Annotated in this window: 38 protein-coding genes, 3 tRNA genes and 3 pseudogenes (1 of these 44 running past the window's edge); 24 read left to right on the top strand and 20 right to left on the bottom strand. The window is 48.6% G+C overall.

Annotation, left to right across the window (positions count from 1 at the left end; all coding sequences use genetic code 11):
* Positions 1-220: 220 nt before the first annotated feature.
* Positions 221-1,090, bottom strand: coding sequence for an NAD kinase (locus EV202_RS03375; protein ID WP_131925421.1), 870 nt, complete (start codon positions 1,088-1,090; stop codon positions 221-223).
* Between the two features lie 104 nt (positions 1,091-1,194).
* Between EV202_RS03375 and EV202_RS03370 the strand changes: the two genes are divergently transcribed.
* The 13 genes from EV202_RS03370 (at position 1,195) to folE (ending at position 12,493) form a co-directional block, all read left to right on the top strand.
* Positions 1,195-1,908: a pyridoxine 5'-phosphate synthase gene (locus tag EV202_RS03370; RefSeq protein WP_106069064.1), complete on the top strand. Its 714-nt coding sequence runs from the start codon at positions 1,195-1,197 to the stop codon at positions 1,906-1,908.
* On the top strand, positions 1,908-2,624 hold the full coding sequence (locus tag EV202_RS03365; protein WP_106069063.1) for a MotA/TolQ/ExbB proton channel family protein: 717 nt from the start codon (positions 1,908-1,910) through the stop codon (positions 2,622-2,624). The genes EV202_RS03370 and EV202_RS03365 overlap by 1 nt, the downstream gene beginning before the upstream one ends.
* A 40-nt stretch (positions 2,625-2,664) precedes the next feature.
* Positions 2,665-3,078: an ExbD/TolR family protein gene (locus EV202_RS03360; RefSeq protein WP_106069062.1), complete on the top strand. Its 414-nt coding sequence runs from the start codon at positions 2,665-2,667 to the stop codon at positions 3,076-3,078.
* A gap of 33 nt (positions 3,079-3,111) precedes the next feature.
* Positions 3,112-3,930, top strand: a complete 819-nt coding sequence (locus EV202_RS03355) for a TonB family protein (RefSeq protein WP_131925419.1) — start codon at positions 3,112-3,114, stop codon at positions 3,928-3,930.
* Between the two features lie 16 nt (positions 3,931-3,946).
* The gene (locus tag EV202_RS03350) at positions 3,947-4,495 is read left to right on the top strand and encodes a DJ-1 family glyoxalase III (RefSeq protein WP_131925417.1); all 549 of its coding nucleotides are present in this window, start codon (positions 3,947-3,949) and stop codon (positions 4,493-4,495) included.
* Positions 4,496-4,498: 3 nt separating this feature from the next.
* Entirely contained in the window at positions 4,499-5,173 is a 675-nt protein-coding gene (locus tag EV202_RS03345) for a 2-C-methyl-D-erythritol 4-phosphate cytidylyltransferase (protein WP_106069059.1), read from the top strand.
* Positions 5,161-7,257 carry an ATP-dependent DNA helicase RecG gene (gene recG, locus EV202_RS03340; RefSeq protein ID WP_131925415.1) on the top strand — a complete coding sequence of 699 codons (2,097 nt, stop codon included), beginning with the start codon at positions 5,161-5,163 and terminating at the stop codon, positions 7,255-7,257. Before EV202_RS03345 ends, recG begins: the two co-directional genes overlap by 13 nt.
* A 268-nt stretch (positions 7,258-7,525) precedes the next feature.
* Positions 7,526-8,395 (top strand): M23 family metallopeptidase, encoded by an 870-nt coding sequence (locus EV202_RS03335; RefSeq protein ID WP_131925436.1) that lies wholly within the window; start codon positions 7,526-7,528, stop codon positions 8,393-8,395.
* A 226-nt stretch (positions 8,396-8,621) separates the two neighbouring features.
* Positions 8,622-9,164, top strand: coding sequence for a DUF1599 domain-containing protein (locus tag EV202_RS03330; protein WP_131925414.1), 543 nt, complete (start codon positions 8,622-8,624; stop codon positions 9,162-9,164).
* Positions 9,154-10,488 (top strand): BT_3928 family protein, encoded by a 1,335-nt coding sequence (locus EV202_RS15225; protein ID WP_131925412.1) that lies wholly within the window; start codon positions 9,154-9,156, stop codon positions 10,486-10,488. The genes EV202_RS03330 and EV202_RS15225 overlap by 11 nt, the downstream gene beginning before the upstream one ends.
* 45 nt (positions 10,489-10,533) lie before the next feature.
* Positions 10,534-11,289 (top strand): triose-phosphate isomerase, encoded by a 756-nt coding sequence (gene tpiA / locus EV202_RS15220; protein WP_131925410.1) that lies wholly within the window; start codon positions 10,534-10,536, stop codon positions 11,287-11,289.
* Positions 11,290-11,433: 144 nt separating this feature from the next.
* Positions 11,434-11,895 (top strand): SPOR domain-containing protein, encoded by a 462-nt coding sequence (locus EV202_RS03315; protein WP_131925408.1) that lies wholly within the window; start codon positions 11,434-11,436, stop codon positions 11,893-11,895.
* Between the two features lie 10 nt (positions 11,896-11,905).
* Positions 11,906-12,493 carry a GTP cyclohydrolase I FolE gene (gene folE / locus EV202_RS03310; protein ID WP_106069052.1) on the top strand — a complete coding sequence of 196 codons (588 nt, stop codon included), beginning with the start codon at positions 11,906-11,908 and terminating at the stop codon, positions 12,491-12,493.
* A 63-nt stretch (positions 12,494-12,556) separates the two neighbouring features.
* Here the strand turns inward: folE and dnaG are convergent, their stop codons facing one another.
* The 8 genes from dnaG to recJ form a co-directional block, all read right to left on the bottom strand.
* Positions 12,557-14,674 carry a DNA primase gene (dnaG, locus tag EV202_RS03305; protein WP_131925406.1) on the bottom strand — a complete coding sequence of 706 codons (2,118 nt, stop codon included), beginning with the start codon at positions 14,672-14,674 and terminating at the stop codon, positions 12,557-12,559.
* Positions 14,675-15,157: 483 nt separating this feature from the next.
* Positions 15,158-15,931, bottom strand: a complete 774-nt coding sequence (locus EV202_RS03300; RefSeq protein ID WP_131925404.1) for a prephenate dehydrogenase/arogenate dehydrogenase family protein — start codon at positions 15,929-15,931, stop codon at positions 15,158-15,160.
* A 55-nt stretch (positions 15,932-15,986) separates the two neighbouring features.
* Complete coding sequence (locus EV202_RS03295) at positions 15,987-17,054, bottom strand: bifunctional 3-deoxy-7-phosphoheptulonate synthase/chorismate mutase type II (RefSeq protein ID WP_131925402.1); 1,068 nt, start codon at positions 17,052-17,054, stop codon at positions 15,987-15,989.
* A 17-nt stretch (positions 17,055-17,071) separates the two neighbouring features.
* Entirely contained in the window at positions 17,072-18,256 is a 1,185-nt protein-coding gene (locus EV202_RS03290; RefSeq protein ID WP_131925400.1) for a pyridoxal phosphate-dependent aminotransferase, read from the bottom strand.
* Positions 18,231-19,079, bottom strand: a complete 849-nt coding sequence (locus EV202_RS03285) for a prephenate dehydratase (protein WP_131925398.1) — start codon at positions 19,077-19,079, stop codon at positions 18,231-18,233. Before EV202_RS03285 ends, EV202_RS03290 begins: the two co-directional genes overlap by 26 nt.
* A 363-nt stretch (positions 19,080-19,442) precedes the next feature.
* A complete protein-coding gene (locus tag EV202_RS03280) occupies positions 19,443-20,402 on the bottom strand; it encodes a tetratricopeptide repeat protein (protein WP_106069047.1) in 960 nt (319 codons plus the stop codon).
* Between the two features lie 77 nt (positions 20,403-20,479).
* Positions 20,480-22,483, bottom strand: coding sequence for a RecQ family ATP-dependent DNA helicase (locus EV202_RS03275; protein ID WP_131925396.1), 2,004 nt, complete (start codon positions 22,481-22,483; stop codon positions 20,480-20,482).
* A gap of 61 nt (positions 22,484-22,544) precedes the next feature.
* Positions 22,545-24,284, bottom strand: coding sequence for a single-stranded-DNA-specific exonuclease RecJ (recJ, locus tag EV202_RS03270; protein WP_106070484.1), 1,740 nt, complete (start codon positions 24,282-24,284; stop codon positions 22,545-22,547).
* Between the two features lie 223 nt (positions 24,285-24,507).
* Between recJ and EV202_RS03265 the strand changes: the two genes are divergently transcribed.
* The 5 genes and pseudogenes from EV202_RS03265 to EV202_RS03245 all read left to right on the top strand — a co-directional run.
* Positions 24,508-25,275, top strand: a complete 768-nt coding sequence (locus tag EV202_RS03265; protein ID WP_131752165.1) for a YaaA family protein — start codon at positions 24,508-24,510, stop codon at positions 25,273-25,275.
* A gap of 447 nt (positions 25,276-25,722) precedes the next feature.
* Entirely contained in the window at positions 25,723-26,688 is a 966-nt protein-coding gene (locus tag EV202_RS03260; RefSeq protein ID WP_131925394.1) for a phosphatidylinositol-specific phospholipase C, read from the top strand.
* A 192-nt stretch (positions 26,689-26,880) separates the two neighbouring features.
* Positions 26,881-27,732 (top strand): ROK family protein, encoded by an 852-nt coding sequence (locus EV202_RS03255; RefSeq protein WP_131925392.1) that lies wholly within the window; start codon positions 26,881-26,883, stop codon positions 27,730-27,732.
* Positions 27,733-27,843: 111 nt separating this feature from the next.
* A pseudogene (locus tag EV202_RS03250) lies at positions 27,844-29,679 on the top strand (SusC/RagA family TonB-linked outer membrane protein); the annotation flags it as partial.
* A pseudogene (locus EV202_RS03245) lies at positions 29,675-30,742 on the top strand (PA14 domain-containing protein); the annotation flags it as partial. The pseudogenes EV202_RS03250 and EV202_RS03245, both read left to right, overlap by 5 nt.
* Positions 30,743-30,756: 14 nt before the next feature.
* Here the strand turns inward: EV202_RS03245 and EV202_RS03240 are convergent.
* Both EV202_RS03240 and EV202_RS03235 read right to left on the bottom strand, forming a co-directional pair.
* Complete coding sequence (locus tag EV202_RS03240) at positions 30,757-31,935, bottom strand: AraC family transcriptional regulator (protein ID WP_106069034.1); 1,179 nt, start codon at positions 31,933-31,935, stop codon at positions 30,757-30,759.
* Positions 31,936-31,991: 56 nt separating this feature from the next.
* On the bottom strand, positions 31,992-32,432 hold the full coding sequence (locus tag EV202_RS03235; protein WP_131925391.1) for an acyl-CoA thioesterase: 441 nt from the start codon (positions 32,430-32,432) through the stop codon (positions 31,992-31,994).
* 80 nt (positions 32,433-32,512) lie between these two features.
* Between EV202_RS03235 and EV202_RS03230 the strand changes: the two genes are divergently transcribed.
* From EV202_RS03230 to fmt, 3 genes and pseudogenes are all read left to right on the top strand, one after another.
* Positions 32,513-33,076, top strand: a complete 564-nt coding sequence (locus EV202_RS03230; protein ID WP_106043416.1) for an L-threonylcarbamoyladenylate synthase — start codon at positions 32,513-32,515, stop codon at positions 33,074-33,076.
* 12 nt (positions 33,077-33,088) lie between these two features.
* Positions 33,089-34,880 (top strand): annotated as a pseudogene (locus tag EV202_RS03225) (chloride channel protein).
* Positions 34,881-34,902: 22 nt separating this feature from the next.
* Complete coding sequence (gene fmt / locus EV202_RS03220; RefSeq protein WP_131925389.1) at positions 34,903-35,874, top strand: methionyl-tRNA formyltransferase; 972 nt, start codon at positions 34,903-34,905, stop codon at positions 35,872-35,874.
* Positions 35,875-36,291: 417 nt separating this feature from the next.
* Here fmt and EV202_RS03215 read toward each other — a convergent pair whose 3' ends face one another.
* Entirely contained in the window at positions 36,292-37,539 is a 1,248-nt protein-coding gene (locus tag EV202_RS03215; protein WP_131925387.1) for a 3-phosphoshikimate 1-carboxyvinyltransferase, read from the bottom strand.
* An 18-nt stretch (positions 37,540-37,557) separates the two neighbouring features.
* Positions 37,558-37,944 (bottom strand): A1S_2505 family phage non-structural protein, encoded by a 387-nt coding sequence (locus EV202_RS03210; RefSeq protein ID WP_131925385.1) that lies wholly within the window; start codon positions 37,942-37,944, stop codon positions 37,558-37,560.
* Between the two features lie 140 nt (positions 37,945-38,084).
* Between EV202_RS03210 and EV202_RS03205 the strand changes: the two genes are divergently transcribed.
* Positions 38,085-38,480: a DUF2721 domain-containing protein gene (locus tag EV202_RS03205; RefSeq protein WP_106043418.1), complete on the top strand. Its 396-nt coding sequence runs from the start codon at positions 38,085-38,087 to the stop codon at positions 38,478-38,480.
* A gap of 72 nt (positions 38,481-38,552) precedes the next feature.
* Here EV202_RS03205 and EV202_RS03200 read toward each other — a convergent pair whose 3' ends face one another.
* From EV202_RS03200 to EV202_RS03180, 5 genes are all read right to left on the bottom strand, one after another.
* Complete coding sequence (locus EV202_RS03200) at positions 38,553-39,146, bottom strand: aminotransferase class IV family protein (RefSeq protein ID WP_131925383.1); 594 nt, start codon at positions 39,144-39,146, stop codon at positions 38,553-38,555.
* Entirely contained in the window at positions 39,130-40,116 is a 987-nt protein-coding gene (locus EV202_RS03195) for an aminodeoxychorismate synthase component I (protein WP_106069027.1), read from the bottom strand. Before EV202_RS03195 ends, EV202_RS03200 begins: the two co-directional genes overlap by 17 nt.
* A complete protein-coding gene (locus tag EV202_RS03190; RefSeq protein WP_131925381.1) occupies positions 40,113-43,385 on the bottom strand; it encodes a S41 family peptidase in 3,273 nt (1,090 codons plus the stop codon). The genes EV202_RS03195 and EV202_RS03190 overlap by 4 nt, the downstream gene beginning before the upstream one ends.
* An 81-nt stretch (positions 43,386-43,466) precedes the next feature.
* Positions 43,467-44,249, bottom strand: coding sequence for a DnaJ domain-containing protein (locus tag EV202_RS03185; RefSeq protein ID WP_131925379.1), 783 nt, complete (start codon positions 44,247-44,249; stop codon positions 43,467-43,469).
* A gap of 95 nt (positions 44,250-44,344) precedes the next feature.
* Positions 44,345-44,737 (bottom strand): hypothetical protein, encoded by a 393-nt coding sequence (locus EV202_RS03180; RefSeq protein ID WP_131752181.1) that lies wholly within the window; start codon positions 44,735-44,737, stop codon positions 44,345-44,347.
* A 233-nt stretch (positions 44,738-44,970) separates the two neighbouring features.
* On the opposite strand from EV202_RS03180, the gene EV202_RS03175 reads away from it, so the two are divergent.
* A tRNA-Pro gene (locus EV202_RS03175) sits at positions 44,971-45,045 on the top strand.
* 163 nt (positions 45,046-45,208) lie between these two features.
* Here EV202_RS03175 and EV202_RS03170 read toward each other — a convergent pair.
* Together EV202_RS03170 and EV202_RS03165 are read right to left on the bottom strand one after the other, a co-directional pair.
* Positions 45,209-45,281 (bottom strand) — tRNA-Pro (locus EV202_RS03170).
* Between the two features lie 10 nt (positions 45,282-45,291).
* A tRNA-Phe gene (locus EV202_RS03165) sits at positions 45,292-45,364 on the bottom strand.
* Positions 45,365-46,363: 999 nt separating this feature from the next.
* Here EV202_RS03165 and EV202_RS03160 point away from each other — a divergent pair.
* Positions 46,364-46,833 carry the 5' portion of a CvfB family protein gene (locus tag EV202_RS03160; protein WP_131925377.1) on the top strand. The gene runs 367 nt beyond the window's last position, so 470 of the gene's 837 nt are visible here — the first part of the coding sequence; the start codon lies at positions 46,364-46,366; its stop codon lies off the right edge, out of view.

The following is a 46,833-nucleotide window of genomic DNA, read 5'->3' as shown; positions in this document are numbered from 1 at the left end:
ATTTGAAATAAGGGGGCTTGTCCGAAAAAAGAAATACTCCCAACACGTAATAGTTAACGAGTTGGGAGTAGATAATTATGGTTTAGCGGACAGTAGTAATTTTTATTTACACTGACTCTTGGAGTGGGTACGCCTTCCTGTTTTTATGTTGTCAGGGGCGAAAGGACACGAGTATGAACCTTGCCGTTCAGGGCAATGAATTAAGAGGGGACGAGACAGGTTATCTGACGTCTGCCCCCCACATCATTTTGTTGCGCAACGTATCGAAGAAGATGTGATTGAACCGTTTCACCACCTTGATGCTGTAGTCCGCCCGCGAGATATGCAGGCGGGTAGTCTCCTTGCAAGATTCGCTGCGTCCGTCGATGGCAACCAGGAAATTGTGGCTGCGGCTTTCTACATCGAGTGTAACCTCCCAATCGTCGCAGATGACGATGGGGCGGATGTTAAGGCTGTGAGGGGCAACAGGCGTAATGGCGATTGTCTTGCTGTGAGGAACGATAAGCGGACCACCTACGCTAAGTGAATAGGCCGTAGAGCCGGTAGGGGTGGCAATTATCAATCCGTCGGCCTGATAGGTGGTAAGCGGTGCGCCGTTGATGGCGGTATGGATGGTAATCATGGAGGAGCTGTCTCGCTTCAGTACCGCTATCTCGTTGAGCGCATAGGGCGACTTCATCAAATGATCGTCGTTGCACCTTAGTTGCAGGACGCTTCGTTCTTCCACTTTATAGTGATTATTGTAAATCTCGTCGAAAGTAACCTCCATCTCTTCCGGTGAGATGTCTGCCAGAAAACCCAGACGGCCGGTGTTGATGCCGAGAATAGGAATATCTTTTTTCCCCACACGGCTTGCGGCTTTCAGAAAAGTGCCGTCACCGCCGAGGCTTATTACCATGTCGGCAAAAAAGTTGTCACCGTCAAACAATTCTGCCGCCGGAATGTTTAGATTTAAGTCGGCGGTCAGGAAATGATGAAACTCACGGCAAATGCAAAGTTGTGCATCGTGCTGCTTGAGCAACTGGAAGAGATTTTCCGCGTAAAACGATTTTTTGGCCTGATAGGTATTTCCGAATATGGCAAACTTCATAACAAACATGGTTGGATTAGGATGCAAATATGCTATTTTTTTCTTGGAATGCAGCCGAAGTATCGCGATTATTTGTACTTTTGCCCAAAACAATGAAGCGAATTATGACAAGGTTGAGTGTAAATATAAACAAAATTGCAACGCTGCGCAATGCTCGCGGAGGAGATATCCCGAATGTCGTAAAAGTGGCGTTGGATTGCGAGAGCTTTGGAGCCGACGGGATTACCGTGCATCCTCGCCCCGATGAGAGGCATATACGCCATAAGGACGTATATGATTTGCGTCCGCTGTTGCATACGGAATTTAACATAGAAGGATATCCCGCTCCCGAATTTATAGACTTGGTTTTGAAGGTGAAACCGCATCAGGTCACTTTGGTGCCCGACAGCCCCGGACAAATAACCTCGAATGCCGGCTGGGATACTAAAAGTAATTACGATTTCTTGAACGAAGTATTGGATAAATTCAACAATGCCGGCATCCGTACTTCCGTTTTTGTTTCTACTGAAACCGAAATGATAGAATATGCGGCCAAAGCGGGTGCCGATCGCGTGGAGCTCTATACGGAACCTTATGCGAAGGCATATCCTCAGAATCGGGAAGCGGCGGTAGCCCCTTTTGTCGAGGCCGCCAAGGTAGTCCGCAGTTTGGGCTTGGGCCTGAATGCCGGGCATGATTTGAGTTTGGTCAATCTGAATTATTTTTATCAAAACATTCCGTGGTTGGACGAAGTGTCTATCGGCCATGCGCTGATTAGCGATGCGCTGTATCTGGGACTGGAACGTACTATTCAGGAATATAAAAACTGTCTTCGCTGATGAATATAATGTTGTTATTGGCCCAAGCGGCCCCGGCACTGACCGATTCCATCGCAGGTGCCAATCCGGTATTGACCCAAGTAAGCGCTTCCGATGAGATGAACTTATGGAGCATGGCCATCAAGGGCGGCTGGATTATGATTGTGTTAGGCCTGATGTCTTTGCTCTGTTTCTATATCTTGTTCGAACGTAATTATGTTATCCGGAAGGCGGGAAAAGAAGACCCCTTGTTCATGGATAAGATAAAGGATTATATTCTGGGTGGAGAGCTGAAAGCGGCCATTGCCTATTGCCGCAGTGTGAATACACCCTCTGCCCGTATGATTGAAAAAGGAATCAGTCGTCTGGGGCGTCCGGTGAACGATGTGCAGGCCGCCATTGAAAATGTGGGAAACATTGAAGTCGCCAAATTGGAGAAAGGAATGACCATCATGGCAACCATCTCCGGAGGTGCGCCCATGATAGGTTTTCTTGGCACGGTGACCGGTATGGTGAGAGCTTTTTGGCAGATGGCAAACGCCGGAAACAACATCGACATCACAATGCTTTCGGGCGGCATCTATGAAGCGATGATTACCACCGTGGGCGGTTTGATTGTCGGTATCATAGCTATGTTCTCCTACAACTATCTGGTGACGCTGGTAGATGGCGTGGTCAATAAGATGGAAGCCAAGACAATGGCGTTCATGGATTTGCTGAACGAACCGGCGCATTGATGATTCGTAGTTGAAAATTTTATAATTAGCAATTCATAAAGTGTTAAAACGTAGAGCTAAAATATCACCCTCTTTCAGCATGGCGTCCATGACGGACTTGATTTTCCTGCTGTTGATTTTCTTTATGATAACATCTACCATGGTGTCGCCCAATGCCATCAAGGTGTTGTTGCCGCAAGGAAAGCAACAGACATCCGCCAAGCCTCTGACAAGGGTCATCATCGATGCCGGCCTGAACTATTATGCCGCTTTCGGCAATGACAGGGAGCAACAGTTGACATTGGAGGAATTGACGCCTTTTCTGCAATCGTGCGCAGAGAGAGAGCCTGAAATGTACATTGCTTTGTATGCCGATGAAACAGTACCTTATAGGGAAATAGTGAAAGTGCTGAACATCGCAAACGAGAACAAATTCAAGATGGTGCTGGCAACGCGTCCACCCGAAGGAAAATAGTTTTTAGTCGTTTACTTCAAACGCAGATACCGTATGTTGAATCAGAAGAAAAAAGGAAAATATATTGGTGTGACGGGTGCGCTTTTGGTGCATGCGGCCATCATTGCCCTTTTGATACTGGTGGGATTTGCGTTGCCTGAACCGATGGAAGAGGGAGGAGTGCCTGTCATGTTGGGAGAGGTGTCCGATGCGCTTGGAGTTGCCGACCCCTCTTTGGTGAAAGTAGACGTTATGCCGGAAGAACCTGCCGCACAAGTGCAGGAAACGGAGGAACAGGACATCATTACGCAGGAAGCGGAAGAAACCGTTGCGCTGAAGCCCAAAGCAGAAGTGAAGAAACCGAAAGAAGTGAAAAAGCCTGAAAAGACAGAAGCCGAAAAAGCGGAAGACACTCGCAAAATGGCGGAGGCCAAAGCCGAAAGAGAGCGTAAGGAAGCGGAAGAGGCTGCACGCCGGCGTGTGGCCGGTGCTTTCGGTAAAGGAGCCCGGATGGACAGTAAAGGAGATACAAAAGGTGAGGGGCTTCAGGGTAGCCTTGAAGGAAATGCTCCTACCGGTGCAACTTCCGGTACGGGAGGTTACGGAACATTCAGCCTCGGCGGACGTTCCATCGGTGAAGGAGGATTGCCTCGGCCGGTATATAACGTGCAAGACGAGGGTAGGGTGGTTGTAACAATTACCGTGAATCCCGCCGGATATGTAATAGCTACCGGCATCAATCGCCAGACAAATACCGTGAATCCCGCGTTGCGTAAGGCGGCGGAAGATGCGGCCAAAAAGGCTCGTTTCAATGCAGTGAGCGGGTTGAACAATCAAGTAGGGACGATAACGTATTATTTTAACCTGAAATAGATAAGGAGAAACAATTATGGGTACAGTGTATGTTTTTTTTGCCGACGGATTTGAGGAGACCGAAGCTTTTACATCTGTGGATGTGATGAGGCGTGCCGGACTGAATGTGGAAATGGTGACCGTTACCCCCGACGAAATAGTGACGGGAGCACATGATATTCCTGTCTTATGCGATAAGAATGTGGTGAATTGCGACTTTTTCGATGCGGAACTTGTATTGCTGCCGGGTGGTATGCCGGGTGCGGCAACGTTGGAGAAATGCGACGAACTGCGTAAGCTTATTTTGCGTTTTGCCGAGGAGCAAAAACCGATAGCCGCCATTTGTGCTGCTCCTATGGTGCTGGGCAAGCTGGGATTGTTGAAAGGTAAAAAGGCTACTTGTTATCCCGGATTCGAACAGTATCTTGAAGGGGCTGATTGCACCGGCGCCCTGGTGGAAAGAGACGGCAACATCATCACGGGAAAAGGGCCGGGAGCCGCTATGGAATTTGCATTGGCCATCGTGGAACTGCTGAAAGGAAAAGAGAAGGTAGAGGAATTGAAAGAAGCAATGTGCGTTCGGTGATTTATGACACGGTATGCTCTGATAGTAGCCGGCGGCAAAGGCTTGCGTATGGGAGGCGAACTCCCCAAACAGTTTATCCCGGTAGGGGGTAAACCGGTTTTGATGCGCACAATGGAAGCCTTTTATGACAGTGATTCGGAGATACAAATAATATTGGTGCTTCCTCACAGTCAGCAAGACTATTGGAGACAGTTGTGCAGGGAGTGCCGCTTTTCATTGCCCCATGTCATTGCGGATGGTGGAGAAACCCGCTTCCATTCTGTGAAGAACGGGTTGGCTTTGGTGAAAACACCGGCTTTGGTCGGAGTGCACGATGGAGTGCGTCCGTTTGTTTCGCCGGAGGTTATTGCCCGTTGCTATAAACTGGCTGCGGAAAAAAAAGCAGTCGTGCCGGTGATAGAGGTAGTGGAAACAGTACGCCGCCTGACCGGAGATGGCAGTGTAACGGTCAATCGGGATGATTATAGACTTGTCCAGACACCTCAGGTGTTTGATGCGGAATTGCTGAAAAAAGCATACGGGCAAGCATATACTTCCCTCTTCACAGATGATGCTTCTGTGGTGGAAGCGTTGGGGGAATCTGTTTTCTTGACCGAAGGTAACAAGGAAAATATCAAGATAACCACTCCATTTGATTTGAAAATAGCCACAGTCCTTACGGAATCATGTTCGATTTAGTCACGCGTGACATAAAATATTTGCCGGGTGTAGGGCCGCAACGTGCTGCGGTGCTCAATAAAGAATTGGGCATTTATTCACTGCACGACCTCTTGTATTATTTCCCTTATAAATATGTAGACCGCAGTCGCATTTACTCCATCCGGGAAATTGACGGGGCAATGCCTTATATTCAGTTGAAAGGAGAAATCTTGAGTTTTGAGACAGTGGGTGAAGGCCGTCAGCGCAGACTGATTGCTCACTTCTCGGATGATACGGGAGTGGTGGATTTGGTCTGGTTTCAAGGCATCAAATACTTGATTGGAAAATATAAGGTACATCAGGAGTATATCGTGTTCGGTAAGCCGACCTTATTCAATGGCAGAATAAACATTGCGCATCCTGACATAGATCCGGCCTCGGATTTAAAATTATCCTCCATGGGGTTGCAACCTTATTATAATACGACAGAAAAAATGAAACGGAGTTTTCTCAATTCGCATGCCATTGAGAAAATGATGAACGCCGTGGTGCAGCAGTTACAAGACCCGTTGCCGGAGACGCTTTCGCCTTCTATCCTTGCCCGACATCATCTGATGCCACTGACGGAAGCCTTGATTAACATTCATTTCCCCTCTAATCCGGAATTGTTGCGTAAGGCACAATATCGCCTGAAATTTGAAGAACTGTTTTATGTACAGTTGAATATACTGCGATATGCAAAAGACCGGCAACGAAAGTATCGCGGTTATGTTTTTGAAAAGGTGGGAGAGATTTTCAACACATTCTATTCCCGGAATCTGCCTTTCGAACTGACCAATGCGCAAAAAAGAGTTCTGAAAGAAATCCGCAGAGACGTGGGGTCCGGCAAGCAGATGAACCGGCTGCTGCAAGGAGATGTGGGCAGTGGAAAAACATTGGTTGCTCTGATGAGCATGCTGATAGCACTTGATAACGGCTATCAGGCATGTATGATGGCTCCTACCGAAATCTTGGCGAACCAACACTATGAAACCATCCGTGAGTTGCTGTACGGGATGGGTATTCGTGTGGAGCTATTAACCGGTTCCATTAAAGGGAAACGACGTGAAGCAATCCTTTCCGGTTTGTTGACGAGAGACATACACATACTGGTAGGTACGCATGCCGTCATTGAGGATACGGTAAATTTTGCCTCTCTCGGTTTGGTGGTGATTGATGAGCAGCATCGCTTCGGTGTTGTCCAGCGTGCACGACTGTGGACTAAAAACGTACAACCTCCTCATGTGTTGGTTATGACGGCAACCCCGATTCCTCGTACATTGGCCATGACATTGTATGGCGATTTGGATGTGTCTGTCATAGACGAGTTGCCTCCGGGACGCAAACCCATCGTCACCCTCCATCAGTTTGACAATCGCAGAATGAGCTTGTATCAGTCCATACACAAGCAGATAGCCGAGGGGCGGCAGGTCTATATTGTTTATCCATTGATAGAGGAAAGCGAGAAAATCGATTTGAAGAATCTCGAAGAAGGCTATCTGCATATTCGGGAAGAATTTTCTGAGTGTAAAGTCTGCAAGGTGCATGGTAAGATGAAAGCATCCGAGAAAGATGCGCAGATGCAACTGTTTGTTTCCGGTGCAGCACAGATAATGGTGGCTACTACGGTGATAGAAGTAGGTGTAAACGTACCGAATGCTTCGGTGATGATTATCGAAAATGCCGAGCGTTTCGGATTGTCTCAGCTTCATCAGCTTCGGGGGCGTGTAGGGCGGGGAGCCGAGCAGTCTTATTGTATTTTGGTGACAGGATATAAATTGGCCGAAGACACGCGGAAACGTTTGGAAATCATGGTACGCACCAATGATGGTTTTGAGATAGCGGAGGCGGACTTGAAGTTGCGCGGGCCGGGCGATTTGGAAGGTACTCAGCAAAGTGGTGTCGCATTTGATCTGAAAATTGCCGATATAGTCCGTGACGGACAATTGTTGCAATATGTTCGCGAAGTGGCGCAGAGTGTGGTGGATACCGACCCTAATGGAGTGCTTCCTGAGAATGAAATATTGTGGCAGCAGTTGAAAGCCTTGAGAAAAACGAATGTTAATTGGGCGGCTATCAGTTGAGAAATGACTAAATATTCGTTTTGCTTGCGTTCTTATGCTGTAAAACATGTTTTCTTCTAACTTTCCTATTTATAAAGGTTTAAGACAAGTTTTGGTTTCCCTTTACTACCTTCTTCTGAAAAAAATACTTAATGTCTCAGCTCGTTTTTCGGAGAAAATCTTACCTTTGGGAGAATTTTTTAATCAATCTGGATATTTACGTAAAGCTACTGACCTTTGGTTAGCCGAAAAACGTGTGTAGTAAATATCAAAAAGAATGACGGAACGAATGGATTTTAATTGGATTAAAACGACATTATTAGCAGCGGCAGCAATGGTCAGTCTGAACTCTTTCTCTCAGGACCTCATTGCACGTCAGGCTCCCATCGACAGAAAATTAAAAAGTGTAGATTCATTGTCCCTGCAAAAACAGATACGTGCAGAACAATCACTATATCCCGGTTTGGATTTATATTCCGACTGGAACAATGAACGTGTGCAGGCCTATGGTGACGCTATCGTGCCGGAAAGCTATACGTTTGATTTGACCGGTTTTTGTATGCCTACCACCAATACCCGCATAACGGACATATTCGGTTATCGTCCCAGAAGGCGGAGAATGCACTATGGCTTGGATATCAAGGTTTACGTGGGAGATACCATTCGGGCTGCTTTTGATGGCAAGGTGCGTATCGTCAAGAATCAAGGTCGTCGTGGCTATGGCAAATATATTGTGCTTCGTCATGATAATGGGTTGGAAACCGTTTACGGTCATTTATTCAAACAAATGGTAGATGAGAATCAATTGGTAAAGGCCGGAGAGCCGATAGCTTTGGGTGGTAATACCGGTCGTTCCACCGGTTCGCATCTTCACTTCGAGACCCGTTTCCTCGGAATTCCTATCGACCCTGCTCTGCTGTTTGATTTTGAAAAACAAGATATCGTTGCGGATTCATATACATTCCACAAGACAAAGGGCACTCCGAGCACTGCACGCCAAATGGCTGTCGGTGAAGGTTTGTTCTATAAAGTGAAGAAGGGCGATACTTTGGGACGAATTGCGGCCCGTCAGGGTACAACCATTGATAAGTTGTGCAAACTGAATAGAATTACGCGTAGAACCGTTTTGCGTCCGGGACAGGTTTTGCGCTGCTCATAAAACGTAAACAATCTCCATAAAAATGAGGTGAGGGGGTGTTGAGGCATTTCCTCACTTTTTTTAAGCACGGGTTATACGAATTTCACGGTTTTTGGATCATAGAAGCCGTGTCAATTCGTGAAATCCGTGCTTCCTTTTTAATGCGAGCTCTCCTACTTTTGATATGCCTTTCTTTCTTTTTTCTTTAATTATTCCTACCTTTGCCACAAAATGCGAAGATTAGAAAATGAAAGAAACCAAGCAACAATTTGAACATGTCATAGCGGTGTGTCGTGATTTGTTCTCTAAGAAACTTCATGATTATGGTCCGGCGTGGCGCATTCTCCGTCCCTCTTCTGTGACAGATCAGATATTCATTAAAGCCAATCGCATTAGAAGCATTGAAACAAAAGGGGTCACTCTGATTGACGAAGATATCCGTGCAGAGTTCATTGCCATCGTCAATTATGGAATAATCGGCTTGATACAATTGGAATTGGGCTATGCCGAAAAGGCTGACATAACCAATGAAGAGGCTTTGGTGTTGTATGATAAATATGCCGGGAGTTCATTGGAACTGATGCTTGCCAAAAATCATGATTATGATGAGGCGTGGCGTAGTATGCGTATTAGCTCATACACCGATTTGATTTTAATGAAGATTGGACGAACAAAGCAAATTGAGAGCCTTTCCGGGCAAACTTTGGTTTCAGAAGGGATTGACGCCAACTATATGGATATGATTAACTATTCCGTCTTCGGCTTAATTAAGATTGAATTTGGAGATTGACAAGACACATATTGTCGAGAAGATATGGGTTAACTTCTGCCGTTTGCTGCTTGGAGCCTTGTTTGTTTTTTCCGGTTTTGTAAAAGCGGTCGACCCATTAGGTTTCTACTATAAGATTGAGGACTATCTGGCTGCTTTCGGCATGACTTCTTGGATTTCGCCCGGATTCTCCTTGCTGACGGGAATAGTATTGCCTGCTATGGAATTCGGCATAGGCGTTTTCTTACTTTTGGGCATACGGCGTAAGATGGCAGCTGCCTTGGTATTGCTGTTCATGGTTGTAGCTACCCCCTTGACATTCTATCTGGCCTTGACTAATCCGGTTTCTGATTGCGGATGTTTCGGTGATGCTTGGGTTTTGACCAATTGGCAGACTTTCGGTAAGAATGCAGTGCTATTGATGGCGGCAATCTCAGTATTCAAATGGCAGGAGCTGCAGGTACGTTTTATCACTCCCAAGATAGAGTGGATGATTTCCATGTATACGTTTCTGTTTGTGTTTTTCTTATCTTTTTATTGTTTGCAGAACTTGCCGATACTGGATTTTCGTCCTTATAAGATCGGAAAGAATATCAGGACAGGCATGGAGATTCCGGAAGGAGCCAAACCAAGTGTCTTTGAGAGTCGGTTCGTTTTAGAAAAGAATGGCGAACGTCGGGAGTTTACATTGGAGGATTATCCTGATAGTACATGGACTTTTATAAAGGCGCGCACCATACTGAAAGAGAAAGGATATGAGCCTTCCATTCATGACTTTTCGATGACAAGTCTGGATACATGGGAAGATATAACAGACAGTGTCTTGTCCGATAAAGGATATACGTTCTTGCTGATTGCACATCGCATAGAAGAAGCTGACGATAGCAATATCGACCTTATCAACGAGATATATGATTACAGTGTGGAGCATGGTTACGGCTTCTATGCCCTGACTTCTTCGCCGGCGGATGAGATAGATGTGTGGCGTGATAAAACCGGAGCGGAATACCCGTTCTGTCAGATGGACGACATTACATTGAAAACCATTATCCGTTCCAATCCGGGGTTGTTGCTGATAAAAGATGGAACGGTATTGAACAAATGGGCCGACGATTATCTGCCGGATGAATATGTTCTGACCGACCGTTTGGAGAACCTCCCTTTAGGGGAACAGAAACAGGAAAGCGATGTACGCACCATAGGCTATGTGTTGTTGTGGTTCATCATCCCTCTGCTGATGGTGATCGGTCTTGATATCTTGGTCGTGAAGCGACGGGAAAGAAAAAGAATGAGAAAAGGTAATATAAATGCCGATTCATCCGTCAACTCTTTAAATCATAAATAGTAATTCAAACAAGAAATATATTAACCCTTTTAATAAATAAACAAGATGAGAAAAAACATTGTTGCAGGAAACTGGAAAATGAACAAAACCCTTCAAGAGGGTGTTGCTCTTGCAAAAGAACTGAATGAAGCATTGGCTAATGAAAAGCCCAATTGTGATGTAATCATTTGTACTCCATTTATTCATTTGGCGTCTGTTACTCCTTTGGTAGACGCCGCCAAAATCAGTGTAGGTGCAGAAAACTGTGCCGACAAGGCATCGGGTGCATATACGGGTGAGGTTTCTGCCTCTATGGTTGCTTCTACCGGAGCAAAGTATGTGATTTTGGGACACTCGGAACGTCGTGCATACTATGGCGAAACTGTTGCCATCCTCGAAGAAAAGGTAAAACTGGCTTTGGCCAACGGCTTGACTCCGATATTCTGTATCGGCGAGGTGTTGGAAGAGCGCGAAGCCGACAAACAGAATGAGGTTGTGGCTTCGCAATTGACTTCCGTTTTCTCTCTGCCTGCCGAAGATTTTTCTAAGATTGTTTTGGCATACGAACCGGTTTGGGCTATCGGTACCGGTAAGACTGCCACTCCGGCTCAGGCTCAGGAAATCCATGCTTTCATCCGTTCGGCAGTGACTGCGAAGTACGGCAAGGAAATAGCGGAAAATTGTTCTATTCTTTATGGCGGCAGTTGCAAGCCTTCTAATGCGAAGGAGTTGTTTGCCAATCCGGATGTAGACGGCGGTTTGATTGGCGGTGCTGCCTTGAGTGTTGCTGACTTCAAGGGCATTATCGATGCTTTCAAGTAAAAAAACTTTTGCATTATGATATAATGTTCTGGTGCGGATTTCACGGGTTATCTGAGTTCTTATTCAATCCGTGAAATCCGCCCAATTCGAGCCAACGATAGGCCATTGGCTGCGTTATTTATAAATATCATTTAATCGACTGTTATGAAGAAGTCTGGTTTGCTTTTGATTGTATGTTTTGTTTTTGCAACCTTTTCTATTGCGCAGAATAATATTGTGAAAAGCTTGGAGCGCAATGTGCCGGGACAAGGCAAGGTGACCATTCATCAAGATGCCCGTATTGCGGCTTTGATAGGTGTGGAGGCTGTTCCCACTGTCAGTACGGACGAACAGAGAATGATTAAGAGTTCGGGCTATCGCATACAAGTTTATGCCGGTAACAATACCCGTCAGGCCAAGAACGAGGCTTATGCGGTAGCTGCCCGCATCAAAGAATATTTCCCGGACCTTACGGTATATACTTCTTTCAATCCTCCCCGTTGGTTGTGCCGTGCAGGAGACTATCGCAGCATTGAAGAGGCAGATGCCATGATGCGTCGGTTGCGTGCTACCGGTGTGTTTAAAGAAGTATCGATTGTAAGAGAGCAGATAAACATTCCTCTATAAAAAAAGAATCATGTTAGGAAAAGAAGAAATCGTATCTCCTTCATTGGACGAGCTGAAGGAACATTATCATCGCATCCTCACCTTGTTGGGCGAAGATGCCGAGCGTGAAGGTTTGCAGAAAACACCCGAACGTGTGGCAAAGGCCATGCTGTCGTTGACAAAAGGGTATTATATGGATCCGCATGAAGTACTCCGTTCGGCCAAGTTTCAGGAAGAGTACAGTCAGATGGTTATTGTGAAAGACATTGATTTCTTCTCGCTTTGCGAGCATCACATGCTTCCATTTTATGGCAGGGCGCATGTGGCATATATTCCTAACGGCTACATTACGGGGCTGAGCAAGATAGCCCGTGTGGTAGACATCTTTTCTCATCGCTTGCAGGTGCAGGAACGCATGACGCTGCAAATCAAGGAATGCATTCAGGATACTCTTAATCCACTGGGCGTAATGGTAGTAGTAGAGGCCAAGCATATGTGTATGCAGATGCGTGGTGTTGAGAAGCAGAATTCCATTACCACCACTTCCGATTTTACCGGAGCCTTCAATCAGGCCAAAACCCGTGAAGAGTTTATGAATTTAATTCGGAATAACTCGTAAAAGGACTCTTTTATTCTCGGTCTTATCTCTTTTACTTGTCTATTCTGCTTGAATTTCTTGGAATCAGAAACTTATCACGACTCTGTCTCCCAATCGTTTGGCCATGAGGCTTTTCACTTCGCGCAATTCGTTGTAGCGCTTCATGGTGCTGTCGCAACGTGCTTCGTCCTTGATGACGGCAGGGTCTTGCAACGCAAGCATGATGTGCTTCAGTTCCTCGCTGACGATGGCATATTTGAAGTTTACCATCAGCAAAGGAACCAATTCGTAGAGGCGTTCTTCGTCCGTTACAATCTTCTGGCTTTTCGAGTGGTATTTGCTTAGCTGATAGCGATTGCTGATAAGCTCCACGCTCAGTTTGCTGATGGTGGGGTCGGGATGCGACATGAAGTACCGTTCGGCAATGAATCCTTCGCTGTGGATGTGGGCGGCCGCTTCGGCCAGCAGCTGCCGATGAAGCGGATTGTGAAAGGCAAGGTCGTCTTCTTTCAGGTCGTCGACGATGTATTCGATTACGGTGATGGGGACTTCCTGCCCCTCTTCATTGCTGACATTGCACATCACTCTCTCTCCGTAGCGCACCACCATTTGGAGAATCAACCGTTCGTACTTATAAAACTCCTGTCCTTCTTTTCCTTCCTGCGGAATGAAAGATACGTACGCTTCTTCCTGCTGCGAAAAAGGAGGTGGGGCCGCATCGGGAAAATCGGAAGGCGGAACGTTTTCGGGAGGATAATCACTTCCCTGCTGCGAAGCCGATTCGGAAGGAGGCATATCGGCATTATTGCCGTTGCTGCCTGCCTCTGCATTTTCTCTTGCGGCATTGGCTGCCCGCCGTTCGCGTTCGGCACGCTCCGCTTGTTGTTCGGCCTGCTTCTCGCGCCGTTTGGCAACTTCAGAAACCAAGAGTTTGTCCTCCACATGCAGCAGTTGGGCGCACTCCTTGATGTAGACATCGCGCACAATGGCCTCGGGGATGATGGAGATGCTTTGCACAAGGCTTCCTATGAGTTCGGCGCGCTTGATGGGGTCTGTCCCTGCGCTTCCCAGCAGCAGATTGGTCTTGAAGCGGATAAAGTCCGTTTCGTTTTCTTGTATGAAAGCCTGAAACTCCGTAGCATTGTGCTTGCGGGCAAACGAGTCGGGGTCATCGCCGTCGGGCAGCAGGCAGACTTTGATGTTCATGCCTTCTTCGAGCAGCATGTCTATGCCTCGCAGGGAGGCATGTATGCCCGCTTCGTCGCCATCGTAAAGGATGGTCATGTTGTTGGTGAAGCGATGAATCATGCGGATTTGTCCGGGAGTAAGCGCGGTTCCCGAAGAGGCCACCACATTCTCTACTCCCGACTGGTGCATGGAGATGACGTCCGTATAGCCCTCGACCAGAAAACAGCGGTCTTGCTTCACGATGGCTTGCTTGGCGAAGTAGATGCCATAAAGCTCATTGCTTTTGTGATAGATTTCCGATTCGGGAGAGTTGACGTACTTCACTTTTACGCCTTTCGTGGCACCGGCCAGCACACGCCCGCCGAAGGCCACCACTTTGCCCGAGAGTGTGTGTACGGGAAAAATGACCCGTCCCCAGAAGCGGTCGCGCAGACGGTGGTCGTCCGTTTCGTAGCAAAGGCCGGTCTTGACGAGGAAGTCTTTCTTATATCCTTTCTTCAGTGCCTCTTGCGCAAGGGCATCGTGGCTTTCGGTGGAGTAGCCTAATTGGAATTTCTCGATGATGTCGTCGCGGAAGCCGCGGCTGCGGAAATAGGCCATGCCGATGCTCCGTCCGTCCGCGTGGTTTTTCAGGATGTTCTGAAAATAGTCGCGGGCAAAGTTGTTGACGATGAACAGGCTTTCGCGCTCGCTCTGCGCCTGCTTCTCTTCGTTGGTGAGTTCCCGTTCCTTAATCTCGATGCCGTATTTCCTGGCAAGATACCTCAATGCTTCAGGGTAGGACATCTGTTCGTGCTCCATGATGAAGTGCACGGCGTTTCCGCCCTTGCCGCAACTGAAGCATTTGCACAGTCCTTTGGAAGGAGACACGCTGAAAGAGGGCGTCTTCTCGTTGTGGAAAGGACAGAGGCCTACATAGTTCACACCGCGTTTGCGCAGGGTGACGAAGTCCGATACGACATCTACAATCTGAGCCGCATCCAAAATCCGGTCTATGGTGGCTTGGTCTATCATGCCTGCAAAGGTACATATAAAATCGACCCTTGCAAAGAAAAAAATGCAAGGGCCGGAGTACGGGCAGGATTTCAGAGCCTGTCTGCTTTTGAATTTCTTGAATAAGGGCCTGCCTGGGGGGCTTGTCTGAATGCGGGTTCGACAGTCGGAGAAGAAGTTTGCGGGATGCCTTCCGAAAGTCGACGGCTCCTGCACGAAAACATCCGCTTCTAACGGAAGTGTTCTCCATCGCAGGGCTTGCGTTGTACATCTTGCGCCCTGCGATGTACATCTTAGCGCTTGCGATGTACAACGCAAGCCTTGCGATGGAGTTTTCTCCCCGTTCTCTTCCTGTTTTAGATAAGGGCGTGCCGGACTTTACTTGCAGGCGACAGGATTTTCTTGTACATACGACGCCCACCCCTCAAGCCTTGTGCCGGGACTCAGGTTCTTTCGGCTTTCTTTCGCGTTTCAGCAACGGCTGATGCAGCAGGTTCCCGCCGCTTACTTGATGTTCGCCCTGATTTTTGTCAGAAACTTCTTCATGCCTTCGGCATCTTTGTTGCTGATGATGGTGAGCAGATTCTTCAGCTCCAGACGGATGTTCTCCACTTGCGAGGGGGTGCGGGGGTTGAAGAGTATCTCCTGCAACAGGTAGTCGTCTTCGTTCAGCAGGCCTTTGGCAATGGCCATGTGCTTCTTGAAGGTGGTGCCCGGCGCTTCCTGATGCTTCATCACTGCCGCAAACACGAAGGTGGAGACGAACGGGATGGACAGGGAGTATGCCACAGTTTCGTCGTGCCCGTCGAAGGTATATTCGAAGATGTTCAGCTTCATGGTCTGATACAGGTCTTTGAAGAAGATTTTGCCCAAGTGGTCGCCTTCGCTGATGATGATGGCATTTTCGGTATTCAGGTTGTTGAGGCTGGCAAACGTGGGGCCGAACATGGGGTGGGTAGACACGTAGCGGAACCCGCTCTCTTCGTAGAATTTCTTCAGTCCGGTCTTCACCGAGGCAATGTCGCTGATGATGCAGTCTTTGGGCAGCACGGGCAGCACTTGGCGGAAGGCGTCGAGTGTGTACTTCACCGTGACGGCATTGATGACCAGCTCCGGCTCGAAGTCTTTTATCTCCTCCGGCGTGGTGAAGCGGTAGGTGTTGTAGACGAAGCGCAGCTGATGCGGGTTGACGTCGAACACGGCCGTCTCGTGCTGAAAGCTCAGGATGTCTGTGAAGAAAGAGCCCATTTTTCCGGCTCCAAGTATAAGTATTCGCATAACTTCTTCTATAGGGGGTGGATGCGGTTGGCCGCCTTGCGGCGGCAACCGGCCTTTATTTGTTGATGATTTCCATTTGCTGTCTCACGCTCTCTTCGTGTATGGCCTCGAATACTTTCTTTATGAATTCGGAGTCCATGCCGCAGAGCGCACCTTGCGAACCGCGCTTTTCGAGAATCTCGTTATAGCGTCCGGTTTGCAGGATGGTCATGTCATGCTCTTTCTTGTAAGTACCTATTTCGCGGGCGATGCGCATGCGTTTGGCCAGCTCCTGTATGAGGTTGTTGTCGCATTCGTCGATCTGCTTGCGCAGCTCGCTGAGGTTTTCCGTGCTCTGCGTCTCTTTGCGTATGACGAGCAGGTTCAGGATATAGTCCAGCACGTCCGGTGTCACCTGCTGGGCGGCATCGCTCCATGCGCAGTCGGGGTTGCAGTGGGTTTCCACAATCAGACCGTTGAACCCCAAGTCCATGGCTTGCTGGCAAAGGGGAGCTATCAGCTCGCGTTTCCCGCCGATATGGCTGGGGTCGCAGATGATGGGCAGGTTGGGGATGCGGCGGCGCAACTCGATGGGGATGTGCCATTGCGGCAGGTTGCGGTATATTTTCTTGTCGTAGCTGCTGAATCCGCGGTGAATGGCGCCCAGCCGCTTCAGACCGGAATTGTTGATGCGCTCCATGGCTCCGATCCATAACTCAAGGTCGGGGTTTACGGGGTTTTTCACCAGTACGGGGATGTCTACGCCTTTCAATGCGTCTGCTATTTCCTGCACGGCAAAGGGGTTGGCAGTGGTGCGCGCACCCACCCAAAGGATGTCTATGCCTGCTTTCAGGCACTCGTACACATGCTTGGCGGTGGCCACCTCGGTGGATACGTACATGCCTGTCTCTTTCTTTACCTCTTTCAGCCAAGGCAGACCTTCCACGCCGATGCCTTCGAATCCGCCCGGTTTGGTGCGCGGCTTCCATATTCCGGCACGGAATATCTTAACGCCTTTGTCGGCCAACTGCTTGGCGGTGGTCATTACTTGCTCTTCGGTTTCGGCACTGCACGGGCCGGCTATTACCAGCGGCCGTTTGTTTTCTACGCCGGACAGTGTGATGGGTTCTAATTCAAGTTCCATATCTTTCTTTATAAATATTATTCGTTTATTTTCCTGATTCTTTCCAATGCCTCGGCCAGTTTATCGTCTTTGCAGCAAAGCGAAATGCGGATAAACCTTTTCCCGTTGCTTCCGAAGATAAAACCGGGTGTGATGAATACCCGGGCTTTGTGAAGCACGCGCTCCGTCAGTTCTTCCACATCCGTGCAACTCTCCGGAATCTTTCCCCAGAGAAACATTCCCGTCTGGTCGGGGTTGTAGGTGCATCCCAAGGCATGCATGATTTCTCCTGCCAGCCGGCGGCGGTTGCGATAGTTGGCGTTGTTGCCGTCATACCACTCTTTTTCTGCTTCCAGCGCGGTGGCCGCAGCCAGTTGCATGGCGCGGAACATGCCGCTGTCTATGTTGCTCTTCACCTTCAGTATCCATTGCACGAAGTCGGCGTTCGAGGCCAGCATGCCGATGCGCCATCCCGGCATGTTGTGGCTTTTGCTCATGGAGTTGAGCTCGATGCAGCAGCCCTTGGCTCCCGGCACGCTGAGTATGCTGATGGGGTGTTCGTTCAGGATGAAGCTGTACGGATTGTCGTTTACGATGACGATGTCCTTTCGGCGGGCAAAGTCTACCAGCCTTTCATAAAGTTCGGGCGTGGCGTTGGCCCCCGTCGGCATGTTGGGATAGTTGGTCCACATCAGTTTCACGCGGCTCATATCCATCTTTTCCAGCTCATCGAAGTCGGGCATCCAGCCGTTCTCCTCCTTCAGGTCGTAGTTCACCACCTCGGCGCCGAGTATCTTGCTGAGCGACGTGTAAGTGGGGTAGCCGGGATTAGGAATCAATACCTGTTCGCCCGGATTGACAAAGGCCAGCGTGACGTGCAGGATACCTTCTTTTGAACCGATGAGCGGCTGTATCTCGGTGTCAGGATTCAGTTCCACGCCGTACCACTTCTTATACCAGCCGGCAAATGCGCGGCGCAGCTCCGGAATGCCTGCGTAGGGCATGTAGCCGTGCCCGTCAGGATTCTTGGCCGCTTCGCAAAGGGCTTGCACGGTTCTTTCGGCAGGCGGCATGTCGGGACTTCCTATGCCCAGACTGATGACATCCTTTCCTTCGGCATTCATCTGCGCCACTTCTTTCAGCTTCTTCGAGAAGTAGTATTCGCTTACGCTTGCCAGACGGTGGGCCGGCTTTATTTTAGATGCTTGATTTTCCATCTTCATATTCTCCTAATATTTTGAGTTCTTTCGTCAGGGGGGTGATAGCCGTAATGGACTGTTTGTATCTGAGTACATTGTCGAAAACGATATCCACATAGAATTGATATTCCCATTCGCGCCCGATGATGGGCAGAGACTGTATCTTGGTCAGGTTGATGTTGTAGAAAGAGAGGATGGACAATACCTGCGAGAGGCTTCCTTCCGTATGCGGCAAGGTGAATACCATGCTTGCTTTGTCGATTTCTTTTTGTCGATGTCGCTTCAGCTCATCCACCTGCCAAGGGTCGGCCACCACCAGAAAGCGGGTGAAGTTGTGCTTGTTTGTCTCTATTCCCTCTTGCAGGATTTTCATTCCGTAACGCTCGGCAGCCATTTTGGAACAGATGGCGGCATGTCCTTTCAGGTTCTTTTCTTTGATGATTTCAGCGCTCAGCGCGGTGTCTTCGGCTTCCACCACTTTGATTTCGGGATGTTTGCTCAGAAATTCGCGGCACTGCATCAGGGCAATGGGGTGGGAGTTGACTTCCGTGATGTCTCTCCAGTCTTCTTCGGGCAGGCATACGAAACTGTGCGAGATGCGCAGTTTATGCTCTCCCACGATTTGCGCTCCGCTTTGTCGCAGCAGTTCGTTGTTGTACAGCAGACTTCCTGCGATGGTATTCTCTATGGCCAGCATGCCTATCACTTTGCTGTCTTTCTTGACGGCGGCAAACACCTCTTCGAAGCTTGCGCAACAAATCAGCTCTATTTCTTCTCCTTCGAAGTACTTGTGGGCAGCTATGTCGTGAAAAGAGCCTGCTGTTCCTTGAATGGCAACCTTTTTCATTCTTTCTTGTTTTCCGGGTTTTTATTATAAAAAATCCCGCTTCCATACGGATGGAGCGGGATTCAGTATTTTTACTTGTTCTCTCTGTTCAGTTCTTAAGCATCACTGTCACTTGACACATACAAACTCCCGCTCTACTTTCCGACCAAAGTAAAAGTAAAAAAAGAAGTAATATGCGTAAGCAAATGATTTCATACTTATTATTCTCTGTTTTTTCTGAATTATGCGGCAAAAGTAATGCTTTTCTTTTACATACAAATAAAAAAGGATGTTTTTTATTTCAGATCGGTATCTTTTTTAGAAGGCAGCATGTTTTTGCAAACCTTGCAGGTTTGCTTTCCGGCATCTCTCTCATCCTCTTTTCTATAATCCCAATATGTCCGTCTGTTGTCCGCCCGGCTGCCCGTTATATTGCCCGGTGATGTTCTTTACCTCTTTGGGATTAAGCTCCAAACCTTTCTTCATATCTTCCGTAGCGCCTTCCTTATCTCCGTTCAACAGCTTGGCACGTCCGCGTTCGTGATAGGCTGTCGAGAAATCCGGATTCAGCTCAATGGCTTCGGTGAAGAGTTCAATGGCTTCTGTCAGCCTCTTGCGGTTGATGTAAAGCTGGCCCAGATACAAGAATGCTTGTTCGTTGAAGGGGTTCAGCTCTGTCACGAGGCGATAATCGGCTTCCGCCGCATCTTCGTCTTCGGTGGCTTCTCTGATTTTTCCGCGCAGCAACAGCGCAGCTTCTTCTTCGGGGTCTTGTGCCAGAATGGCGTCGATATCCTCCATCGCCTCCTTGTATTGTTTCATCCTGGTCAATGCTTCGGCACGCAGCAAGCGGGCTTCCGTGAAATCCTCTTTCAACACGATGGCTTTTGTGAGGTGGGCAACGCACATTATCCCGTCTCCCCGGCTGTCGTCGGCCTTGCCAAGCAGGTAATGGGCCATGGCATTGCCTTCTTCTATCTCGATGGCTTTTGTTGCCGCTTCGGCCATGGCTGTATAATCTTCCAGCATGTAGCACACGTTGGCAAGGCTGATGTAGGTAGCTGTATGTTCCGGTTCTATCCGGGTCATCTGCTCCAGCAATTTGCGCGCATTGTCCGCTTCTCCGGTCTGAATATAGACTTGTGCCAGATAGCCCATTGTCTCGAAGTCTTCATAAATGGCAAGGGCTTCCGTGAAACATTTCACGGCATAGTCTGCGCGGCCCATGCGCTGTGCACGCATACCGTCGTACTTGAATATTTCAAAATTCTTCCGGTCGCTTTTCTGTTTCTCATCTGCCGGGCTTTCTGTTTTGCCTGAGAAGAAAGATGTAAAGAATCCCATATTTTAAAGTCTTAAAAGGATAAAATATAATAGAGTGAGAAGGAGGGATACCTCCTTTTTGCGGCAAAAGTAATGATTTATTTCTTAACTTCCAGCATCCCGTTGACGGCAATTACTCGTCCTTCGTCCAATAGTCCGTGCAGAACACGGGTTAGTGTTTCCTTGTCCGTGGATAACCGTTCGGACAAAGCAGCGGGTGTCATGGTTTGTTCGGAAAGTGCCCGGAGTACATCCTCGACGAGTTCCTTTGCAAGGTCGTCATTATGTGCCCCTTCTTTTTTCAGGCTGATGCAGGTGTCGCATTGTCCGCAGTTATGCTCGTTCTTCTCACCGAAGTAGCGCAACAACATGCGGCTACGGCATGCCGTAGCGTTGCCGGCGTAATCGAGCATGGCGGAGATGCGCTTTTCGTAGCGTGCCTTTCGCTCTTCATATACCGAAGGAGGAATTTGCAGATGATGTTTCTCTACTCGTTCGCGCGCGTATATTATATAAGGTGTCTTTTTTCGAGGAATATAACTGACGATACGGAGCTTGGCAAGATGGATTAGCAGCTCGTACACTTGCCGCCTCATGAGTCCGCTACGTGTGGCAAGCGAATCTTCATTAATGAAAGCATAATCGGTGAATATACCGGTGTAGGAGCGCAATATGATTTGAATGAGCTTGTCCGTCTCCTCGTCCATCTCTTTCAGTTTGTAGAGTTCGTCTCTTCGGATGGTGAACAGCAGTCTGGAAGCGTTGTCCTGTTCGTCCGTGTATTCCAAGTAGCCGGCCTGTGTCAGTATCTTCAAGGCACTGTCTACGGGGACGGGGAAATATTTGAATTTCCTGCAAAAATCCTCTATGTTGAACTCGCGTACGCAACCTTGCCCGTCTCCCATTGCCATTTGATAATAGTATTGGAGGTGCTCGTACACGTCCTTGATGTATTCTTTCTCCGGAAAGGTGTCGGGAATGCGTTTATGGAGAGTTGCATGATCTGATTTGGCATACAGGATGACGGCATAGGCTTTTTCCCCATCCCTTCCTGCCCGACCGGCTTCTTGAAAATAGGCTTCTATGGAGTCGGGCAGATCCATGTGGACAACAATGCGCACGTCGGGTTTGTCGATGCCCATGCCGAAAGCATTGGTGGCAACCATGACTCGACTCTCACCTGTTTGCCAGCGTTGTTGGCGGATGTCTTTGGTGGCATCGTCCAGTCCGGCATGATAGAAGTCGGCAGTGATGTGTTCGTTATGCAGCAGTTCGGTGATTTCCTTTGTGCGGCGGCGGTTTCGCACATAGATGATGGCGCTGCCTGACATGCGGCGCAGTATATGCAACAACTCTCCTGTCTTGTTTTCCGTTTTCCGGACGATGTAGGCAAGGTTTTGGCGCTCGAAGCTCATGCGGAACACGTTTTCTTCGCGGAAGTTCAGGCGCTTTTGAATGTCCTTGATTACCTCAGGGGTGGCGGTGGCTGTCAGTGCAAGTACCGGTATGCCGGGCAGTAACTTCCGTATTTCGGCTATTTTCAGGTAGGCGGGACGGAAGTCATACCCCCATTGCGAGATGCAGTGGCTCTCGTCTACCGTAATCATGCTGATTTTCATCTTCTGCACCTTGCTACGGAAAATATCGGTATCCAGTCGTTCGGGTGAGATGTAGAGAAACTTGAAATTGCCGAAGATGCAGTTCTCCAATGCGACGATGATTTCCTGCCGACTCATGCCGGAATAAATGGCAAGTGCTTTAATTCCTCGCTTTTTCAGGTTTTGCACCTGATCCTTCATTAAGGCAATCAAGGGAGTGATGACCAAGCACAGCCCTTCTTGGGCGAGTGCCGGAACTTGAAATGTGATGGATTTGCCTCCGCCCGTAGGCATCAGTCCCAAGGTGTCCTTACCGGCAAGAATGCTGTTGATGATGTCTTCCTGAATGCCACGGAAAGAGGTGTAGCCCCAATATTGCCGGAGGAGAAACCTCGGCTCTGAAGCCTCTTCCCTCTGTTCCCCTCCCCCGCAGGGAGGGGGAGAAGATACCTCCTCTTGTCTTTTTTCCCATAGGGAGCGGGAAGCAAAGTTACTTTTATTCATAGCAATCGGTCTGTCTGCTCCCCTCCCTACGGAGGAAAGGGTAGGGGGAGAGGCTTTCAGTCTATTGGATGGAATCGGGAGAAGAGGCTTCCGGCCTTATATCCTCAATCTGCAACTGTATTTCTCCTCGTTTATGGGTATTCTCCTCGATGGTATAACAGATGTCGAACGACCGCTTGGTTTTGATGAAACGCACGTGCGAACTTTGTCCGAAAGCAATGCCGTTCATCACGTTGTTCGATTTGTTGTCCACCAATTCTAATTTGATGTGCTCCTGATCGCGACCCACTACTTTGCTGGTGCCGTAGTCGTAGACATTGTGCGTGCAGAATACGGGTTTGGTATTGTCCGGTCCGAAGGGATTGAACTTCTTCAAATCGTTGCAGAATTTGGGAGTGATGTCTTTGAAGTCGATTTCTGCATTGATGTCGATGACGGCACAAGTCTGTTCGGGCAGGATGTTCTGCGACACAAATTCCTCGAAGCGTTCCATAAAAGCCGGCACGTTTTCCACTTTCATGGAGAGGCCGGCCGCGTAGGTATGTCCACCGAAGTTTTCCAACAGGTCTCGACAATATTCGATGGCTTTATATACGTCGAAGCCCGATACGGAGCGGGCCGACCCGGTGGCCATGTCGTCCGTGCGTGTCAACACTACGGCCGGGCGATAATAAATCTCCGTCAGGCGGGAAGCCACAATGCCTATGACACCTTTGTGCCAGTCTTCGTTATACAGCACGATGGAACGGCGGTCGGCCAGTCCGTCCAGACCAGCCACGATTTGGTTGGCCTCTTCGGTCATGGTCTTGTCCAGGTCTTTGCGGGTTTCGTTGTACTGGTTGATTTGGCCGGCTTTCTCCAGAGCCACGGAGAAATCTTTCTCCGTGAGCAGGTCGACAGCCTCTTTCCCGTTCTGAATGCGTCCGGAAGCATTGATTCGGGGACCTATCTTGAATACGATGTCGCCCACGGTGATGTCCTTATCCGTCAGTCCGCAAACGTCGATGATTGCTTTCAGTCCTACGCTGGGGTTGCTGTTCAACTGCTTCAGCCCGTGGTAGGCCAAGATGCGGTTTTCGCCCATGATGGGCACGATGTCCGATGCGATGCTGACGGCACAGAGATCCAGCAAAGGTATCAGGTGGTGAAATTCGATGCCGTTGCTGATGGCGAATGCCTGCATGAACTTAAACCCTACGCCGCATCCCGATAGGTGCTCGTAGGGATAGGTGTTGTCTTCCCGTTTGGCATTCAGGATGGCTACGGCGGGGGGCAACACTTCGTCGGGTACGTGGTGGTCGCAAATGATGAAATCGATGCCTTTCGCCTTGGCGTATGTGATTTCCTCTACGGCCTTGATGCCGCAATCCAGAACGATAATCAGGCCTACGCCACTTTCTGCGGCATAATCCACCCCTTTGAACGAAACTCCGTATCCCTCGTTGTAGCGGTCGGGAATGTAATAGTCGATGTTCGAATAGAATTGTTGAATAAACTTGTAGACCAGCGCCACGGCCGTAGTGCCGTCTACGTCATAATCTCCATAAATCAGAATGCGCTCTTTTTTCCCCATTGCCTTGTTCAGACGTTCCACGGCCACATCCATGTCCTTCATCAGGAACGGGTCGTATAGGTCGGGCAGTTGCGGGCGGAAAAACTTCCGGGCATCCGATGCCGTTGTTATTCCCCGCTCCACCAACAATCGTCCGAGTATCGGGCTAATTCCCAATTCTTGGGCCAACTGCCGGCTTGCTTCTGTCTGTTCGGGTGTAATGGGTTGATAATTCCATTTGTGAGTCATTTTATATATTATTTTTTCTTTTTCTTGTCTCAGGCACATAGCTTTCCGGCCATGTGGGGAATAACGGGCTTTTCCGCCCTGAATGGGCACGCTATACTCCTGCAAGCTGTAAAGGTATGAAAAACTCTTGAAACTAAGACTAATTCTAAAGAAAATATTGAGAGCTTTTGTATTCTTTGTTGAAAAGGCTTTATTTTGCACGAAAAACCAAAGAGGCTTCCTTATGCTTAGTTTTATATCTTGTGCAAAGACCATGACACCATCGTGCGGTTCCATAGCCGTGCCCCGTGTCACTGTTCCCCGGTTTGAGGCGGAGGCTGTGCTACATGCGCTGGAGATGTCGCAGTATTCGGCATCGGAGTTGGCGAAACTTTTGCGGGTGAATGCCAAGATTGCCGCTGAGAACAGCCTGCGCTTCCATGATTTCTGTTCGGCGGACAACCTTCCTGTTCCCGCCATTTGTGCTTATACGGGCGCTGTGTTCAAGCGTATCTTGCCGGAAGATTTTACGGAAGACGATTTTTGTTACGCCCAAGACCATCTGCTTATCACCTCTTTTCTCTACGGATTGCTTCGCCCTTTGGATGGCATCAGGCTCTATCGTATGGAAGGCGATGTACGGCTGCCGGAAAAGGGAGGCATCTCTATGTTCGACTACTGGAAGCCTTTGCTGACGGATTATTTCATTGCCGAAATCAAGCATCGGGGCGGAGTGCTCGTCAATCTGGCAAGCGGCGAGATGAAGGACTTGTTCGACTGGAAACGGGTGGAGCAAGAGGTGCGTGTGGTTACGCCCGATTTTCAGGTGATGAAAGGCGGCAAGCGGAAGACGGTGGTCGTCTATGCCAAGATGTGCCGTGGCGAGATGGTGCGCCATATCATCAAGAACCGTATCGATTGCCCGGAAGAACTGAGGACTTTCGCATGGGAAGGCTTTGCTTTGGACGAGGAGCAGAGCACGGATAATCATTTGCAGTTTGTTTTGGGATGAGGCTCCGTTGGAGCCACCGAACCCGCTATGAAGCCTTTTCCGCCCGTTTTTTTTTGACCGATTGTTTGGTGGCCAATAAAGCGCCACTCGCAGGGTTTCACCCCGTCAGAAGTGTTTCCTGACGATTGAAACCTTATTTCCCACCTGTATGTGTATGATAGGGAAGCGATTTCCCAATACAACTTAGGATACCTCCCAATACGACTTAGGGGTACTTCAGTCGTATTGGGAGGTATCTTAAGTTGTATTGGGAGGTGAGTTCCATCCCGAAGACGGAGGGTGAAACTTTTAGTTTCAGGGCGGGAAGAACAGTGGCACTCATCCCAAATCCGGATAAGAGACATCGCATTGATTTGCGCAAAATGAGGATTTATATGCGTTTTTCGGACCGAAATCGATGAATGGATTTTCTATATTTGTGAAAGTAAAGCATTTATAAGAAACACCATGAGACAGAACTGGAAGCGAATCTTTGCTATATGGATGCTGGCTGTATGGATGGCTGTTCCTTGCATCTGTGCCGTAAGTGCAGGCTTTTTGACCGAAACCGGAAAGGAGGAATGGATGAAAGCACTCCATGACACATTGCCGATGTGCAAACTGTCTGTCCCCGGCACGCACGACAGTGGGAGTACAAGAGGGGGACGTACGTTGAGAACGCAAACCCTGAGCATCGCCGGACAGTTGCAACAAGGCATACGTGCTTTTGATATTCGTCTGCGGAAAAGGAAGAATAAGCTGGGCATATTCCACAGCCATGCCTTTCAGGGCATCTATTGGGAAGAAGACGTGCTGCCCGCTTTCATCGCCTTTTTGCAGGCACATCCTTCTGAAACGCTGGTTGTGTCGCTGAAGAAAGAAGGGGGTGCGTCGGAAGACTACGCATCTCTTTTATCCTCCTCTTTGCTTATCCCTGCCCATCAACGCTATTTCGTGACGGATTTCCATCCGGGGCTGACGCTCGGAGAGTGTCGCGGCAAAATCCTCTTTTTGCATAGAGACTTTGTCATGGAACGCTATCCGGGAGCTGCCTGCATCGGGTGGGCTGACAATGCGTCCTGCCTGCTTACGCTTCGCGGTAAAAATGGGGTGGAGGGTAAAGTCCTGTTTCAGGATAAATATCAATACGAATCGGATAAGGAAGCGGATAAAAAAATTGCGTCCTGCATCCGCCACTTCGATAAGGTGGTTGCCGAGCCGGCCGCCTCGCGTCGTTGGGCAATCTCTTTCACCAGTGCCACCGGTCTGCCTTCGGGCACGCCTTTGGCCTTTGCCAACCGCATAAACCAACCGGTGGCGGCTTGTCTGGCGAAAGGCCGTAAGCGGAAATGCGGCATCGTCTTCATCGACTTTACAGACTTGCAAGGCGGGAAAGCGTTGGCAGATTATTTGATTCGCTGCAACAGCTATTGAAATGTTTTTGAATTAAGCCGTAAAACGAGGCAAAACATTCGGCATCTTTCTTGCTGCTCTTTGAAGGCAACTTTTGGGGAACACGTCTTTATTTTTGCGCAAAATGAAGATTTATATGCGCAATTGGCGGCATGGAAGAAAAAGAGTGTTCTTATTTTTGCAAATACCAAAACCGTTTAAACCTAATATACAATGAAATTATCAATCGATTTGGGAGGTACGAATATAAGGATAGCCCAAGTGGAAAACGGGCGCTGCCTGAAAAAAGTGTCGGTGGCCTGTCTTGCACAGCAAGAGGCTACGGTGGTGCTCGGCCAACTGGTTCGGCTCATCAAAGACATGATGAATACGCAGGTAGACGGCATCGGCATAGGAGTTCCTTCCATCGTCCATCCCCAAAAAGGTATTGTATATAATGTGGCGAACATCCCTTCGTGGACAGAAGTTCACTTAAAAGAAGCTTTGGAGAAGGAGTTCGGACTGCCGGTTGCCGTCAACAACGATTCCAACTGCTTTGCCTTGGGCGAGAGCCGGTTCGGTAAAGGGAAGCCCTATGCTGATATGGTGGGCGTGACTATCGGAACCGGCATAGGTGCGGGAGTCATTGTCAATCATCGCTTGTACGGAGGTCAATACATGGGAGCCGGTGAAATAGGCTCGTTCCCCTATCTGGATGCCGATTTCGAGCACTATTGCAGCAGTTTCTTTTTCAAGCGGCACGGCACCACGAGCGTGGAAGTTGCCGGCAAAGCACAACAAGGCGACGCCGCCTCGCTGAAGCTGTGGCACGATTTCGGCCTTCATCTGAGCCATCTGATGAAAGTGATTCTCTATGCCTATGCACCTCAGGCGATTGTGTTGGGAGGAGGCATTGCATCGGCTTTCCCCCTTTTTGAAGGGGCAATGAGAGAGGGTATGCGCGATTTTCCCTATAAAGTAATATCGGAAAGTGTGGAGATAATACCCTCGCAGGAGGAAGACGCAAGCTTGTTGGGAGCTTCTGTGCTGACGGATGCTTGGGACGGAGGACAAGTCGAAATATAAAATAAATGATAAACCTTTGTCATGCAGTTGCAACATGGTTTTAAGAATTTTGCTTCATTTTTCTAAACCATTGTGCAATTGTACGTAATTATAAACTTAAAACTTAAATGCATGAAACGAACAAATCTTAGAATCTATCGGACGATTCTTCCCTTAGTTTTGGGGCTGCTCTTGTCGGTTGGTGCCGTTGCGCAGCAAATGTCAGTGAAGGGAACAGTGAAAGACCAGACGGGCGAACCGATTATCGGCGCCAATGTGCTGGTGAAGGGGACAACGACAGGCGTTGTCACCGATCCTGACGGGAAATTCGAAGTACCGGCGGTAAAGAATGCCGTATTGCTCATCAGCTACGTCGGTTTCCAAATTCAGGAAGTTACGGTTACGGGCAAGCCTTTGGTGATTGTCTTGAAAGAAGACACCGAGCTGCTGGACGAAGTTGTGGTCTTAGGCTACGGAGCCAGTGCGCGCAAGCAAGACTTGTCGGCTTCCGTCGGTGTGGTGAGTAATACCGACGAGTTGGCTGTGCGCCCTGTGACCTCTACCGAGGGTATGTTGCAAGGCCAGTTGCCCGGTGTCACCATCCAGGCAGACGGTGGCGACCCGACTTCTTCTCCCAGCATTGTCATCCGCGGTCAAGGCTCGGCTAAAGACGATGTATTGTGGGTAGTAGACGGTGTTCCCGGCGCTCCCATTGCTTCCGTAAACGATATAGAGAGTATTGTTGTGTTGAAAGATGCGGCTTCGGCGGCCATCTATGGAGCACAATCCGGTGCAGGTGGTGTGGTTTTGGTTACCACAAAGAAAGCTAAAGAAGGTATGCCGGCTTTGACTTACGACGGCACGTTCGGTCTTCGTCAAGCCACCAACCTGATTGACCCTCTGAATGCGGAACAGCAAATCGAAATGCGTAAACGCTCTTATGCCAATGCCGGTATGACACTGCCTACCGGTTGGGATGTCTCCAAGAATCCGTGGGTAGGTACTACCCGCACCGATTGGATGGATGCCATTTTCCGCACAGCTTTCTATCAACGCCACAACGTGGCCTTGAATGTAGGTACGGATAATTATAGCAGCCGCATCTCTTTTGCTTACGACAATGATGAGGGAGTGCTCATCAACACCTTTAACAAAAACCTTTCTTTGCGCTACAACGGCAAGATAAAACTGAACAAGTGGGTCACCGTCAGCGAAGATTTTGTTTGGAAGAATACGGAGTCGCGTTCTAAAAATACGGATAACGACGGTTATACAGGTCCCATCATTTCGGCTATCTACATGCCTGCCAGCGCTTCTATATATAATGCGTTGGATGGAAGCTACGGAGGAACCACTACCGAAGACCCTGCTTATATCGCCCAATACGGCTCGAATTTCGCCGACATTCATGGCGATGCGGTGAATCCGGTTCGCTTGCTGGAAGCTGAAAATCGATACAACAAAACCAGTGACATCTGGAGCACAACCAGTCTGGAGATTGCGAATGTGATTCCGGGACTGAAGTTTACCAGCCGTTTCACCTATAACCTGAACAGCAATCTTTATAAGAACTTCAATCCCATTCGCGATGAGGTAGGCAAACCGTCTCTGTCCAACTCCTTGACGGAAACGAGCTATCGCGCCGATGCGTGGAAAACGGAAAATACATTGACCTACGACCATACCTTTGGCGAACACACTGTCGGTGCCTTGTTCTCTACTACTGCCGACCGTTATAGCCGTCGCGGGTTGGAGGTTACCGGTAGAGATTTTGCCGATGAATCGGAGTTTCTGCAATACTTGGCTTATGCCGGAACCACCCAAGCCATTGATTATCTGTCTGGTCCTGATGCCAATGTTTCATTGATTGCCCGTTTGGCTTATTCCTACAACGACCGTTACTTCGCCACAGCTTCATGGCGTCGCGACTATGCAGGCCGCTTGCCCAAAGCGAATAATCATGGCGACAGGGCCTGAAGTCATTACGGGATGCGGCAACTGCGTTATTCCTGTTTACGGAACGAAAAAGAAAGATAAAGTAGAGGCGTTGCTCTATTGTATGGATTCGAATGACTATCAATCCAATAAACTGTATGGCGCTTATGATTGGATTCATTTCGACCAGATTGACTGGTATCGCAGACAAAGCGCCCGTTTTACCGAGGGAAACAATGGAAATCCGCTCCCGGCTTTGGCGTTCTTCCACATTCTTCTTATTGAATATAATGAGATTAGAGGCGACGGCAAGACTTATGGAAACGACAGAGAGGGCGGAGTCGCCTCATCAAAAATAAACTCCGGAATGTTTGCCTCCTTTGTTGACATGAAAGATGTGATGGGAGTTTTTGCCGGGCATGATCACGATAATGACTATATCGGGATAAACAAGGGCATAGCGCTTGGCTATGGCAGGGTGACCGGAGCGGATGCTTACGGCTCATTGAAACGAGGAGCACGCATCATTGAATTGCTTGAAGGAGAATTCAGGTTTGAAACATGGATTTCCACACCTTCGGGACGAGAAGCTTCCTATTATTATCCATCGGGATTGAATTCCGAGGAAGAACAAACCATGGCCTACTTGCCGGCATTGAGAAAAACTCCCGGCAAGCACGGAACGGCATACATTTATTATGAAGGAAAGTGTAAGCGCATTGCCGATATTGCCTCATGCAAAAAAGTCAAGGAGGGGGTAATGAAGAACTTCTCAATCAAAGAAGCCTCTGTTGCCGACCACTTTGCTTATGAATTTCGTACATTAATGAATGTGCCCGAAAAAGGCATATATCGTTTCTATACGTTTTCTGACGACGGGTCTGCGCTTTATGTGGACGGACAGTTGGTGGTTGACAATGACGGCGGGCATAGCGGACGCCGTTCCGAAGGCAAGGTTGCTCTTGAGAAAGGGCTTCATGAACTGCGTCTGCTTTACTTTGAAGATTACATGGGGCAGGAATTGGAAGTCGGCTATTCCGGGAAGAATATTCCGGAGACTCTTTTGTCGGATGATGTATTGTTTCTACCGGAATAAGCGGATAAGCCCTCTTAAGGGCGGTTCATCATTTGGTGCTCTTTCCTGTATTCATTGGGAGAGACTTTCTTTAAGATTTTAAATTGGCGGGACAGGTTTTTGAGATTGTTTATTCCAACCTGTTCCGCCACGTCTGCAATAGGTGCATCGCTGGCCAATAATAATTGTGCAAAGCGTTCCATCCTCAGATTGAAGATGTATTTGTGGATGGATTGTTGCGTGACTTGCTTGAAACGGATTTCCAATAGGCGGCGCGACAAGGGTACTTGTTTAACTATGTCTGATACCGTGATGTCGGAGGCAATGTTCTGGTGAATATATTTCAAGGCCGTATGGATGTGCATGTCGGTGGTGGAATAGAAATCCGTGGAAAGGCGGTTCACTATATTGATAGGCTGGATTACCACATCCTGCATATCCTGCCGGTTGTTTTCCTCGTCATTCAATAAACGGTCTATCAGTTCGGCCGCTTCAAAACCGCCCCGCACGATATTGTGGCTGATGCTGGATAAGGGAGGGTCGGACAGGTTGCAGATTATTTCGTCATTATCCACACCTAATATGGCTATCTTATCAGGAACTTTGATGTTGTTGACTTTACAGATTTCCGTGATGCGGTTTCCTTGGTTGTCGTCGCAGGCCATAAGAGCCGTGGGGTGGGGCAAAGACTTGAGCCACGAGAGCAAAGGAGGAGCTTCGTAAAACCATAAGTCGTCGAGCGATTGTTCCTGATAGGCATGGAAGTTATTGCCAAATCCCCGTTCAGCTATGCATTCGTAAAAACCTTCGCAACGTTCTTGCGACCATACCGTGTCGCGATAGCCGTAAAAAGCAAAATGCTGGAATCCTTTGTTTAAGAAAAACTCGGCAGCCATTTTCCCGGTTTTCCGGTAATCGCCGGTAATGTTGGGTATATTCTCGAATCTCGCCTTATAGTCTTGCGCTATTGCAATGATTCCATGTTGTCGGAATAACTCTACATTGTCTTCGTTGTCGAATCGGCCTATGATGGCGTCCGCCTGCCAGGTTTTTGCCCATTTCAGAACTCCCTCTATCCCATAAGTGAGTTTGTAGGAAGGAGGCATCCGGCATACTACCCATGGCTCGTGGCTTTTTGAGTAGGCCAATACACCTTTCAGCAAATTGTATGAGAAAGATTCCGTAAAGTCTGACAGTAATATCAATCGAATCATGGTGGCCAATAGGAGCTGTTTCAGTTATTCACACAAATATAAAAAGAGTTTTTTTATTATCCCAATTTCTTCTTTCTCAAATCCTTGCCCTCAAATTTACATATTGCTTCAATCCATTCGTCCGTCAATGGTTTGGAAGTGTGCTCGGTGATGTCAAAAGCCACCATGACGGAAGTGCATGTACATTTCACTTCTGTCGTATTCGTATCGATGACCCTTTGTACAAGATGAAAGCTTTTGGTTCCGATTTCCGTTACTGCGGTCTGCACGGCAATGTGGTCGGAACCATATATCTGTGAAAGGAAGTTTGCTTCGATGTGCACAACGACAATTCCGTCTTTCTCCCAATCCACCTCCGGGCATACGGAGGCAAAATATTCAGTCTTTCCTAAGTCGTAGAAAGAGAAATAAACAGTGTTGTTTACGTGTCCAAACTTATCGACATCATTGAAGCGTAGTTGTATGGGCAGGGTGTGGTTAAATTCTATTTCTTCCATTGTTTTCTCTTAAACTTTGTTTATTATCACAGCAAAAATACTACTTTTGCGTGTCAATCTGCGAGTTTATGCATCAAGAAATGATAGAAGACATAAAAAAAGCCTGCCGGGTGATGAACGAAGGCGGGGTGATTTTGTATCCCACCGATACTATTTGGGGGATAGGGTGCGACGCTACCAATGAGGAAGCGGTGCGCCGTGTATATGAAATCAAGCAACGCTCTGACAGCAAGGCGATGCTGGTATTGGTCGATTCTTCGGTGAAGGTGGACTTTTATGTGCAGGATGTGCCGGAGATTGCTTGGGACTTGATTGAAATGGCCGACAAACCTTTGACCGTTATCTATTCGGGAGCGCGTAATTTAGCTCCGAATCTGTTGGCGGAAGATGGCAGTGTAGGCATACGGGTGACAAACGAGGAGTTTTCGAAGAGACTTTGTCAACAATTCCGTAAGGCGATTGTATCTACCTCTGCCAATATCAGCGGTCAGCCCTCGCCGGGCAATTTCAGCGAAATCAGTGAAGAGATAAAATCGGCAGTCGATTATATCGTGGAATGCCGCAGGGAAGAGACAGGGCGTCCGAAACCTTCCGGTATCATCAAGCTGGAGAAAGGCGGAGTCATTAAAATTATTCGCGAATAAAAAAGGGGCGTGATGGCGGGAGAAAAGAGAAGTCTGTTGCAGCGTTTCATTATATGGCGCGAAAAGAAGATAAAAGAGAAACAGTTTATCCTGATACTGAGTTTTCTGGTCGGTATCTGTACGGCACTTGCCGCATTGATACTGAAGATGCTGATACACTGGATACAGGATTTCCTGACAGACAACTTCAACGTAACGGAGGCCAATTATCTTTATCTGGTTTATCCGGTGGTGGGCATTTTCCTTGCAGGTTTGTTTGTGCGTCGTGTCGTGAAGGATGATATCAGCCACGGGGTCACTAAGATTCTGTATGCCATTTCGCGTCGGCAGGGGCGCATCAAACCGCATAATACGTGGTCGTCCATCATTGCCAGTTCCATAACCATCGGTTTCGGCGGTTCGGTAGGAGCGGAGGCGCCGATTGTGCTGACGGGGTCGGCCATCGGTTCAAATCTGGGCAGCATGTTCAAGATGGAGCATCGCACGCTGATGCTTTTGGTGGGTTGTGGCGCTGCCGGTGCCGTTGCCGGCATTTTCAAGGCGCCTATTGCCGGATTGGTGTTTACGTTGGAGGTTTTGATGATAGACCTGACGATGTCTTCTTTGCTTCCGTTGCTGATTTCCGCAGTGACGGCGGCCACTGTTTCTTATATCATGACGGGCACGGACGCTATGTTTAAATTCCATCTGGACCAGCCTTTCGAGCTGGAACGTATTCCGTACGTCATCATGTTGGGCATTTTCTGCGGATTGGTGTCGCTTTATTTCACCCGTGCCATGAGTTCCGTAGAAGGAATATTCGGCAAGTTGAAGACGCCCTACAGTAAACTGGCAGTGGGGGGGGGCGATGCTGAGTGTGCTCATATTCCTTTTTCCGCCCCTCTATGGCGAAGGTTACGACACGATAGAGTTGCTGCTGAACGGTACCGACAATGCCCAGTGGGATACGGTGATGAACAACTCCTTTTTCTATGGCAGCGGAAGCTTGTTGTTGCTCTATCTGATGCTGATTATACTGTTCAAGGTATTCGCTTCGAGTGCAACGAACGGTGGCGGTGGCTGCGGCGGTATCTTCGCACCTTCGCTCTATTTGGGATGTATCGCCGGTTTTGTATTTTCGCATTTCAGCAATGAGTTTGAGATAACCGCTTTTCTGCCCGAAAAGAATTTTGCCTTGATGGGCATGGCGGGGGTGATGAGTGGTGTGATGCATGCTCCACTGACGGGCGTCTTCCTGATTGCCGAGCTTACGGGAGGTTATGACCTCTTTCTGCCTTTACTGATTGTTTCGGTCAGCTCCTACCTCACTATTATCATGTTCGAGCCTCACAGCCTGTACTCTATGCGCTTGGCCAAAAAAGGCGAGTTGCTGACACACCACAAGGACAAAGCGGTACTCACGCTGATGAAGATGGAGAATGTGGTGGAGAAGGATTTTGTACCCGTACGTCCCGATATGGACTTGGGTGAGATGGTGAAGGCCATTTCTGCTTCTCACCGCAATATCTTTCCGGTGGTCGATAAAGAAGGCGTGTTGTTGGGCATTGTTTCGCTGGATGCCATTCGCAACATCATGTTCCGTCAGGAGCTTTACCATCGTTTTACGGTAGGCAGGTTCATGACCTCCACGCCTGCCCGCCTCTATGATACGGACAGCATGGAGCAGGTGATGCGTACGTTCGATGATACCGGGGCATGGAACTTGCCGGTAGTGGATGCGGGCGGCAAATATCTGGGCTTTGTGTCCAAGTCGAAGATATTCAATTCGTATCGTGAGGTGTTGGTGCATTTCTCGGAAGATTAAAGACTTATAGGCTTTGAATGAAATGATGAAGAAAGAAGACTTACGAATAGTTTATATGGGTACTCCCGATTTTGCAGTGGAGGCTCTTCGCTGTCTGGTGGAAGGCGGCTACAATGTAGTGGGTGTCGTTACGATGCCGGACAAGCCGGCCGGGCGCGGACATAAGATTCAATATTCGCCTGTGAAGCAGTATGCGCTGGAACATGGGCTTCCGCTTCTTCAGCCGGAGAAGTTGAAGGATGAGGGCTTTGTAGAGGCGTTGCGCAGTTGGAAAGCCGATTTGCAAATCGTTGTGGCTTTCCGCATGTTGCCCGAAGTGGTGTGGAACATGCCCCGGCTCGGAACTTTCAACCTGCATGCTTCCTTGCTGCCGCAGTATCGGGGTGCGGCTCCCATCAATTGGGCGGTCATCAATGGAGATACGGAGACGGGCATCACCACTTTCTTCTTGAAACACGAAATAGATACGGGCGAGGTCATACAGCAAGTGCGCGTACCCATTGCCGATACGGATGATGTGGGCATTATCCATGATAAGCTGATGCTGCTGGGAGGACGTTTGGTGACAGAAACGGTGGATGCCATTCTTGACGGCACGGTGAGAACTATTCCGCAGGAGGAGATGGCGGTTGTCGGTGAACTGCGTCCGGCACCGAAGATTTTCAAAGAGACTTGCCGGATTGACTGGAACCGGCCTGTGAAACGTATCTATGATTTCGTGCGCGGCCTTTCTCCCTATCCGGCGGCATGGACGGAGTTGCACCGGCCCGATGGGGAGGCAGTTGCAGTAAAGGTATTTGAAACGGAAAAGATTGAAACCCGCCATACGCTCTCTCCCGGCACATTGCTGACGGATGGCAAGACTTATATCCGCGTTGCCGCCACAGACGGCTTTATCGGCATTCGCTCTCTTCAGCTTCCGGGCAAGAAACGTTTGGGCACTGATGAACTGTTGCGCGGCTTTCGGCTGACGGAAGGGTGCAGGATGCAATAGATGCATATTTGTAAGCCCACACTTTAGCATTTGCAAGCCCACACCTTAGCAGTCGCAAGCCCACACTTCAGCAGGCATAAGCTTGCACTTTAAGGGAGGTAAGCCCACACTTTAAGGATGATAAGCCCGCACATAAGAAAAGACCGGATGTGAGGGTAGAATGAAGCGCTCGTCGGCATGCCGGGTCTACCCCCGTTTTACACTCCTACAAGCGGAGGCTTGCGGTTGTACAAGCGAGAGGCTACGGTTGTACAAGCGAGAGCTTACGGTTGTATAAGTGAGAGGCGTTACTTGTACAAGTGTAAGATGCTGATTATCAATGGGCCGGAAAGAAGTGTTTCTTCTTATTTCCTCATCTTGTATCCGTGATGTTTTCTCCTCAAATCCTCTTCTTGAACAACTGTTATTGCTTCTTTTTTATTGCGTAATCTTGAATCCGGCTTTTTGCAAATCATTCCAGTAAGCCGGATATGACTTGGATACCACTTGCGGCTCGTCAATCTCTATCCGGGGCATAGTGAGGCAGGCGGGAGCAAATGCCATTGCCATCCGGTGGTCTTCATAGGTGGCTATGACAGGATTTTCTTCGGCCGGACAGCGTTCACCGTTCCACGACAAGATGCTGTCTTGCTCAGAATGCACCGCATAACCCAGCTTGCGCAGTTCGACGATAAGCGCATTGATGCGGTCTGTCTCCTTGATTTTAAGACTTTGCAGTCCGGTGAAGCGGAAAGGTATGTTCATCAGGCAGCAGGTGACGACGAAAGTCTGTGCCAAATCCGGGATGTCTATCAGGTTTTCTTCGAGACGGGCTACTGAAGGTTCGGTCTTGGTCAGCCTTACCCCTCGTTCTGTATATTCCGTTCGGACGCCGAGGCGGGCAAAGAGCTCTGCACCGCGACTGTCTCCCTGATAGCTGTGTGGAAGAAGTCCCGGCAGTTCCACTTCGGGATTCGTTGCTCCTCCATTCTTTGTGCTTGGAGAGAGGGCCATTATCTGATACCAATAGGAAGCGGCACTCCAATCGCTTTCCACAGTGAACGGCACGTCACGATAGTCGCCGGGATGAACGGTGATGCTGCTTTCGCTCGTCCAATCGGCCTGTGCACCGAAGTCGCGCATCAGTTGCAACGTCAGGTTGATGTAGGGGCGGGAGATGATGTCGCCTGTCAAATGCAGGCGTAATCCTTTGGGAAGTACGGCGCCTATCATCAGCAGGGCGGAGATGTATTGGGAACTGACATTACCGGCAAGAGAGAGTTCTTCGCCTTTCAACTCCGTTCCCGTGATACGCAGTGGCGGAAAGCCGTCGTTGCCGACATATTCTATTTGTGCGCCGAGTTGGCGTAAGGCATCCACCAATAGGCGGATGGGGCGTTGCTGCATGCGCGGTGTGCCTGTGATGATGCGGCTTCCCGGCGTCACGCTGAGATAAGCGGTGAGAAAGCGCATGGCAGTTCCGGCAGCAAGTATGTCGATGTGTTCGGGGGCATCTTCCAAAGCACGTACCATTACTTGCGTATCGTCGCAATCGCTCAGATTGCAGGGTGTGATGTTGCCATGGGCAAGAGCGTGCAGAATGAGTGCCCGGTTACTGATACTTTTGGATGCCGGCAGTTGTATGTCGGCATCCAATGCGGCGGGGGCGGAAACGATATATCGCATGGTTGTATTTAGTTGAGTTTATAGCAGAACCTCCCAAAACCGTCGGGGCAGGCAGATGTTGGTAATCTCTGTGGCCTCTTTAAACAGTGGGGCAATCTCGGCCGGTGTGAATCCGGCAATGCCGCAGCCTATTTCCGTGACGAGGAAAGTCTTTTCGGGATGCATTTCGGCAAACTTGATGAATTCGTCCACATAGGGTTTGATGTCTTCCGGGCCGCCGTGCATGGTAGGGATGCCGTAAGTCTGTCCCTGCAACCCGCTGCCTTGTCCCCAAACGGCGCCCCATTTGCACCATGCAAGCAGTGCGGCACCTCCGCCGTGCTCTCCGGCAAGGTTACTGCCGAAGACAAAGATTTCTCCGGGTTTTAATTCGGTGATTCGGTCGGATGTTGTTCTTGCTTCCATATTGCTTTCGTTTTTTGGATTGACCGGCACAAAGATAAGCAGAAATCTGCCAATCTCTATTTTCTTTTGTATTTTTGCAGTGTCAAAAAGAGGTGCAACCGCGTTTGACGCTTGTAGATTGTTTTTGGAATGAAATGCTTATGGAAATAGATTTAACCACTCCCGCATTGTTGTTTTCGGCCATATCTTTGATTATGCTGGCATATACCAACCGTTTTCTTTCATACGCCCAATTGGTGCGTACTTTGAAGGAACAGTATATGGAAAACCGTTCGTCGGTGAAGGCCGCTCAGATTGCCAATTTGCGGAAACGCCTTTATCTGACACGCGCCATGCAGGTGACGGGCATCGGCAGCCTGTTGCTGTGCGTGGTGAGCATGTTCTTTATTTATATTCAGTTGCATCTTGTTTCCGTCTATATCTTCGGCTTGGCGTTGTTGTTGCTGATAATCTCTCTCACCATTTCCATCTACGAGATTTATATCTCCGTCAAAGCATTGGAATTACATCTCAACGACATGTATAAGAGGGATTGACACATTCCGTAATAGACGACAGTTTTGCCTATAAACACGCTAACACGTTCCATCAGTATGAACGAGTGAACCTCAGGTGATAATGTTCTGCACCGGAAGTTCCGATTCTCCCCATTCTATCATTGCATTGAAAAGCCGGATGGTGGAGAAGGCCGGGAGGTCTTCGCATCTAAGCTCCTTTTCTGCAAGAATACCTTTGTTCAACAGTGAAGCCCGTTTTGTGCCTTTCAATAGCGGTTGCCGGGGCGTGTACCAATGAGTACCGTCGAAAAGAGCGATGTTGGCAATGGATGTGTCTGTCAGTAGTTCGCGCTTCACTATCAGGATATCGTCGCATGTTCCCCGCTCGGAAAAAAGATGATTCAATGTCTCGCGTCGGGCGCTTTTGTAGGTATAGTCCACCGTGTCGCAATGAATCAATGCCAGAGATTGTATGCGGCGCAGCAGATAGGGGGTATAGTCTATCTCCTCAATTCCGTTTTCGCCGTACACCACACGTGCCTTGACAATTCCGGAGACTGCGGGAGGTTGTAAATAATCTGCCAATTGTATAGGCCGGCTTGCCGGCCAGAAGTGTATGCGGGTGGCATTCAATCTCCGGTCGTGGTAGGAGAGGTTGCAGACCTCTCCGTTGCAGATGCGTATGGTTTCAATAAATCGGCACATATATTTTCTGTTTCACTTCGTTGTATTCGCTTTCCCATCGGCTTTTGGCGGTGATGCCTCCTCCTGCTTTAAAATAGAGTTGCTCTTCGTTTTCCTGTTCGATGAAGCGTATCATGACAGCGCTGTCCAGTTTCCCGTCTGCATAATATCCCATGATGCCTGTATAGAAGTTCCGCTCGAAGTCTTCCGCCTCCGCAATGATTTGCATGGTTTTGGGCTTGGGAGCACCGGTGATGGAACCGGCCGGCAACAGGCGGAAAAGGATATCTCCGATGTGTTCCTTGTAGTCGGGAGGCAATGTTCCGCAGATTTCGGAACTGGTTTGCAGAATAGGCCCTTTATTGGTTTGCAGGCGGTCGATGTAGCGGTAAGAGGTCACTCTGACGTGGTCTGAAACCATACTCAGGTCGTTGCGTATCAGGTCTACGATGGTGGCGTGTTCGGCAGCCTCCTTGACATCCTGCATCAGCGTCTGCTCGGCGTCCGGCAGCGTGGCGTCTATCGTTCCTTTCATCGGGAAAGATTTGATTTCTCCGGCTTCGATACGGATAAATATTTCAGGGGAGAAACAGACGAACTTGTCCTTCAGCCACAGCTTGTATAATGCCCTTGAATGCAGGAAAATCTCTTTCAGTGTCAGGTTGGTGTTTATGGGAATTCTGCATGTCAGGTTTGTCAGGTAACTGTTGCCTGCCAGCAGATTCTGTTTCACAATGTCGAAAGCATGCCTGTATCCGGCAGGAGAGGGAGGAATATATTGCCAGTCTACTGTTCCGTCATATCGGGGAATATCTGCGGCGATATTTCCTTTTCCTCTGAAGAGGTAAAGACAAGAGGAGGCGTCTATCTTGTCTGCCTCCTCGATGTACGAGTGTTCCTGCTTGTAGTCTATGATAAAGAGGAAGGGCGTTCCGGCCTTTGCCAGCACGTTCATCTTCTCTATGGCTTCTTTTCTACCGTATGACTTCATTGCTTGTTGTCAATCTCTTTCAGCAACTCCTCCACTGCTGTTTTCAGTTGCGTGTCTTCTCCTCTCACGATTGTTTCGGGTGAGTTGGCCACTTTGATATCCGGTTCCAGTTGCAGGTTTTCCAGATACCTGCCGTCCGGCAGACGGTAGCCAACAATGGGAATGCCGAAAACCAACGACGGGTCTTGCAGTGTTTCCCACGATACGCTGGTCATGGTGCCCGGCACCGGCATGCCTACCAGTTTGCCTAACTTCTGATGACTGTAAACCCACGGTGTGCCGTGTGCATTGGAGTAATTGGCTTCGCATGTCAGCATAATGGATGGCTTGTTCCAGCGACGGCTGGGCATGTCGCAGGCCTCACGGCCGCGAACCACTTGAGTGAAATATTGTTTACCGCTGAACAATATCTCTATGTCTTCGTGTAGACGTCCGCCACCGTTGAAGCGTGTGTCTACGACAATACCTTCACGGTTGTTGTATTTCCCCAAGATGTCAGAATAAATAGAACGGAAGCTGCCGTCGCCCATCGACTCGATATGTACGTAGCCCAAACGTCCGCCTGACCATCTGTCCACATCTGCCGCACGCTGTTTCACCCAACGGGCATAAAGCAGATTGCCGGCTGCTCCGTTGCTGATGGGTATTACCACTTCGTCCCAGCGTTCTCCGTTCTGCGGGTTGTACAATGATACGAGCGTCTTTTTCTTGGCCTTGTTGTTGAGCAGTGTGTAATAATCCATTTCAGGGGTTATCTCCATGCCGTCTATTTTTTCGATGACCGTGCCGGCTTTCACTTTGGTATTTGCCGTGTCGAACGGGCCTTTTTCCATCACTTCGGCGATGCGCATGCCTTGTTCCCGATAACTCCAGTCGAAGAGCAAGCCCAAGCTGGCGGTCGGCTCGGTTTGTCCTTTAGGGCGGAAGCGTCCTCCGGTGTGCGATACGTTCAATTCGCCCAGCCATTCGCTCAGCAATTCGGCAAAGTCGTAGTTATTATTTATATGGGGTAGGAACTTGCGATAGGCTGCTGTCATGGCATCCCAATCCACTCCGTGCATGTTTGTGTTGTAGAAACGCTTTTGCTGCTGCTTGTATACATGGTCGAACATGTATTCTCGTTCGGCAGCCAAGTCCATCTTCACATTAGCTTGATAGGTGATTGTTTTCAATGCGTCCGAAGATACATCCATCTTTTGCATGCCTTTGCTACCCAGCAGGAAAAGGGCCTTCCCTTCTTTATCCAGTTCCATAGATGCCCATCCGGCATCCATCTTGTGAAGCAGTTTGGTTTCCTTCTTGCGCAGATCCATTTTCCAAAGGTCGTAGCCTTTCTCAAAAGACGACAGATAATAAAGCGTTTCGCCGTCTTGCGAGATGATGGCGCTGCCCATGTTCGAAGAATTGGGAGTGAGACGTATGATACGGTCTTCGATGTTCGTCAGCTCTACGACAATATCTTTTACCTTTTCTTTTTTCTCCTCTTTGTCATCTGTGGTTTTGCCGTCTTTCTTTTGGCCTTTTGCCTTACTTGCTTCTTTTTCTTTTTTCTCTTTCTTTTGTTCTTTCTCCAACTCTTTGCGGAGTTCGTAGTCTTCTTTGCTCAAGCAATATTTGTCGTAGGCATCCCTGTTAAGGAATACGAGCATGGCATCATCTTGCGACCCCCACGAGGCATGGGCGCGCATACCGTAACGCTCGGTGGTGAAGAGAATGGCATTGCCTTCGAGTACAAAGCGAGGTGAGCCGCTTGTATAGCCGCTATTGGTCAGGTTGATGATATTGCTTCCTCCCTGTGCACTGACAAGGCCGATGTCTGAGTATGGGTCGTGCTTGTTTCCGATAAATTCAAGCGTGAACCATTTGCCGTCGGGCGACCAACAGTAATCGAAACCACCTCCGGTGTTGTACCACGTAGAACCATCGGTGATTTGGCGTACTCTCTTAGTCTCCAGATTGATTACCATCAAGCGGTTGCGGTCTTCAATGAAAGCCAGTTCCTTGCCATCGGGCGAGAATTGAGGATAGGCACGCTCTATGGTGGAGGAGGGGAGTAATACCTCTTCTTTAATTAAGGTTGCATTAGGGAAATTGGGATCTTCTTTGCGTGTAATCTTGGCGAGGTAGAGCTGCCAGTTGCCGTCACGCTCGCTGGCATAGGCCAGTGTGCGGTTATCCGGTGCAAAGGTCAGTCCGGCTTCGCGTGCCGGGGTATGGGTAATCTGTTTCGTCGTGGCATATTCGGTAGCTGTTACGAACACTTCTCCACGTACGATGAAGGCTACTTGCTTCCCGTCGGGCGAGACAATGGCGGAAGTAGCTCCGTCGGAGAACTTCAGGTTGTCCAACTGCGGTTGGTCATCGCGCACAATCTCTATGTCGACTTTCTGCGGAGCGGATTCGTTTCGCTGGGTATAGATTTCACCATCGTAGCCATAACATAAGATTCCGTCGTTGCTCATGGACAGGAAACGTACGGGATGGGTCTTGAAAGCGGTAATCTCTTTGACCGATTGCGGTTGTGCGAGCGGAAATGAATAGACATTGAAAGAACCGCCGTTGCGTTCGCTCAGGAAGTAGACGTTTTGTCCGTCGGGCGACAATACCGGATTACGGTCTTCTCCTTCCCGTCGGGTGAGGTTGGTGTGCTTTCCCGTTTGGGTGTCATACATCCAAATGTCGCGGGTAACGGAAGAGGTATGATGTTTTCTCCATTCGTTTTCAGAACCTTTTTTATCTTGGTAGAAGAGTTGTTTGCCGGACTTGTCGAAGCAGACAGCTTCGGCAGGAGTGCCCAGCACCTGTTCGGTACGTCCTCCTGCCACCGGCACTTTATAAAGTTCCGTCATGGCGGAAGAAGGGAAAAGGGCACTGCTTGCAGGGTCTTGGATGGATGCGGAAAACAAAATGTACCGGCCGTCGGGAGTGAAAGCTGAAGGCAGTTCACCGGCAGAATTTGTAGTCAGCCGTCGGGCAGCTCCTCCATTGGCCGGCATCACGAAAACGTCGAAATTACCGTACCGGTCGCAGGCAAAAGCTATCTGCTTTCCGTCGGGCGACCAAACAGGGTTGCATTCGTACGTCTCTCGCGTGGTGAGTTGTGTGGCGGTTCCACCTTTGGCAGACACCTTGTAAATGTCTCCTTTATAGCAGAATACGATTTCTGTTCCATCCGGAGAGATTTGAGCGTCACGCATCCAGAGAGGAGTGACGGCATGGCCGGCTATCGCCGTAAAACCCAATGCAATGGTTGCAAGAATTTTCTTCATAATTAGTAGGATTGATTTGATTTAGATGATCGTTGCGTGTAAACGCTGGTCAAGACCAAGGATGATAAAGTGTGCATGCTGTCATTTCATGCCTCTTGCCTTGTAGATCTGCTCTTTGGCATTATTGATGCTTTGAAACTTCTCTTCTGCTGCTTTCTTTATATCTTCTCCCAGTGTCGCAACCTTGTCGGGGTGATGTTTCAATGCCAATCGGCGATAGGCAGCACGCACTTCTTCATTCGTGGCTGTCGGGCTTATTTCCAACACTTTATAAGCCCCTTCCAATGAATTGCCACCCAAGTTGAGCATAGACTCCACTTCTTTTATTGAAAGCCCCATGTAGGTCGCTACCTCTTTCAGCGCCTCTATTTCTTCGTTACAAACATGCCCGTCGCTTTTGGCTATTTCTACCAGAAAAACGAGTAGTTGCAGTCTTTGTTCATAAGTCAGATTGATGGCGATTTGCTTGCCACAATCCCGGATGGTGTTTTTAAAGGCCATCGGATTCTGTTCATCCATTTGTTTGCGTTGCTCGAAGAGGTTGAACAGGATTTGTTGCCCTTCACTGACGGCTGCTTCGCCGAAAGTCCTTCGCAAGAAATTTCGTACAAACTCCGTCTCGCTGTGCATGATGCGTCCGTCCGCCCGAATGATGTATGAAGCCATTACAAGCATGGAGAAAAGAAAACTGTTTCGTTGTCCGTCATACGTGGCTTTTTCTCTTGTTGTGTCTTCATAAAAACCTTTTGAACTTTCTGTCGGGTCTATATCAAACAAATATCCCAAGGCGTATCCTGCCAAGGCACCTAGTGGCCCTCCGGCCATAAAACCGATGATACCGCCTATCCATCTTGTTACTCCCATAATCTGTTTTTTTATGTTTTAGAATACAAAAATAGAAATTTTGGATGAGAATTCCGGTCGTCAAGTCGGATATTCATCCACAACGTGGCGTGAAGTCAGTTGTTCGTTTCCAATAGTTTGATGAGATATTCCCGTTGGAGTGAATAAGCATCTGCCTCTTTTTGTACATATTTCAGCAGTTGGAGCCCGTCTTGGCGAAGCCGGGATTTCAGCAAGATGTTGTCTTCTATCTCTTCAGACAGCCGCAGCATGTTTATACCTGCCAATTCTATTTTATCTGTCCGGTCTGTTTCTTCCTTATATTTTTCGATAAGCTCCTGTATGTCTATGTTCAACAGTTCTTTAGAGGAAAGGCCCAATACTTGTTCCGCCATAGCATCATATTCTTTCCACTCTTTCTGTTGGATTCTCTTTTTATTCAGAATGGCGTTTACGACCAGGGTTATAATTTCCTGAATCATTCGTATCAGATAGTCTTGTTTTATCATGAAAGTACGTTTTTGAGAATGTTTTGTTATAGGTGATTGGCAAATATACTGATTGTTTTTCAAAGGATAAAGCTCTTTCTGCTATCTTTTATTGGAGTTTGACTATGTGCTATTATGCACTCTATCACGCTCTTATTCTTGTATGGGTTCTATGGTCTCTCAAAGTTATCCAATAAAAAATGAACAAAAGATTTGCTGTTTTAAAATAAAGCATTACTTTTGCATCCGCAATTCGGGGTGTAGCTCAGCCCGGTTAGAGTACGCGTCTGGGGGGCGTGTGGTCGCTGGTTCGAATCCAGTCACCCCGACTGGTGAAAATGAAGGAGTTAAGTATTATACTTAGCTCCTTTTTCTTTATCTCGATTATTGTTTGATTACTCCTAAAATATTGCCTATGTATTTCTCTTGGCATTATAAAGAAAAAGAGATTAACGGATTGAGTGTCCAATCTGTTAATCTCTTTTTCTTTTGTCGGAATGAGGCGACTCGAACGCCCGACCCCTACGTCCCGAACGTAGTGCGCTACCAACTGCGCTACATTCCGCCTTTGAAAGTGGTGTCACCAGGAATCGAACCGGGGACACAAGGATTTTCAGTCCTTTGCTCTACCAACTGAGCTATGACACCATTTCTCGGTTTGCGGGTGCAAAGATAAATAGTTTTTTTTATACCACAAGGCTTTTCAAGAAAAATATCTAAAAAAGGAGGAAGCTCTCTTGGCGGAGTGCTCATAAAGAATTATTCCTGTTCGATAAAATTTTTGCCCCATAATGTTATTTCCCGTAAAGCCGATTATATGAAATATACCCTACGTACTTCCAGATTCGGAATCTTTAGAAAGGAAAAACATTTACCTCTTGGGGAACTCTCCTCCTCGCCCTGGCTCGCTATATAGATGCCTTCGGCTGTAAGTATAGATGCAGCACGCTCGGCATATAGATGCAGTATGGTGGAGATATATCCCCACCAAAGCCAGCCTGCAGATATCTCTCGCAAGGGATACTTCTCGACAAACGATTAGTGTTAATTCTTGACAGTATGACTTCCCGATTGAACAGAACACGGAAAAACCGACTTTTTCTCCGTTTCCGAGGTTTATCGGACAGTTGCCATTGCCGATGAGCAAACAAAATGAAGATGTAACAAAGCACACAGCCCCAAAGTGTGTTCCGTGGAAGCAATAATGATATCTGAATTCGGAATAGGCGGTTGCTTTTTCTAAAGACGAGGGGCTGCATCCTATCGGCCGGATATTTCTTGAATGCACCGGTTTACAGCGGTCAGGCAGAAGAGAGCCTTTTATGCCGACCGCCTTCCCCTTGTTTGACAGCTGCAAGCCTTTGTCGTGACAGAGGCAAGTGTTCAAGCCGACAGACACTTGTGTTTGACGTGGCAGACACAAGTGTTTGAGCCGTCAGATAGAAGTATCTGACAGGTCAGAGGTAAACGTCTGATAAACACTGGGATTTGATTTTAAAATACAAACTGCCGGATGAGGTTATCGACCAGCTTCTTATCCCGAACTTAGGTATAATGATGAGTCTTTTAGGGTGAAAGTTTTTTCTTTCGTAGAGGATTGGCTGCATGTTCACAATTTGTTTATCTTTGCAAGAAAAGCATAGAACTATGAGTATAGAGTTAGGAAAATTCAATAGGCTGGAAGTGGTGAAGGAGGTTGAGTTCGGTATGTATCTGGATGGTGGAGAGGAGGGGGAAATCCTGCTCCCGTTGCGCTATGTTCCCGAAGAGTGTAAGGTAGGGGATAAGTTGAACGTTTTTATATATCTGGATAATGAAGAGCGCTTGGTGGCCACTACATTGACGCCATTGGTACAGGTGGGACAGTTCGCTTGTCTGGAGGTGGCCTGGGTAAATCAATACGGTGCCTTCCTTGACTGGGGTCTGATGAAAGACCTTTTTGTCCCTTTTCGGGAGCAGAAGCTGAAAATGCAGGTAGGAAGGAAATACGTGGTTCATGCTCATCTGGATGACGAGAGTTACCGCATTGTAGCTTCGGCGAAAGTGGAGCGTTATCTTTCCAAGGAGCGAGCGGCTTACCAACCGGGAGAAGAAGTCGAAATCTTGATTTGGCAGAA

Origin of the sequence: Prevotella heparinolytica (assembly GCF_004342845.1) — a bacterium.
Lineage (GTDB): Bacteria > Bacteroidota > Bacteroidia > Bacteroidales > Bacteroidaceae > Bacteroides > Bacteroides heparinolyticus.
Note: the sequence above shows the minus strand (reverse complement) of the source record. Positions and strands in the feature narration are given on the sequence as shown.

Coding starts and splice junctions, on each gene's coding strand:
- EV202_RS03355 (WP_131925419.1), top strand. CDS start 3,112: ATGTTGAATCAGAAGAAAAAAGGAAAATATATTGGTGTGACGGGTGCG.
- EV202_RS03295 (WP_131925402.1), bottom strand. CDS start 17,054: ATGGAACTTGAATTAGAACCCATCACACTGTCCGGCGTAGAAAACAAA.
- EV202_RS03210 (WP_131925385.1), bottom strand. CDS start 37,944: ATGGAAGCAAGAACAACATCCGACCGAATCACCGAATTAAAACCCGGA.
- dnaG (WP_131925406.1), bottom strand. CDS start 14,674: ATGATAGACCAAGCCACCATAGACCGGATTTTGGATGCGGCTCAGATT.
- EV202_RS03275 (WP_131925396.1), bottom strand. CDS start 22,483: ATGAATAAAAGTAACTTTGCTTCCCGCTCCCTATGGGAAAAAAGACAA.
- EV202_RS03345 (WP_106069059.1), top strand. CDS start 4,499: ATGACACGGTATGCTCTGATAGTAGCCGGCGGCAAAGGCTTGCGTATG.
- EV202_RS03330 (WP_131925414.1), top strand. CDS start 8,622: ATGAAAGAAACCAAGCAACAATTTGAACATGTCATAGCGGTGTGTCGT.
- EV202_RS03265 (WP_131752165.1), top strand. CDS start 24,508: ATGCTTAGTTTTATATCTTGTGCAAAGACCATGACACCATCGTGCGGT.
- EV202_RS03260 (WP_131925394.1), top strand. CDS start 25,723: ATGAGACAGAACTGGAAGCGAATCTTTGCTATATGGATGCTGGCTGTA.
- EV202_RS03300 (WP_131925404.1), bottom strand. CDS start 15,931: ATGCGAATACTTATACTTGGAGCCGGAAAAATGGGCTCTTTCTTCACA.
- EV202_RS03230 (WP_106043416.1), top strand. CDS start 32,513: ATGATAGAAGACATAAAAAAAGCCTGCCGGGTGATGAACGAAGGCGGG.
- EV202_RS03205 (WP_106043418.1), top strand. CDS start 38,085: ATGGAAATAGATTTAACCACTCCCGCATTGTTGTTTTCGGCCATATCT.
- EV202_RS03185 (WP_131925379.1), bottom strand. CDS start 44,249: ATGGGAGTAACAAGATGGATAGGCGGTATCATCGGTTTTATGGCCGGA.
- EV202_RS03200 (WP_131925383.1), bottom strand. CDS start 39,146: ATGTGCCGATTTATTGAAACCATACGCATCTGCAACGGAGAGGTCTGC.
- EV202_RS03335 (WP_131925436.1), top strand. CDS start 7,526: ATGGATTTTAATTGGATTAAAACGACATTATTAGCAGCGGCAGCAATG.
- folE (WP_106069052.1), top strand. CDS start 11,906: ATGTTAGGAAAAGAAGAAATCGTATCTCCTTCATTGGACGAGCTGAAG.
- EV202_RS03240 (WP_106069034.1), bottom strand. CDS start 31,935: ATGATTCGATTGATATTACTGTCAGACTTTACGGAATCTTTCTCATAC.
- EV202_RS03280 (WP_106069047.1), bottom strand. CDS start 20,402: ATGGGATTCTTTACATCTTTCTTCTCAGGCAAAACAGAAAGCCCGGCA.
- EV202_RS03350 (WP_131925417.1), top strand. CDS start 3,947: ATGGGTACAGTGTATGTTTTTTTTGCCGACGGATTTGAGGAGACCGAA.
- EV202_RS03290 (WP_131925400.1), bottom strand. CDS start 18,256: ATGAAGATGGAAAATCAAGCATCTAAAATAAAGCCGGCCCACCGTCTG.
- EV202_RS03180 (WP_131752181.1), bottom strand. CDS start 44,737: ATGATAAAACAAGACTATCTGATACGAATGATTCAGGAAATTATAACC.
- EV202_RS03315 (WP_131925408.1), top strand. CDS start 11,434: ATGAAGAAGTCTGGTTTGCTTTTGATTGTATGTTTTGTTTTTGCAACC.
- EV202_RS03365 (WP_106069063.1), top strand. CDS start 1,908: ATGAATATAATGTTGTTATTGGCCCAAGCGGCCCCGGCACTGACCGAT.
- fmt (WP_131925389.1), top strand. CDS start 34,903: ATGATGAAGAAAGAAGACTTACGAATAGTTTATATGGGTACTCCCGAT.
- EV202_RS03195 (WP_106069027.1), bottom strand. CDS start 40,116: ATGAAGTCATACGGTAGAAAAGAAGCCATAGAGAAGATGAACGTGCTG.
- EV202_RS03235 (WP_131925391.1), bottom strand. CDS start 32,432: ATGGAAGAAATAGAATTTAACCACACCCTGCCCATACAACTACGCTTC.
- EV202_RS03215 (WP_131925387.1), bottom strand. CDS start 37,539: ATGCGATATATCGTTTCCGCCCCCGCCGCATTGGATGCCGACATACAA.
- EV202_RS03190 (WP_131925381.1), bottom strand. CDS start 43,385: ATGAAGAAAATTCTTGCAACCATTGCATTGGGTTTTACGGCGATAGCC.
- EV202_RS03375 (WP_131925421.1), bottom strand. CDS start 1,090: ATGAAGTTTGCCATATTCGGAAATACCTATCAGGCCAAAAAATCGTTT.
- EV202_RS03285 (WP_131925398.1), bottom strand. CDS start 19,079: ATGAAAAAGGTTGCCATTCAAGGAACAGCAGGCTCTTTTCACGACATA.
- tpiA (WP_131925410.1), top strand. CDS start 10,534: ATGAGAAAAAACATTGTTGCAGGAAACTGGAAAATGAACAAAACCCTT.
- recJ (WP_106070484.1), bottom strand. CDS start 24,284: ATGACTCACAAATGGAATTATCAACCCATTACACCCGAACAGACAGAA.
- recG (WP_131925415.1), top strand. CDS start 5,161: ATGTTCGATTTAGTCACGCGTGACATAAAATATTTGCCGGGTGTAGGG.
- EV202_RS03370 (WP_106069064.1), top strand. CDS start 1,195: ATGACAAGGTTGAGTGTAAATATAAACAAAATTGCAACGCTGCGCAAT.
- EV202_RS03255 (WP_131925392.1), top strand. CDS start 26,881: ATGAAATTATCAATCGATTTGGGAGGTACGAATATAAGGATAGCCCAA.